Annotated in this window: 50 protein-coding genes and 1 pseudogene (2 of these 51 cut by a window edge); 35 read left to right on the top strand and 16 right to left on the bottom strand. The window is 70.7% G+C overall.

The window, feature by feature from the left end:
* The 3 genes from F9278_RS07910 to F9278_RS07895 form a co-directional block, all read left to right on the top strand.
* A protein-coding gene (locus F9278_RS07910) for an HAD family hydrolase (protein ID WP_152167645.1) crosses the window boundary here: on the top strand, positions 1–699 show its 3' portion. Its footprint begins 6 nt before the window's first position; the window shows 699 of its 705 coding nt (coding positions 7–705); the start codon falls outside the window, past its left edge; its stop codon occupies positions 697–699.
* A gap of 406 nt (positions 700–1,105) precedes the next feature.
* A complete protein-coding gene (locus F9278_RS07900; RefSeq protein ID WP_152167643.1) occupies positions 1,106–2,710 on the top strand; it encodes an ABC transporter substrate-binding protein in 1,605 nt (534 codons plus the stop codon).
* Positions 2,711–2,803: 93 nt separating this feature from the next.
* Positions 2,804–4,387 (top strand): ABC transporter substrate-binding protein, encoded by a 1,584-nt coding sequence (locus F9278_RS07895; RefSeq protein ID WP_152167642.1) that lies wholly within the window; start codon positions 2,804–2,806, stop codon positions 4,385–4,387.
* A gap of 95 nt (positions 4,388–4,482) precedes the next feature.
* On the opposite strand, the gene F9278_RS07890 is transcribed toward F9278_RS07895, so the two are convergent.
* Together F9278_RS07890 and F9278_RS07885 are read right to left on the bottom strand one after the other, a co-directional pair.
* Complete coding sequence (locus F9278_RS07890) at positions 4,483–5,154, bottom strand: response regulator (RefSeq protein WP_046709843.1); 672 nt, start codon at positions 5,152–5,154, stop codon at positions 4,483–4,485.
* A gap of 84 nt (positions 5,155–5,238) precedes the next feature.
* Positions 5,239–6,168: a RecB family exonuclease gene (locus F9278_RS07885; protein ID WP_152167641.1), complete on the bottom strand. Its 930-nt coding sequence runs from the start codon at positions 6,166–6,168 to the stop codon at positions 5,239–5,241.
* A gap of 218 nt (positions 6,169–6,386) precedes the next feature.
* On the opposite strand from F9278_RS07885, the gene F9278_RS07880 reads away from it, so the two are divergent.
* The 3 genes from F9278_RS07880 to F9278_RS07870 all read left to right on the top strand — a co-directional run bounded on the left by F9278_RS07880 (position 6,387) and on the right by F9278_RS07870 (position 9,679).
* On the top strand, positions 6,387–7,952 hold the full coding sequence (locus tag F9278_RS07880) for a site-2 protease family protein (protein ID WP_152167640.1): 1,566 nt from the start codon (positions 6,387–6,389) through the stop codon (positions 7,950–7,952).
* Between the two features lie 53 nt (positions 7,953–8,005).
* Positions 8,006–8,908 (top strand): tRNA (adenine-N1)-methyltransferase, encoded by a 903-nt coding sequence (locus F9278_RS07875; protein WP_152167639.1) that lies wholly within the window; start codon positions 8,006–8,008, stop codon positions 8,906–8,908.
* Between the two features lie 195 nt (positions 8,909–9,103).
* A complete protein-coding gene (locus F9278_RS07870) occupies positions 9,104–9,679 on the top strand; it encodes a hypothetical protein (protein WP_152167638.1) in 576 nt (191 codons plus the stop codon).
* A gap of 90 nt (positions 9,680–9,769) precedes the next feature.
* On the opposite strand, the gene F9278_RS07865 is transcribed toward F9278_RS07870, so the two are convergent.
* Positions 9,770–10,075 (bottom strand): ferredoxin, encoded by a 306-nt coding sequence (locus F9278_RS07865; RefSeq protein ID WP_152167637.1) that lies wholly within the window; start codon positions 10,073–10,075, stop codon positions 9,770–9,772.
* Between the two features lie 245 nt (positions 10,076–10,320).
* On the opposite strand from F9278_RS07865, the gene arc reads away from it, so the two are divergent.
* The 6 genes from arc to prcA all read left to right on the top strand — a co-directional run bounded on the left by arc (position 10,321) and on the right by prcA (position 16,476).
* Positions 10,321–12,087, top strand: coding sequence for a proteasome ATPase (gene arc / locus F9278_RS07855; RefSeq protein WP_152167635.1), 1,767 nt, complete (start codon positions 10,321–10,323; stop codon positions 12,085–12,087).
* 233 nt (positions 12,088–12,320) lie between these two features.
* Positions 12,321–13,832 (top strand): depupylase/deamidase Dop, encoded by a 1,512-nt coding sequence (gene dop / locus F9278_RS07850; RefSeq protein ID WP_404818863.1) that lies wholly within the window; start codon positions 12,321–12,323, stop codon positions 13,830–13,832.
* A 190-nt stretch (positions 13,833–14,022) separates the two neighbouring features.
* Complete coding sequence (locus F9278_RS07845) at positions 14,023–14,238, top strand: ubiquitin-like protein Pup (protein WP_005485230.1); 216 nt, start codon at positions 14,023–14,025, stop codon at positions 14,236–14,238.
* Positions 14,239–14,354: 116 nt separating this feature from the next.
* A complete protein-coding gene (locus tag F9278_RS07840; RefSeq protein ID WP_152173743.1) occupies positions 14,355–14,867 on the top strand; it encodes an endonuclease VII domain-containing protein in 513 nt (170 codons plus the stop codon).
* Complete coding sequence (gene prcB / locus F9278_RS07835) at positions 14,819–15,664, top strand: proteasome subunit beta (RefSeq protein ID WP_152167634.1); 846 nt, start codon at positions 14,819–14,821, stop codon at positions 15,662–15,664. Before F9278_RS07840 ends, prcB begins: the two co-directional genes overlap by 49 nt.
* A 71-nt stretch (positions 15,665–15,735) precedes the next feature.
* Positions 15,736–16,476: a proteasome subunit alpha gene (prcA, locus tag F9278_RS07830; protein ID WP_152167633.1), complete on the top strand. Its 741-nt coding sequence runs from the start codon at positions 15,736–15,738 to the stop codon at positions 16,474–16,476.
* A gap of 75 nt (positions 16,477–16,551) precedes the next feature.
* Here the strand turns inward: prcA and F9278_RS07825 are convergent, their stop codons facing one another.
* Positions 16,552–17,571, bottom strand: coding sequence for a LacI family DNA-binding transcriptional regulator (locus F9278_RS07825; protein WP_152167632.1), 1,020 nt, complete (start codon positions 17,569–17,571; stop codon positions 16,552–16,554).
* Positions 17,572–17,700: 129 nt separating this feature from the next.
* Between F9278_RS07825 and F9278_RS07820 the strand changes: the two genes are divergently transcribed.
* The 11 genes from F9278_RS07820 (at position 17,701) to F9278_RS07770 (ending at position 29,195) form a co-directional block, all read left to right on the top strand.
* The gene (locus F9278_RS07820; protein WP_152167631.1) at positions 17,701–18,960 is read left to right on the top strand and encodes an MFS transporter; all 1,260 of its coding nucleotides are present in this window, start codon (positions 17,701–17,703) and stop codon (positions 18,958–18,960) included.
* A 9-nt stretch (positions 18,961–18,969) separates the two neighbouring features.
* Positions 18,970–20,331 (top strand): Pup--protein ligase, encoded by a 1,362-nt coding sequence (pafA, locus tag F9278_RS07815; protein ID WP_152167630.1) that lies wholly within the window; start codon positions 18,970–18,972, stop codon positions 20,329–20,331.
* A 128-nt stretch (positions 20,332–20,459) separates the two neighbouring features.
* Positions 20,460–21,452: an FKBP-type peptidyl-prolyl cis-trans isomerase gene (locus tag F9278_RS07810; RefSeq protein ID WP_152167629.1), complete on the top strand. Its 993-nt coding sequence runs from the start codon at positions 20,460–20,462 to the stop codon at positions 21,450–21,452.
* A gap of 67 nt (positions 21,453–21,519) precedes the next feature.
* Positions 21,520–21,891 carry an FKBP-type peptidyl-prolyl cis-trans isomerase gene (locus F9278_RS07805; RefSeq protein WP_152167628.1) on the top strand — a complete coding sequence of 124 codons (372 nt, stop codon included), beginning with the start codon at positions 21,520–21,522 and terminating at the stop codon, positions 21,889–21,891.
* Between the two features lie 146 nt (positions 21,892–22,037).
* Positions 22,038–23,015 carry a helix-turn-helix transcriptional regulator gene (locus F9278_RS07800; protein ID WP_152167627.1) on the top strand — a complete coding sequence of 326 codons (978 nt, stop codon included), beginning with the start codon at positions 22,038–22,040 and terminating at the stop codon, positions 23,013–23,015.
* 15 nt (positions 23,016–23,030) lie between these two features.
* Positions 23,031–24,029 carry a helix-turn-helix transcriptional regulator gene (locus F9278_RS07795; RefSeq protein WP_152167626.1) on the top strand — a complete coding sequence of 333 codons (999 nt, stop codon included), beginning with the start codon at positions 23,031–23,033 and terminating at the stop codon, positions 24,027–24,029.
* Between the two features lie 165 nt (positions 24,030–24,194).
* Entirely contained in the window at positions 24,195–24,455 is a 261-nt protein-coding gene (locus F9278_RS07790) for a hypothetical protein (protein ID WP_152173742.1), read from the top strand.
* Positions 24,456–24,465: 10 nt separating this feature from the next.
* On the top strand, positions 24,466–24,660 hold the full coding sequence (locus F9278_RS07785; RefSeq protein WP_152167625.1) for a hypothetical protein: 195 nt from the start codon (positions 24,466–24,468) through the stop codon (positions 24,658–24,660).
* A gap of 258 nt (positions 24,661–24,918) precedes the next feature.
* Positions 24,919–25,206: a Sec-independent protein translocase subunit TatA gene (gene tatA / locus F9278_RS07780; protein ID WP_152167624.1), complete on the top strand. Its 288-nt coding sequence runs from the start codon at positions 24,919–24,921 to the stop codon at positions 25,204–25,206.
* 50 nt (positions 25,207–25,256) lie between these two features.
* Positions 25,257–26,207, top strand: coding sequence for a twin-arginine translocase subunit TatC (gene tatC, locus F9278_RS07775; protein ID WP_152167623.1), 951 nt, complete (start codon positions 25,257–25,259; stop codon positions 26,205–26,207).
* A 138-nt stretch (positions 26,208–26,345) separates the two neighbouring features.
* Positions 26,346–29,195: a DEAD/DEAH box helicase gene (locus F9278_RS07770; RefSeq protein WP_152167622.1), complete on the top strand. Its 2,850-nt coding sequence runs from the start codon at positions 26,346–26,348 to the stop codon at positions 29,193–29,195.
* Positions 29,196–29,351: 156 nt separating this feature from the next.
* Here the strand turns inward: F9278_RS07770 and atzF are convergent, their stop codons facing one another.
* From atzF to F9278_RS07750, 4 genes are all read right to left on the bottom strand, one after another.
* Positions 29,352–31,043, bottom strand: coding sequence for an allophanate hydrolase (atzF, locus tag F9278_RS07765; RefSeq protein ID WP_152167621.1), 1,692 nt, complete (start codon positions 31,041–31,043; stop codon positions 29,352–29,354).
* A gap of 185 nt (positions 31,044–31,228) precedes the next feature.
* Positions 31,229–34,744, bottom strand: a complete 3,516-nt coding sequence (locus F9278_RS07760) for a 5-oxoprolinase/urea amidolyase family protein (protein ID WP_152167620.1) — start codon at positions 34,742–34,744, stop codon at positions 31,229–31,231.
* Positions 34,741–35,385: an urea amidolyase associated protein UAAP2 gene (locus F9278_RS07755; protein WP_152167619.1), complete on the bottom strand. Its 645-nt coding sequence runs from the start codon at positions 35,383–35,385 to the stop codon at positions 34,741–34,743. Before F9278_RS07755 ends, F9278_RS07760 begins: the two co-directional genes overlap by 4 nt.
* Positions 35,382–36,206: an urea amidolyase associated protein UAAP1 gene (locus tag F9278_RS07750; RefSeq protein WP_152167618.1), complete on the bottom strand. Its 825-nt coding sequence runs from the start codon at positions 36,204–36,206 to the stop codon at positions 35,382–35,384. The genes F9278_RS07755 and F9278_RS07750 overlap by 4 nt, the downstream gene beginning before the upstream one ends.
* Before the next feature lie 257 nt (positions 36,207–36,463).
* On the opposite strand from F9278_RS07750, the gene F9278_RS07745 reads away from it, so the two are divergent.
* From F9278_RS07745 to F9278_RS07720, 6 genes are all read left to right on the top strand, one after another.
* On the top strand, positions 36,464–37,099 hold the full coding sequence (locus F9278_RS07745; protein WP_152167617.1) for a TetR/AcrR family transcriptional regulator: 636 nt from the start codon (positions 36,464–36,466) through the stop codon (positions 37,097–37,099).
* 267 nt (positions 37,100–37,366) lie between these two features.
* Positions 37,367–39,007: a sensor histidine kinase gene (locus tag F9278_RS07740; RefSeq protein WP_152167616.1), complete on the top strand. Its 1,641-nt coding sequence runs from the start codon at positions 37,367–37,369 to the stop codon at positions 39,005–39,007.
* The gene (locus F9278_RS07735) at positions 39,004–39,411 is read left to right on the top strand and encodes a roadblock/LC7 domain-containing protein (RefSeq protein ID WP_152167615.1); all 408 of its coding nucleotides are present in this window, start codon (positions 39,004–39,006) and stop codon (positions 39,409–39,411) included. Before F9278_RS07740 ends, F9278_RS07735 begins: the two co-directional genes overlap by 4 nt.
* Positions 39,408–39,845: a DUF742 domain-containing protein gene (locus tag F9278_RS07730; protein WP_152167614.1), complete on the top strand. Its 438-nt coding sequence runs from the start codon at positions 39,408–39,410 to the stop codon at positions 39,843–39,845. Before F9278_RS07735 ends, F9278_RS07730 begins: the two co-directional genes overlap by 4 nt.
* Positions 39,826–40,479: a GTP-binding protein gene (locus F9278_RS07725; RefSeq protein ID WP_152167613.1), complete on the top strand. Its 654-nt coding sequence runs from the start codon at positions 39,826–39,828 to the stop codon at positions 40,477–40,479. Before F9278_RS07730 ends, F9278_RS07725 begins: the two co-directional genes overlap by 20 nt.
* A 104-nt stretch (positions 40,480–40,583) precedes the next feature.
* On the top strand, positions 40,584–42,074 hold the full coding sequence (locus tag F9278_RS07720) for a cytochrome P450 (protein ID WP_152167612.1): 1,491 nt from the start codon (positions 40,584–40,586) through the stop codon (positions 42,072–42,074).
* 18 nt (positions 42,075–42,092) lie between these two features.
* Here the strand turns inward: F9278_RS07720 and F9278_RS07715 are convergent, their stop codons facing one another.
* The 3 genes from F9278_RS07715 to F9278_RS07705 form a co-directional block, all read right to left on the bottom strand.
* Positions 42,093–43,034 (bottom strand): RluA family pseudouridine synthase, encoded by a 942-nt coding sequence (locus tag F9278_RS07715; protein WP_152167611.1) that lies wholly within the window; start codon positions 43,032–43,034, stop codon positions 42,093–42,095.
* A gap of 38 nt (positions 43,035–43,072) precedes the next feature.
* Entirely contained in the window at positions 43,073–43,978 is a 906-nt protein-coding gene (locus F9278_RS07710) for a terpene synthase family protein (RefSeq protein ID WP_226966668.1), read from the bottom strand.
* Positions 43,979–44,699: 721 nt separating this feature from the next.
* Positions 44,700–46,220, bottom strand: coding sequence for an amino acid permease (locus F9278_RS07705; protein ID WP_152167609.1), 1,521 nt, complete (start codon positions 46,218–46,220; stop codon positions 44,700–44,702).
* A 259-nt stretch (positions 46,221–46,479) separates the two neighbouring features.
* Here F9278_RS07705 and F9278_RS07700 point away from each other — a divergent pair, with 259 nt between their 5' ends.
* The gene (locus tag F9278_RS07700) at positions 46,480–47,319 is read left to right on the top strand and encodes an N-formylglutamate amidohydrolase (RefSeq protein ID WP_152167608.1); all 840 of its coding nucleotides are present in this window, start codon (positions 46,480–46,482) and stop codon (positions 47,317–47,319) included.
* Between the two features lie 160 nt (positions 47,320–47,479).
* Here F9278_RS07700 and F9278_RS07695 read toward each other — a convergent pair whose 3' ends face one another.
* Together F9278_RS07695 and F9278_RS07690 are read right to left on the bottom strand one after the other, a co-directional pair.
* On the bottom strand, positions 47,480–48,325 hold the full coding sequence (locus F9278_RS07695) for a siderophore-interacting protein (RefSeq protein ID WP_152167607.1): 846 nt from the start codon (positions 48,323–48,325) through the stop codon (positions 47,480–47,482).
* Between the two features lie 175 nt (positions 48,326–48,500).
* Positions 48,501–49,445 (bottom strand): 5'-3' exonuclease, encoded by a 945-nt coding sequence (locus F9278_RS07690; protein WP_152167606.1) that lies wholly within the window; start codon positions 49,443–49,445, stop codon positions 48,501–48,503.
* Between the two features lie 437 nt (positions 49,446–49,882).
* On the opposite strand from F9278_RS07690, the pseudogene F9278_RS07685 reads away from it, so the two are divergent.
* The 4 genes and pseudogenes from F9278_RS07685 (at position 49,883) to F9278_RS07670 (ending at position 53,725) form a co-directional block, all read left to right on the top strand.
* Positions 49,883–50,972, top strand: a pseudogene (locus tag F9278_RS07685) (quaternary amine ABC transporter ATP-binding protein).
* Entirely contained in the window at positions 50,965–51,744 is a 780-nt protein-coding gene (locus F9278_RS07680) for a glycine betaine ABC transporter substrate-binding protein (RefSeq protein WP_226966667.1), read from the top strand. The pseudogene F9278_RS07685 and the gene F9278_RS07680 overlap by 8 nt, the downstream one beginning before the upstream one ends.
* Before the next feature lie 593 nt (positions 51,745–52,337).
* Complete coding sequence (locus F9278_RS07675) at positions 52,338–52,919, top strand: helix-turn-helix domain-containing protein (protein ID WP_152167605.1); 582 nt, start codon at positions 52,338–52,340, stop codon at positions 52,917–52,919.
* 8 nt (positions 52,920–52,927) lie between these two features.
* Positions 52,928–53,725: a helical backbone metal receptor gene (locus tag F9278_RS07670; RefSeq protein WP_152167604.1), complete on the top strand. Its 798-nt coding sequence runs from the start codon at positions 52,928–52,930 to the stop codon at positions 53,723–53,725.
* On the opposite strand, the gene F9278_RS07665 is transcribed toward F9278_RS07670, so the two are convergent.
* Complete coding sequence (locus F9278_RS07665; protein WP_152167603.1) at positions 53,652–54,857, bottom strand: TDT family transporter; 1,206 nt, start codon at positions 54,855–54,857, stop codon at positions 53,652–53,654. The two genes, F9278_RS07670 and F9278_RS07665, sit on opposite strands and share 74 nt — an antisense overlap.
* Before the next feature lie 70 nt (positions 54,858–54,927).
* Here F9278_RS07665 and F9278_RS07660 point away from each other — a divergent pair, with 70 nt between their 5' ends.
* Positions 54,928–55,854, top strand: coding sequence for a LysR family transcriptional regulator (locus tag F9278_RS07660; RefSeq protein WP_152167602.1), 927 nt, complete (start codon positions 54,928–54,930; stop codon positions 55,852–55,854).
* Between the two features lie 293 nt (positions 55,855–56,147).
* On the opposite strand, the gene F9278_RS07655 is transcribed toward F9278_RS07660, so the two are convergent.
* Complete coding sequence (locus F9278_RS07655) at positions 56,148–56,828, bottom strand: gamma-glutamyl-gamma-aminobutyrate hydrolase family protein (protein WP_152167601.1); 681 nt, start codon at positions 56,826–56,828, stop codon at positions 56,148–56,150.
* A 38-nt stretch (positions 56,829–56,866) separates the two neighbouring features.
* Positions 56,867–57,671 carry the 3' portion of an ethanolamine permease gene (gene eat / locus F9278_RS07650; protein ID WP_152167600.1) on the bottom strand. 635 nt of this gene lie beyond the right edge of the window, so only the last 805 of its 1,440 coding nucleotides appear in the window; the start codon falls outside the window, past its right edge; its stop codon occupies positions 56,867–56,869.

The following is a 57,671-nucleotide window of genomic DNA, read 5'->3' as shown; positions in this document are numbered from 1 at the left end:
ACGACGATCCCCGCGCTAGGAACCCGTACGGCCGAAGGCTCCGCCCTGCAGGCCGTGCTCCTCGACATGGACGGCACCCTGGTGGACACCGAGGGCTTCTGGTGGGACGTGGAGGTCGAGATCTTCGCCGGCCTCGGCCACACCCTGGACGACTCCTGGCGCCATGTCGTCGTCGGCGGCCCCATGAGCCGCAGCGCGGGCTTCCTGATCGAGGCCACCGGCGCCGACATCACCCTCCCCGAGCTGAGCGTGCTGCTCAACGACGGCTTCGAGGCCCGTATCGGGCGCACGCTGCCGCTGATGCCCGGCGCCTCCAGACTCCTCGCCGAGCTGGCCGCGCACGGCGTCCCCACCGCCCTGGTCTCCGCCTCGCACCGGCGCATCATCGACCGCGTCCTGACCTCTCTCGGCCCCCAGCACTTCGCGCTGACCGTCGCGGGCGACGAGGTCGAGCGGACCAAGCCGTTCCCCGACCCCTACCTCCTCGCCGCCTCCGGTCTCGGCGCGGATCCGGCCCGGTGCGCGGTCGTCGAGGACACCGCGACCGGTGTGGCCGCCGCCGAGGCGGCCGGCTGCCATGTGGTCGCCGTCCCGTCCGTGGCCCCCATCGCGCCCGCCGCCCGGCGCACCGTCGTGACCTCGCTGGAAGAGGTCGACCTGCCCTTTCTGCGCGGCCTGATGACGACGACGGGCAATTGAAAGCGCAAGAAATTCCAAGATCGCGTACCGGGGTCCGGAGTGGGAATTCAGCGGCACCGCGATGACTGAATTCCCACTCCGGGGAATACCTTTCCAGCTGTGACGTTTGCCACTCCCCAGGGCCTGTGAGGAGCCCTTCCGGCACCTCCGATCCCCGAATTCGGGGGTGTCCGACGCACCCTTGTGTCCTGATTGGTGAAGGGTGCACCCAAAGATTCCGTGCGTGGTACACCGTTTCCGTCCACGGCCGGTTCCGCAGCGTGAGGGGAACTCAACTCCGGTGCGCGCGGGCCCCTCTGGCGGTGCGGGCTAATCTCGACGCGAGAACATCGCCGTACTTCCCGAGACGCGCTCGCACCACCCCGCCGGCACCCGTCTCGGAACACAGCTCTGGAGATTCGCGAGCATGAACCGCAAGACCTTGGTGCTGCCGGCCGTCATCGGTCTGCTCACCCCGGTGCTCGCCGCCTGCGGTGCCACCGACAGCGCGGGCGACAGCGGGGACGCGATAGTCGTCGGCACCACCGACCGGTTCACCGCCTCCAAGGACGCCCCGGCCCCCGTCGACCCGGCCTACGCCTACGACGTCGGCACCTGGAACATCCTCCGCCAGACCGTCCAGACCCTCCTGGTCCAGCCCCGCGGCGACGGCGAACCGGAACCCGAGGCCGCCTCCAGCTGCTCCTTCACCGACTCCGGCAACGAGCGCTACGCCTGCACGCTGCGCTCCGGCCTGAAGTTCACCGACGGCTCCCCGGTCACCGCCGAGGACGTGAAGTTCTCCATCGACCGCGCCCGCTCCCTCAAGGCCGACAGCGGTGTCTTCGCCCTGCTGTCCACCATCGACCTCGTCGAGACCAAGGGCGACAGCGAGGTGATCTTCCACCTCAACAGCCCGGACGCGACCCTCCCGTACAAGCTGTCCACCCCGGTCGCCGGCATCGTCAACCCGGCCGACTACGACAAGGGCAGGCTGCGCGACGGCTTCGCGGTCGACGGCTCCGGCCCGTACACCCTGGACGCCGAGGTCGAGAACAACGAGCTGGTCCGCGCCGTCTTCACCAAGAACCCCCACTACAAGGGGCAGTTGGACCCGAAGAACGACAAGGTCGAACTGCGCTCCTTCACCGGCGCCGACGCCATGGGCACCGCCCTGAAGGACGGCGACATCGATCTGATGACCCGCACCATGACGCCGGAGCAGATCACCGAGCTGAGCGACTCCACCGACAGCGACATCGACGTCGTCGAGTCCGCCGGCCTGGAGATCCGCTACCTCGCCTTCAACACCGACGCCGCCCCCGTCGAGAGCACGGCCGTCCGCCGCGCCATGGCCGGGGTCATCGACCGCGGCGAACTCGTCGCCAAGGTGTACGGCTCCCAGGCCGAGCCCCTCTACTCGCTCGTCCCGGCCGGCATCACGGGCCACTCCAACTCGTTCTTCGACAAGTACGGCGACCCGGACGTCACCAAGGCCAAGTCGACCCTGGAGGCGGCGGGCGTCACCACACCGGTGAAGCTGACCCTCCACTACACGACCGACCACTACGGCTCGGCCACGAAGAAGGAGTTCGAGCTGCTGAAGAAGCAGCTCGACGGCAGCGGCCTGTTCGACGTGACCATCAAGGGCACCCCCTGGTCCACCTTCCGCCCCGCCGAGCAGGAGGGCGAGTACGCCGTCTACGGCATGGGCTGGTTCCCGGACTTCCCCGACGCCGACAACTACCTGGCGCCCTTCCTCGACAAGGACAACTTCCTCGGCTCGCCGTACGACAACCGTGAGATCCGGAGCAAGCTGATCCCCGAGTCCCGCCGCGCGGCCGACCGCCTCACCGCCTCGGAGAGCCTCACCGGCATCCAGGACATCGTCGCCGACGACGTGCCGATCATCCCGCTGTGGCAGGGCAAGCAGTACGTCGCCGCCCGTGACGACGTCACCGGCACCGAGTACGCGCTCAACGCCGCCTCGACGCTCCAGCTCTGGGAGCTGGGCCGCGGCAGAGGCAACTGACCGGACCTCACCACCCCTCCGGACAGAGGCCCGACCGGCCTCGGGGGAGCCCGGAGCGCCCGCAATGCACCCGACGACACAAGGCATCCATACGTGAACATACGCACCCAGTGGCCCGTCCTGACCATGGCGACAGGGCTTGCCGCCGGCCTGCTGACCGGTTGCGGTTCCGACTCGGGGGGATCCGGGGATTCCGGTTCCAACGTCGTGATGGGGATGTCCGACGACGTCCTGGCCACCGACCCCGCCTCCGGCTACGACCCCGGATCCTGGCTCCTGTTCAACAACGTCTTCCAGTCGCTGCTGAGCTTCCCCAACGGAGCCACCGAGCCCGAACCGGACCTCGCCAAGGACTGCTCCTTCGCGGACGGCGGCACCACCGTCTACGAGTGCACCCTCAAGGACGGCCTGAAGTTCAGCAACGGTGAGGCGCTCACGGCGAAGGACGTCAAGTTCTCCTTCGACCGCATGCTGAAGATCAACGACGACGCCGGCCCCGCGATCATGTTCCCCATGCTCGACAAGGTCGAGACCCCGGACGACAAGACCGTCCGCTTCGACCTCAAGTACGCCGACGCCACCTTCCCCAGCAAGATCGCCTCCGGCGCCGGCTCCGTCGTCGACGAGAGCTCCTACGACGCCGACGGGCTCCGCGAGGACGGCGAGGCCGTCGGCTCCGGCCCCTACAAGCTGGAGTCCTTCGGCGAGGACGAGGCCGTCTTCACCGTCAACGAGAACTACCAGGGCACCGCCGACGTCGAGAACTCCGGCGTCACCCTCAAGTTCTTCCACGGCGACCAGGACGCCCTGAAGAAGTCCCTGCTGGAGGGCGACCTCGACGTCACCTACCGCGGACTCAGCGCCTCCGACATCTCCGACATCGAGACCGACACCTCCACCGCCAGCGGCGTCGACATCGTCGACGGCACCGGCGCCGAGGTCCAGCACCTCGTCTTCAACATGGACGACCCGGTCACCGGCAAGCTCGGCGTCCGCCAGGCCATCGCCTACCTGCTGGACCGCGAGGCCCTCGTGGACGAGGTCTACCAGGGGACCGCCACGCCGCTGTACTCGATCATCCCGGCCGGCATCACCGGCCACAACACGGCCTTCTTCGACACCTACGGCGCCCGCCCGTCCAAGGACAAGGCCGAGGAGGCGCTGCGCGCCGACGGCATCGACGACAAGGTCGAACTGACCCTCTGGTCCACGCCGTCGCGCTACGGCCCCTCCACGGACCAGGAGTTGAAGGCCATCGCCAAGCAGCTCAACGACAGCGGCCTGTTCGACGCCACCGTGGAGTCCGTCGCCTTCGACCGGTACGAGAAGGACATCGCCGCCGGCAAGTACGGGCTGTACGTCAAGGGCTGGGTCCCCGACTACCCCGACCCCGACAACTTCACCGGCCCCTTCTTCGGCAAGGGCAACGTGCTGGACAACAACTACAGCAACTCCACCATCACCGGTGATCTCCTCCCGAAGACCGCCGCCGCGAGCGAGCGCTCCGCCACGGAGAAGGAGTACGCCGAACTGCAGAACATCGTCGCCACCGACGTCCCCCTCATCCCCGTCTGGCAGGCCAAGCAGTACGCCGTCGTCGGCGACGACGTCTACGGCCTGGAGTACTGCCTGGACGCCTCGACCGTCTTCCGCTTCTGGGAGATCAGCAAGGGCTGACACGAGCACGGGCCGACACCACGGTCCCGCATGACCGAGGGCGCCCCCTTCCACAAGAAAGGGGCGCCCTCGGCGCGTGGTCGGCTACCCACCCGCTACTGCGCGCCGGGGCGCACCAGCCCGCTCTCATACGCGTACACCGCCGCCTGTACCCGGTCGCGCAGCCCCAGCTTGGTCAGCACATGACCCACATGCGTCTTCACCGTGGTCTCGCTGACGAACAGATCGGCGGCGATCTCCGCGTTCGACAACCCCCGGGCCACCAGCTTCAGCACCTCGACCTCACGGTCCGTCAGCGTGTGCAGCGTGTCCGGCACCGGCTCGTCGCCCGACGGCAGATGCACCGCGTACTTGTCGAGAAGCCGGCGCGTGATGCTCGGCGCGAGCATCGCCTCGCCTCCCGCCACCACCCGGATCGCCTGCACCAGCTCATTGGCCGGCGCGTCCTTCAGCAGAAACCCGCTGGCCCCCGCCCGCAGCGCCTCCACCACATACTCGTCCAGATCGAACGTGGTCAGCACCAGCACCTTCGCCGGACCGTCCCGGCCGGGCCCGGTGATCTGCCGGGTCGCCTCCACCCCGTCCATCCGCGGCATCCGGATGTCCATCAGCACCACATCGGGCTGCAGTGCCCGCACCTGGTCGAGCGCCTGCAGACCGTCTCCGGCCTCCCCGACGACCGCGATGTCCTGCTCCGCCTCCAGAATCATCCGGAAGCCGGTACGCAGCAGCGGCTGGTCGTCTACCAGTAGGACCCGGACGGCCACGAACATCTCCTTCGCTAGGGCCTGTCCCCTGGAACAGGCCGGCTTCGGGCCCCCGCGGCCCAGGCCCGACCCACAGGACAGCCCCTAGGTCGCGTCCGGGCCCATTCTGCCCTGCCCGCCGTCGGCCGACTCGGGTGACCTCACCTGCAGGGGGTACGGCGGGGGAGTGCCGCCGAACTCCGGACACACCGCCTGATGGTCGCACCAGCCGCACAACTTGGTCGGCCGGGGCCGCCACTCGCCCGTCTCCGTGGCCAGCCGGATCGCCTCCCACAGCGCGAGCAGCTTGCGCTCCACCCGCTCCAGATCGGCCATCACCGGGTCGTACGTCAGCACATCACCACTGCCGAGATAGACCAGCTGGAGCCGCCGCGGCACCACCCGCTTCAGCCGCCACACCACCAGCGCGTAGAACTTCATCTGGAACAGCGCGCCCTCGGCGTACTCCGGCCGCGGCGCCTTGCCCGTCTTGTAGTCGACGATCCGCACCTCCCCGGTGGGCGCCACGTCCACCCGGTCGATGATCCCGCGCAGCCTCAGCCCGGACTCCAGCTCCGCCTCCACGAACAGCTCCCGCTCGGCGGGCTCCAGACGCGTCGGGTCCTCCAGCGTGAACCAGCGCTCCACCAGCCGCTCCGCCTCGGCCAGCCAGCGCGCCAGCCGCTCGCCCTCCGCGTCGTCCGCGAACAGCTCCACGACCTCCGGCCTGGTCTCCCGCAACCGGTCCCACTGTCCGGGCACCAGCGACCTGGCCCGCGGCGCGGTCCGCTCGACCGCCGGCGCGTCGAAGAGTCTCTCCAGCACCGCGTGCACCAGCGTCCCGCGTGTCGCCGCCTCGCTCGGCTTCTCCGGCAGCCGGTCGATCACCCGGAACCGGTACAGCAGCGGGCACTGCATGAAGTCACTGGCGCGCGACGGCGACAGCGAGGAAGGCGGCGCTGCGGCCCGTACGGCAGGACGCTCGCCCTCGCCTGCCCCGGGGACGGCGGGGGTGCCGTCGGTGCTGGTTTCCATGACCCCCGACCATACGGCCCACCACTGACAGTGACAGTCACGGGCCCGTCCGCGCACCGATCGGCACCACACACGCCGACGCCCGTGTGCCGTGTGCGACGCGGGGGAAAACAGAGGGGGTGCCGGGGCGGAACGCGCCCCGGCGACCGCATAGCATCGACCGCAGACCCTTCCGCCCGGCCACCGGGCGCGGAAGACGCTTCGAACGAGGGGACATCGTGGAGACGAGCGGCGGGAGCGGGCAGCCGCGGTCCGACAGCGACGAGGCGCCGCGGCGCGCGCACCGCGACACGACCGAGCCACCGGCGGAGCACGACCCCGCCGGGGAACCCGCCGCCGCCGAGACCCCCGGCGACTCCGACGCCCCGAGCCCGACGGACCCCACCAAGCCGACGGAGACCCCCGCGGACCCCCCGAAGCCGCCCGACGCCCCTGCGGACGCCCCGACGCCGGACCCCGGCACCGAAGGCACGGAAGGCACCCACGGCACCGAACCCTGGGCGAACCCGGTGACCAAACCCTCCCCGGCCGACCTGCGCAAGGCGCCGGCGGACGACACGGAGCGCACGGTCGGATCCCCGCGCCCCCACGCCCACTCGGACGCCGCCCCCAAGCCGCCCGAGCGCCCCAAGGAGCCCGGCGGCGGCATCCTCATGGGCCGCCCCTTCGGCGTCCCCGTCTACGTCGCCCCCAGCTGGTTCCTCGTCGCCGCCCTGATCACCTGGGTCTTCGGCGGCCAGCTCGACCGCGTCCTGCCCGAACTCGGCGCCCTGCGCTACCTCGTGGCCCTCTTCTTCGCCGTCGCCTTCTACGCCTCCGTCCTCGTCCACGAACTCGCCCACACCGTCGCCGCCCTGCGCTACAAGCTGCCGGTGCGCCGCATCCAGCTCCAGTTCTTCGGCGGTGTCTCCGAGATCGAGAAGGAGTCCGAGACGCCCGGCCGCGAATTCGTCCTGGCCTTCGTCGGCCCCCTGCTCTCCCTGGTCCTCGCGGGCGTCTTCTACGTCGCCCTGCTCGCCGTCGAACCCGGCACCGTCCCCGGTGTCCTCCTCGCCGGCCTGATGGTCTCCAACCTCATCGTCGCCGCGTTCAACCTGCTCCCCGGCCTGCCCCTCGACGGCGGTCGCATGCTCCGCGCCGTCGTCTGGAAGATCACCGGCAAGCCCATGACCGGCACCGTCGCCGCCGCCTGGGTCGGCCGCGCCCTCGCCGTCTCCGTCCTCATCGGACTGCCCCTGCTCACCCAGTCCGGCCTGCTCGGCGCCGCCGCCGAGGACAGCGTCGGCATGGACACCGTCCTGGACGCCCTGCTCGCCGCGATCCTCGCCGCGATCATCTGGACCGGCGCGGGCAACAGCCTCCGCATGGCCCGTCTGCGCGAACACCTGCCCGAACTCCAGGCCCGCGCCCTCACCCGCCGCGCCGTCCCCGTCGAGACCGACACCCCCCTGTCCGAAGCCCTCCGCCGCGCCAACGAGGCCGGCGCCCGCGCCCTCGTCGTCGTCGACCCCGACGGCGAACCCCTCTCCCTCGTCCGCGAGGCCGCCATCGTCGGCGTACCCGAACACCGCCGCCCCTGGGTCGCCGTCAGCGGCCTCGCCCAGGACCTCACCGACGGCATGCGCGTCTCCGCCGAACTGGCCGGTGAGGAACTCCTCGACGCCCTCCGCGCCGCCCCCGCCACCGAGTACCTCGTGGTCGAGGCCTCGGGCGAGATCTACGGAGTCCTCTCGGCGGCGGACGTGGAACGCGCCTTCGTGAAGGCGATGGCCCGCCCCAGCTGAGCGCACCGACACCGTGGTCGGCGGCCCCCGCAAACGCCGGTAGGGTGGGTCACATGTCCGAACCGACCGGTGCCGCCCGCAGGCGCGGGCCCTTCAAGGTCGGGGACCAGGTACAGCTGACCGACCCCAAGGGCCGCCACTACACGTTCACGCTCGAAGAGGGAAAGAACTTCCACACCCACAAGGGTTCCTTCCCGCACGACGAGCTGATCGGCGCACCCGAGGGCAGCGTTGTCCGCACCACCGGAAACGTCGCCTACCTCGCGCTGCGCCCCCTGCTCCCCGACTACGTCCTGTCCATGCCCCGCGGCGCCGCCGTGGTCTACCCCAAGGACGCGGGGCAGATCCTCGCCTTCGCCGACATCTTCCCCGGCGCCCGCGTCGTCGAGGCCGGCGTCGGCTCCGGCTCGCTCAGCAGCTTCCTGCTGCGCGCCATCGGCGACCAGGGCATGCTGCACAGCTACGAGCGCCGCGAGGACTTCGCCGAGATCGCCCAGGCCAACGTGGAGCGCTACTTCGGCGGCCCCCACCCCGCCTGGCAGCTCACCGTCGGCGACCTCCAGGACAACCTCAGCGACACCGAGGTCGACCGCGTCATCCTCGACATGCTCGCCCCCTGGGAGTGCCTGGAGGCCGTCTCCAAGGCCCTCGTCCCCGGCGGCATCGTCTGCTGCTACGTGGCCACCACCACCCAGCTCGCCCGGACCGTCGAGTCCATCCGCGAGATCGGCTGCTTCAACGAGCCGAGCGCCTGGGAGTCGATGATCCGCAACTGGCACATCGAGGGCCTCGCCGTCCGCCCCGACCACCGCATGATCGGGCACACCGGCTTCCTGCTCACCGCCCGCCGCCTCGCCGACGGCGTCGAGCCCCCCATGCGCCGCCGCCGCCCCTCCAAGGGCGCCTACGGCGACGACTACACCGGCCCCAACGCCGACGGCGGCTCCGGCCGCTGAGCCCCACCCCGTACAACACGGCCCCGACGTGGCCGAGTTCCCCGCAGCGCCCGGGAACTCGGCCACGGCGCTTTGCCGTTGACGCGCCACCGGAAAAGCTGCGGGAACCACGCACCCCGCCGTTCCACCCCACTGTGACGTGTGGCACCATGCGGGTCATCCCCACCGGCACAGCACCTCCAGGAGACGCTCCTAGTGCAGCAATCCGCCGTCCCGGAACTGGCACACGCGCACACCCGCCCCATCCACTGGCTCGCCACGGCCACCGCCCTCGCCGGCGTCGTCGCCCTGTCGTCCGCCCTCCAGCCCGACGCGGCGAGAGCGGCCCAGCCCGTACCGAAAGCGGGCCCGGCCCCCGCGATCGTGGCGGCCCCCGACCCCGCCGAGGTCGACCTCCCGCTCGACTGCGGACCCGTCGGTGTCGTGGTGAAGAGGAAGGGCTCCGGGGACCTCGACGGGGACGGCCGCCCCGAGACCGTGGCCGTCGCGCACTGCGACGCCAGCATGGGCACCCCGCCGGACGGCGTGTACGTCCTCACCCGCTCCACCGACGCGGCCCGGCCCCGGGTCGTCGCCACCCTGGTGAACCCCAAGGACCGCACGACCGTCTCCGACTTCGCCGTCCGTGACGCCGTCGTCACCGCGACCCTGCACGGCTACTCCTCGCCCGAGGTGCCCAACTGCTGCCCGGACGTCACGGACCCCGTCAAGTGGCAGTGGAAGAACGGGGCGTTCGTACGCTCGACGCCCGCCGGGGAACAAAGCGTCTGACACCGCCCGCCCCCGGGCGAACGGGGAATGATCACCCGGCGAACACGGTGTGAGAAAGCAGACACGGGGCGACATGGAGTGCCCGGCCGGTCACTCCGCGTCAGGTCCGAAGACCTCGACCCTGTCCGAAACGCGACGTACATGGATGCACTCGCCCGGACACTCCTTCGCGGAGTCCACCACATCCGTGAGAAGCGGCAGCGGAACGGGCGTTGTGGCCCCCGGGGCCTGCAACAACTCGTCCCCCGCGCTCTTCACGTAGGCGAGCCCGTCGATGTCCAGCTCGAACACCTCCGGTGCGTACTGGACGCAGATACCGTCACCGGTGCAGAGATCCTGGTCGATCCAGACCTCCAGCGCCTCGCCCGCGGCCCCGGCCTCCTGCTGCACGGTCATCTCTCCTGCCGTCTCATTCGTCGGGCCAGCTGGGAACGATGCGGGCTCCGACGGGTGTTGAACACTTCGACCCTACCCGGGGCGGCTTCCCCGTCATGTTCAGTGGGTATTCCCTTGGCGTGAGGGAGAGCGCAAGGGTGAAGATCGGACACACCCCGACCGTCTTTGTGATCTAGGGGTTTCAATCGACACCCACCCAGGTAGGGTCTGGAAGCGTCCAGCTCCCCTTGGAGGAGGTGAGGACCGTGGCAGCCCACGACGACGACATGAACCGCGGCATCCGCCCGGGACGAGGGTCCGACGACCCGGCCGGGCAGATTGCCTACCTTGAGCAGGAGATCGCCGTCCTGCGGCGCAAGCTCGCCGACTCTCCGCGACACACGAGGATTCTCGAAGAGCGGATCGTCGAGCTGCAGACCAATCTGGCCGGCGTGTCCGCACAGAACGAGCGGCTCGCCAACACACTCCGTGAGGCCCGCGACCAGATCGTGGCCCTCAAGGAGGAAGTCGACCGGCTCGCACAGCCCCCGGCCGGCTTCGGTGTCTTCCTCACGGCGAACGAGGACGGCACGGCCGACATCTTCACCGGGGGCCGAAAGCTCCGGGTGAACGTCAGCCCCAGCGTCGACCTGGAAGAGCTCCGGCGCGGCCAGGAAGTGATGCTCAACGAAGCGCTCAACGTGGTCGAGGCCATGGAGTACGAGAGCGTCGGCGACATCGTCACCCTCAAGGAGATCCTGGAGGACGGCGAGCGCGCACTGGTGCAGGGTCACACCGACGAGGAGCGGGTGGTGCGGCTCGCCGAGCCGCTGCTGGACATCACCATCCGCCCCGGCGACGCCCTCCTGCTCGAACCCCGCTCCGGCTATGTCTACGAGGTCGTTCCGAAGAGCGAGGTCGAGGAACTCGTCCTCGAAGAGGTCCCGGACATCGGCTACGAGCAGATCGGTGGCCTCGGCAACCAGATCGAGATGATCCGCGACGCCGTCGAGCTCCCCTACCTCTACCCGGACCTGTTCAAGGAGCACGAACTGCGCCCGCCCAAGGGTGTCCTGCTCTACGGACCCCCCGGATGCGGCAAGACGCTCATCGCCAAGGCCGTGGCCAACTCACTGGCCAAGAAGGTCGCCGAAGTCACCGGCCAGGCCCAGGGCAAGAGCTTCTTCCTCAACATCAAGGGCCCCGAACTCCTCAACAAGTACGTCGGCGAGACCGAGCGACAGATCCGTCTCGTCTTCCAGCGTGCGAGGGAGAAGGCCAGCGAGGGCACCCCCGTCATCGTCTTCTTCGACGAGATGGAATCCCTCTTCCGCACCCGCGGCTCCGGCGTCAGCTCGGACGTGGAGAACACCATCGTCCCGCAGCTGCTCGCCGAGATCGACGGCGTGGAAGGCCTGCAGAACGTCGTGGTCATCGGCGCCTCGAACCGCGAGGACATGATCGACCCCGCCATCCTGCGCCCCGGCCGGCTCGACGTGAAGATCAAGATCGAGCGTCCCGACGCCGAGGCGGCCAAGGACATCTTCCAGAAGTACCTCACCGAGCGCCTTCCGCTCCACACGGACGACCTCGGCGAACACGGCGGCTCCAAGTCCACCACCGTCCAGAGCATGATCCAGACGGCAGTGGAACACATGTACGCCGAAACCGAGGAAAACCGCTTCCTGGAAGTCACCTACGCCAACGGAGACAAGGAAGTCCTCTACTTCAAGGACTTCAACTCCGGCGCCATGATCGAGAACATCGTGGGCCGCGCCAAGAAAATGGCCATCAAGGACTTCCTCGACAAGAACCAGAAGGGTCTGCGCGTCTCCCACCTCCTCCAGGCCTGCGTGGACGAGTTCAAGGAGAACGAGGACCTGCCCAACACCACCAACCCGGACGACTGGGCCCGAATCTCCGGAAAGAAGGGCGAGCGGATCGTCTACATCCGTACCCTGATCACCGGAAAGCAGGGCGCCGACACCGGACGCTCCATCGACACGGTGGCGAACACCGGACAGTACCTGTAAAAGACAGGGCGGCTGCGGGTGCCCTCAGTGGGTACCCGCAGCCGACTGTTTTTCGGGTAAAGCCGGAGCGAGGCAATGACGCAAATGATCTCCCCACCAGCGCAGAGCCGTTCTAGGCTCTTTCGTACCGCCGAGTCGCGCAGTGCGGGGACGGGCACCGCACACGCACCGGAGCGCCAGCGGTACTTGAGCGGCGTCCCCGACCGAGGACGCCGCCGGGCAAGGAGGGCCGCATGACCGTACGGCGAGTAATGGGCATCGAGACGGAGTACGGGATCTCCGTCCCCGGCCATCCCAATGCCAATGCCATGCTCACCTCGTCCCAGATCGTCAACGCCTACGCGGCGGCGATGCACCGGGCCCGCCGGGCCCGCTGGGACTTCGAGGAGGAGAACCCGCTGCGGGACGCGCGGGGCTTCGACCTAGCCCGCGAGGCCGCCGACTCCAGCCAGCTCACCGACGAGGACATCGGCCTCGCCAATGTCATCCTCACCAACGGCGCGCGGCTCTACGTCGACCACGCCCACCCCGAATACAGCGCCCCGGAGGTCACCAACCCCCTGGACGCCGTCCTGTGGGACAAGGCCGGCGAACGCATCATGGCCGAGGCCGCAGAACGCGCCGCCCAGCTCCCCGGGGCCCAGCCGATCCACCTCTACAAGAACAACACCGACAACAAGGGCGCCTCCTACGGCACGCACGAGAACTACCTGATGAAGCGGGAGACCGCCTTCTCGGACATCGTGCGCCACCTCACGCCGTTCTTCGTCTCCCGCCAGGTCTTCGCCGGCGCCGGACGCGTCGGCATCGGCCAGGACGGCCACGAACACGGCTTCCAGCTCAGCCAGCGCGCCGACTACTTCGAGGTCGAGGTCGGCCTGGAGACGACCCTCAAGCGCCCCATCATCAACACCCGCGACGAACCCCACGCGGACGCGGAGAAGTACCGCCGCCTCCATGTGATCATCGGCGACGCCAACCTCTCGGAGATCTCCACCTATCTCAAGCTCGGCACGACGGCCCTGGTGCTGTCGATGATCGAGGACGGCTTCATCGCGGTCGACCTGGCCGTCGACCAGCCCGTCCGCACCCTCCACCAGGTCTCCCACGACCCGACCCTGCAACGCCTCGTCACCCTCCGCAGCGGACGCACGCTGACCGCCGTACAGCTCCAGATGGAGTACTACGAGCTGTCGCGCAAGTACGTCGAGGAGCGGTTCGGGGCGGACGCGGACGATCAGACGAAGGACGTCCTCAGTAGGTGGGAGGACACCCTCAACCGCCTGGAGAACGACCCCATGAGCCTCTCCGGAGAGCTGGACTGGGTCGCCAAGCGGGAGCTGATGGAGGGCTACCGGCGCCGTGACAGCCTCGACTGGGACGCCGCCCGGCTGCACCTCGTCGACCTCCAGTACGCCGACGTACGCGCCGAGAAGGGCCTCTACAACCGTCTGGTGGCCCGCGGCAGGATGAAGCGGCTCCTGGACGAGGCGGATGTCGACCGGGCCCGTACGAAGCCGCCGGAGGACACCCGTGCGTACTTCCGCGGTCGCTGTCTGGAGCAGTACGCGGACGATGTCGCGGCGGCCTCCTGGGACTCGGTGATCTTCGATCTGCCGGGCCGGGATTCGCTCCAGCGCGTCCCAACCCTCGAACCGCTTCGCGGAACGCGAAATCACGTCAAGGAGCTCCTGGACCGCTGCCGCACGGCAGAAGACCTGGTCAGGGTGCTGTCCGGCCACTGAACCGGGCTTCAATCGTGATCAGCCGGGCAGGGTGGAAACACCGCCGTCCGGGAATCATCGAGGTGGTCCCCGGGCGTTGTGCAAACAGCGGGGCCAATGTCGGACCCGGCTTGTAGGGTCTGATCATCACTGATCGGCAGGAATGCCGACCTGTCGACCATGTCGGGCAACAGAGCGGGGTGTGAGGGTTATGGCGACCAAGGACACCGGCGGCGGCCAGCAGAAGGCGACCCGTTCCACCGAGGAGACCGAGGCGGCGCCGGAGGCGCAGGCATCGGAGGACCTCAAGGAGCGACAGGAGAAGCTGAGCGACGACGTGGACTCGGTTCTGGACGAAATCGATGATGTGCTCGAGGAGAACGCAGAGGATTTCGTTCGAAGCTTCGTGCAAAAAGGTGGCGAGTAGCCTTCGAATCGAAGGGATAAGGCTGGCGGGGGCTTCGGTTGCTGGAGCAGGATGTGAAGCGCTGTTCGCGGTGCAGGGAGAACAAGCCGCGGGCAGCCTTCGCGAGTAACAAGGCGATGCGTGATGGCTTGCAGGTCTACTGCCGGGAGTGCGCGTCCGCGTACCACCAAGAGCGGCAGCTGGCCAAAGGGTGCAACGTCAGACCGCGAGTGGACGTGCCTGAGGGGCACAAGTACTGCCGTACATGCGGTGAGATCAAGCCGTACAGCGAGTGGACCAAGAATCGCAGTGCCTCGGATGGCCTGGCCACGCTCTGCAGGACGTGCAAGGCATCCAAGGGGCGAGCACACCACCTGAAGCGCGAGTACGGCATCACCGAAGCCGAGCGCGACGAGCTGATTGCCTCTCAAGGGGGCGTCTGCTGTATCTGTTTGGCTGCTTTGCCGGTGCATGTGGATCACTGCCACGAGACGGGTAGGGTCCGAGGCGTACTGTGCTTCAGCTGCAACGCGGCGCTGGGGCAGTTCAAGGATCGGCCCGACGTCATGAGGCGGGCTGCGACATACGTGGAAGGAAACGCGTGGAAGCCAACACTCGTAGCACCGGGCGTCTACCAGCTGCCTTCCTGACGCCTGGGTCGTCGTCCTTCATGGACTTTCTGTCGGAGCACCAGCCGGAGATGCTTCCCGGCAAGCGGCAGTTGCCGCCGACCCAGGGTGTCATCGAGGCCCCGCACGGCACGACGATCGTGGCCGTGTCGTTCCCCGGTGGTGTGGTGCTCGCCGGTGACCGTCGGGCCACGATGGGGAACATGATCGCGCAGCGGGACATCGAGAAGGTGTTCCCCGCCGACGAGTACTCGGCCGTCGGGATCGCCGGCACCGCCGGTCTGGCCGTGGAGATGGTCAAGCTGTTCCAGTTGGAGCTGGAGCACTTCGAGAAGGTCGAAGGCGCGCAGCTCTCCCTGGAGGGCAAGGCGAACCGTCTGTCGACGATGATCCGTTCCAACCTGGGCATGGCCATGCAGGGTCTGGCCGTCGTCCCGCTCTTCGCCGGTTACGACGTGGACCGCGGGAAGGGCCGCATCTTCTCCTACGACGTGACGGGCGGTCGTTCCGAGGAGAGCGGCTACGCGGCCACCGGCTCGGGCTCGATCTTCGCGCGCGGCGCCATGAAGAAGCTGTACCGCGGCGACCTCACCGAGGACGACGCCACGACCCTGGTGATCCAGGCCCTGTACGACGCGGCGGACGACGACTCGGCCACCGGTGGACCCGATGTCGCCCGTCGGATCTACCCCATCGTCACCGTGATCACCGAGGACGGCTTCCGCCGGCTCACCGACGAGGAGTCCTCCGGTATCGCCCGCTCGATCCTGGAGCGGCGCCTGGAGCAGCCGGACGGCCCCCGCGCTGCTTTGCTTTAGCCGGCCGTCCGGCCGGACGGCCCACTTTCCCAGGTGATCCAGTGACTTCGACAGAAAGGGACGGATAACCGGTGTCGACTCCGTTCTATGTCTCTCCCCAGCAGGCGATGGCCGACCGGGCGGAGTACGCCCGCAAGGGCATCGCCCGTGGCCGCAGTCTGGTCGTGCTGCAGTACGCCGACGGCATCGTGTTCGTCGGCGAGAACCCGTCCCGCGCGCTGCACAAGTTCAGCGAGATCTACGACCGGATCGGGTTCGCGGCGGCCGGAAAGTACAACGAGTACGAGAACCTGCGGATCGGCGGTGTGCGGTACGCCGATCTGCGTGGTTACACCTACGACCGTGACGACGTGACCGCCCGCGGTCTCGCCAACGTCTACGCCCAGACGCTGGGCACGATCTTCTCCTCGGCGGCCGAGAAGCCGTACGAGGTGGAGTTGGTCGTGGCCGAGGTGGGGGAGACCCCCGAGGGCGATCAGATCTACCGGCTGCCGCACGACGGTTCAATCGTGGACGAGCACGGCTCGGTCGCGGTCGGTGGTAACGCCGAGCAGATCAGCAGCTATCTGGACCAGCGCCATCAGGACGGCATGTCCCTGGCGGAGGCGTTGAAGCTCGCCGTGCAGGCCCTGTCCCGGGACACCAACGGCACCCAGCGGGAGATCCCCGCCGAGCGCCTCGAAGTCGCCGTGCTCGACCGCACGCGCCCGCAGAAGCGCAAGTTCAAGCGCATCGTCGGCCGTCAGCTCGACCGTCTCCTGGAGACCGACGGCGCGGCCACCGAGGCCGAGAGCGCCGAGGAAGACGAGTAGCGCCACCCGCGTCACCCCGCCCGTCGTGCGCCCCGGCCGGCCCAGGCCGGGGCGCGCGGCGTCGTGCGCCCCGCGTCAGGCCCTCGGTGGTGCCGTGGACCCCCGCACCACCAGCTCCACGGGAATGTCCCCCTCCTGCGGTGTGCGCCCCTCCAGGACGGCCAGCAGCGCCGCCATCCCCCGCTCGCCGAAGAGTTCGGCGTCGAGCCGTACGGTCGTCAGTTCGGGGTCGAGAGCCGTGGCGAGGGCGAGGTCGTCGAGCCCGGTGACGGAGACGTCCTCGGGCACGCGCAGCCCCAGCCGTCGTGCGGCCTTGTAGGCGCCGGCGGCCAGCTTGTCGTCGTCGCACACCACGGCGGTGGGCCGTCCGGCGCGGTCGGGTCCCGCCAGGGCCGCCTCGGCGGCGGTGAGCGCGCCCTCGATGGAGATCGGCGCGGCGGCCGTCGTCAGGGACGCGCCCGGCACGGCCTCCAGCCGGGCCGTCAGCTCGCGTGCCCGGACGCCGAAGGTCCAGGAGGGGATGTCGGCGGCCAGATGCAGAAAGCGGCGGTGGCCCAGTCCGAGCAGGTGTTCGGCGACCTGACGGACGCCGTCGCGGATGTCGAGGTTGACGGTGGCGGCGCCCAGGCTCCCTTCGGGGTCGCTGTCCAGCATCACCAGGGGGAGCTGGTCGCCCCGGATCGCGGTGAGGGCGTCCGCCGCCATGGAGGAGGCGATGACACCGTCCAGGGCGGCCTGGGCGGAGGCGAAGGGGTCGCGGGCGGGGCCGACGCCTTCGGGGGAGGGGTAGAGCACGACACCGAAGCCGTGGCGGGCGGCGACCCGGGCCGCGCCGGTGTACACGCCGGCGAAGAACTCGGTGGTGAGGGCGGGGACCACCAGCAGGACGGTGCGGGTGCGGCCGAGCCGGAGGTTGCGGGCGGCGAGGTTGGGCCGGTAGCCCAGTGCGCGCGCGGCCTCGCGGACGCGTTCGGCGGTGGTCTCGGAGACCCGGCCGCGCCATTTGTCGCCGAGGACCAGGGAGACGGCGGCCTGGGAGACGCCGGCGGCCTGGGCGACGTCACGGCTGGTGGGGCGCGTACTACCTCGTGCCACCGGTGGCCTGCTCCCTCGTCTGGACTCGTGGACAGGGCACATGGTACGTATGGAGGAGCACGTTATACGTAACACTTCAGGGGTCGAGAGCCCCTGGGGAACCCCGTAGAGCCCGTCGAGAGGCAGGACATGGCCGCCGGATACGTCGAGATCCTCAGGACGCGGCACGCCGCGCGACTGCTCGCCGGGACGCTGGTGGGCCGGTTGCCGAACGCCACCGCCGCGATCGCGATCGTGCTGTTCGTGCGGGCCGAGGGGGGCAGCTACAGCCTCGCGGGCGCGCTGGCGGCCGTGTACGGCCTGTCCAACGCCGTCGGGCAGCCCCTGCTGGGTCGGCTGGTGGATCTGCACGGGCAGCCGCGTGTGCAGTTGCCGGCGGCCGTCGTCGCGGCGCTCGCCATGGTCGTCTTCGCGCTGTCGGGGCTGGATCCGCTGCCGGTGGCGTATCTCGCGATGGCGGTCGCCGGGCTGTTCACGCCGCCGCTGGAGGGCGGGCTGCGGGCCCTGTGGTCCACGGTGCTCCGCAAGGAGGAGCAGGTGCACACGGCGTACGCGATGGACGCCGTGGCGCAGGAGCTGATGTTCACCGTCGGGCCGCTGCTGGTGACGTTGTGCGTGGCGCTGTGGTCGGCGTCGGCGGCGCTGATCGTGCTCAGTGTCATCGGGGTGCTCGGCGCGCTGTGGGTGGTCGTGTCGCCGCCGTCGCGGGCCTGGCGCTCCGCGCCGCGCGAGGCGCACTGGCTGGGCGCGCTGCGCTCGCCGGGGCTGCTGGCGCTGCTCGGCGCGTTCTTCTTCGTCGGTATCGCGCTCGGCTCGATCACGGTGGCCGCCTTGTCCTACGCGGGCGACCGCGGTGGGGACGCCGTCTACGGCTGGCTGATGGCGGGTGTCGGGCTGGGCGCGCTCCTGGGCGGCACGGTGTACGGCGCGCGGCGGTGGAGCGGGGCGCCGGAGCGTCGGTTGCAGGTGCTGGTGGCGTTGCTGGCGGTCTGTTATGTGCCGCTGACGCTGCTGCCGGGCCCGGTGGGCATGACGGGGCTGACGACGCTCGCGGGTGTGTTCCTGGCGCCGGCCATCGCCTGTGTGTTCGTGCTCGTCGACCGGCACGCGCCGAAGGGCACGGTGACCGAGGCGTTCTCGTGGATCGTGACGACGTTCACGGTGGGCCAGTCGGTCGGAACGGCGGTCGCGGGGCCGGTCGTCGAGTGGGGCGGGACGCTCTGGGGGTTCGTGGTGCCGGGTGCCGCGGGGGCCGTGTCGTTGCTGGTTCTGCTGGCCACCGGGCGGGTTCTCGCAGTTCCCTCCGAGGGCGCGGTGGTTGCGGTCTCATCGGAAAATGATCCAAACCGTGCTGCCGAACCCCGTTTCAGCTCGGTGGATCGGGCGTAATGTTCAGTCATGGACCGCCGCATTTTCGGGCTGGAGAACGAGTACGGCGTCACGTGCACGTTCAGGGGACAGCGCCGTCTGTCTCCTGACGAGGTGGCGCGGTACCTCTTCCGCCGTGTCGTGTCATGGGGCCGCAGCAGCAATGTGTTTCTGCGGAACGGGGCCCGCCTCTATCTCGACGTGGGCTCACATCCGGAATACGCGACACCCGAATGTGACAACGTGACCGAACTGGTCACTCACGACAAGGCCGGCGAGCGCATTCTCGAAGGACTGCTGGTCGACGCCGAACGCCGCCTGCACGAGGAGGGAATCGCGGGCGACGTCTACCTCTTCAAGAACAACACGGACTCGGCGGGCAACTCCTACGGTTGCCACGAGAACTATCTGGTGGCCCGGCACGGGGAGTTCTCCCGTCTCGCCGACATCCTGATTCCGTTCCTCGTCACCCGGCAGCTGCTGTGCGGCGCCGGCAAGGTGCTGCAGACCCCGCGCGGTGCGGTGTACTGCGTGAGCCAGCGGGCCGAGCACATCTGGGAGGGCGTCAGTTCGGCGACCACCCGCTCCCGGCCGATCATCAACACCAGGGACGAACCGCACGCGGACGCCGAGCGGTACCGCCGTCTCCACGTCATCGTGGGTGACTCGAACATGTCCGAGACGACCATGCTGCTGAAGGTCGGTGCCACCGACCTGGTGCTGCGCATGATCGAGGCGGGCACGGTCATGCGCGACCTCACCCTGGAGAACCCGATCCGGGCGATCCGCGAGGTCAGCCATGACATCACCGGCCGTCGCAAGGTGCGGCTGGCCAGCGGCCGTGAGGCCTCCGCGCTGGAGGTGCAGCGCGAGTACTACGAGAAGGCCGTGGACTTCGTCGAGCGCCGCGGCATTCGCACCGGCACCGTCGAGCAGGTCCTGGAGCTGTGGGGCCGCACGCTCGACTCGATCGAGGCGGAGGACCTCGACCGGATCGGCACCGAAATCGACTGGGTGATGAAGTACAAGCTCATCGAGCGGTACCGGGCCAAGCACAACATGACCATGTCGCATCCGCGGGTCGCGCAGATAGACCTCGCTTATCACGACATCCACCGCCGTCGTGGCCTCTACTACCTGTTGGAGAGGAAAGGTCAAGCCACCCGCATCTGCAATGACTTGAAGATCTTCGAGGGCAAGTCGGTTCCGCCGCAGACCACTCGGGCGCGGCTGCGCGGTGACTTCATCCGGCGCGCACAGGAACAGCGTCGGGATTTCACGGTCGACTGGGTGCATCTCAAGCTCAACGACCAGGCACAACGCACGGTGTTGTGCAAGGACCCGTTCCGTTCCGTCGACGACCGGGTGGAGAAGCTGATCGCGGGAATGTGAGCCGGAATGTTCCGGAGGAGTTCCGGAACGCAACGCGGGGCGCCGTACGTTTGCCGTACGGCGCCCTTCTCACGCCGTAGAGTTGCGCGCACGCATCCGACAAGATCGACCGATACGAGGCCTTCACCGTGCGCCGACGCTCACTCCTCATCGCTGTACCCGCTGGACTGGTCACGCTCGCCGCCTGTGGTGACGGTGAGTCCGACTCGGCCAAGGCCAGCAGCAGCCCGTCCGCGTCGGCGAGCGCGGCGAAGCCGCCGAAGATCGTGGACGGTCCGCTGCCGGCGATCACGGACGGGGTGAAGTTCGACGAGAAGCCGACCGTCGCGAAGGGCAGCGGCGATCCGTCGAAGGACCTGGCGGTGAAGACGGTCATCGCGGGCACCGGGCAGACGATCGCCGAGGGTGACTACATCCAGGCGAACTACCTGGGGCAGATCTGGTCCACGGCGAAGGTCTTCGACAACTCCTACGACCGCAAGACGCCGCTGGTCATCCAGCTCTCCCCGCAGGGCATCATCGACGGCTGGCGGTACGCGCTGACCGGCAAGAAGGCCGGCAGCCGGGTCCAGATGGCCGTGCCGCCGACCTGGGGCTACGGCACCGAGGGCAACTCGCAGGCGGGCATCAAGGGCACCGACACACTGGTCTTCGTCGTCGATGTGCGGAACACCTTCAACGCCAAGAGCTCGGCCAAGGGCACGAAGGTCGCGCAGGACAACGTGGACCTGCCGAAGGTGGGCACCAACACCGACGGCAAGGCGCCCTCCATCGAGATCCCGAAGGTCGACCCGCCGACCAAGCTGGTGGCGAACTACATCATCGAGGGCGACGGCCCCGAGGTCGGCGCCGAGGACAGCCTGCTCGTGCAGTACAAGGGCGTGCTGTGGGAGACCGGCAAGGAGTTCGACTCCTCGTACAGCCGGGAGGCGCTCAGCTCGTTCGGGCTGCAGCAGGTCGTCAAGGGCTGGTCGCAGGGCATGACCGGCAAGAAGGTGGGCAGTCGCCTGCTGATCGTGATCCCGCCCAAGCTGGGTTACGGGGACACGCCGCCGAGCGGCAGCGACATCAAGAAGGACTCCGTGATGGTGTTCACCGTGGACATCCTCGCGAAGATGTAGCACCCCGGGCGGGGATGCGAGACTGTCCGGCGTTGCCCCGTACATACACAAGCAGGAGCCTGAAGACGTGAGCATTGAGAAGCCCGAGATCGACTTCCCCGGTGGCGAGCCCCCGAAGGACCTTGAGATCAAGGACATCTGGGTGGGCGACGGCGCCGAGGCCAAGGCGGGCGACACCGTCCTGGTCCACTACGTGGGCGTGGCCTTCTCCACCGGCGAGGAGTTCGACGCGTCCTGGAACCGCGGTACGCCGCTGGAGTTCCGGCTCGGTGTCGGCCAGGTCATCGCCGGCTGGGACCAGGGCGTGCAGGGCATGAAGGTCGGCGGCCGTCGGCAGCTGACCATCCCGGCGCACCTCGCGTACGGCGACCGCGGTGCGGGCGGCCGTATCGCCCCCGGTGAGACGCTGATCTTCGTCTGCGACCTGGTCAAGGTCTGATCGATTGCCGTTGTGTTCGAGTTCGGTATGTGACCGGACTTGATCAGCTGGGGTCCATGCCTGTTCGGGCATGGGCCCTCGGCTTTTGCCGCGACGCTTCGTAGCGGTACGGTCGTGCCGCGGAAACACCCGGAGGAAGGGCGTCGATGGCCATTGCCAAGGCCGAGCGGTTGATGAACCTGGCGCTGTGTCTGCTGGGGACGCGCCGGCCGCTCAGCAAGCGCGAGCTGAGGGATTCCATCGAGGCGTATGTCGAGGCCGCAGGGCCGGGAAGGGGCGCAGCCGGCAGCGACGACTCCTTCAACCGCATGTTCGAGCGCGACAAGGACGATCTGCGCGAACTCGGTCTGGTCATCGAGACGGTGGAGAACCTCGACGGCGAGGTCGGCTATCTGGCCCGCCGCGACAGCAACAGCCTGCCGCCCATCACCCTGGACGCCGAGGAGGCCGCGGCCCTCGGGCTCGCCGCGAAGGTCTGGCAGCAGGCCCGCTTCGCCGGGGCCGCGAGCGGCGCCCTGCAGAAGCTGCGCGCGGCCGGGCTGCCCGAGGACGTCGACCCGTACGAGTCCCATGGCGCCCTGGAGCCGCGTATCCCGGTGCACGAGGCCGCCTTCGAGCCGCTGATGCTGGCCTGCCGGGACCGCCGCCCGGTCGTGTTCGAGTACCGCAAGGCCACCGCCGCCCGCCCCGAGCCCCGCCATGTCGAGCCATGGGCGCTGGAGTGCTGGCGCGGTCACTGGTATCTGGCCGGTTTCGACCGGGACCGGGGTGCCGAGCGGGTCTTCCGGCTCTCCCGGATCACCGGCAAGGTCCGCAGCCGGAGCGGCGCGTTCACCGCCGAGGTGCCGGACGTCGTCACGGTGCGGGAGACCGTCGCGAGCTGGGCCGGGGAGACCGCCGACCGCTCCGCGCTGATCCGGTTGCGCGCCGGCGCCGGCTACCCGCTGCGGGCGAAGGCCTCGGCCGTACGGGAACTCGGGGACGGTTGGGACGAGTTGGAGATTCCGTACGGGCACGGTCTGGATGCCTGGCTGGTGGAGTTCGGGCCCGATGTGGTGGTCCTGGAGCCCGCCGAGCTGCGGGCCGATGTGGTGGACCGGCTGCGTGCCGTGGCCAAGGGTTGAGGGGGACGTAAGAACGTGGTGGGAAAACCGGCCCGGCCGGCGAACGCCATCGATCAGACCCGGCGGATGCTCTCCCTGGTGACCTATCTGCGGGAGCGGCCCGGCGCCCGGATCGAGGACGTCGCGCGCGCCTTCGGGATCAGCGAGGACGAGCTGGTCTCGGATCTCGATGTGCTGCCCATGTGCGGGACCAGCTTCCGCGGCGGTGATCTGCTGGACATCGACACCGACGGTGAGCGCATCTGGTGGCACAACCCGGCCGCCCTGGGCGCGGAGGCCGCCGAGCCGCTAAGGCTGGCGGCCGACGAGGCCACCGCCCTCCTTGTGGCCGCCCGTGCGGTGGCCACACTGCCGGGGCTGCGGGAGAGCGACCGGCAGGCCCTGGTGCGGGCCACCGCCAAGGTCGAGGGCGCGGCCGGGGACGCGGCGGGCGCCAGCTCACGGCTGTCGGTCACCTTCGAGGCCGAGGGCGGGGTCTTCGCCGACGTCGACCGGGCGATCTCGGAGCGCCGGCGGCTGTGGATCCGGTACTACTCGCCCGCCCGCGACGAGCTCAGCGAACGCGAGATCGACCCGATCCGCCTGGTCAGCGTGGGTCACACCTATGTCGAGGCCTGGTGCCGCCGCTCCGAGGCCCGGCGTACGTTCCGGCTGGACCGGGTCGCCGAGATCAAGATCCTCGACGAGCCGTCCGCGCCGCCCGAGGTCGAGCTGCGGGATCTGTCGGAGGCACTGGTGCAGCCCGCCGCCGAGGATCCCGAGGTCGTCGTCGAGGTGGGGCCCGGCGGGCGCTGGGTCGCCGAGTACTACCCGCACGACAGCGCCGAGGAACTGCCGGACGGCGGGCTGCGCATCAGTCTGCGCACCCCCGACCCCGCCTCGCTGCGGCGCCTGGCGCTGCGGCTCGGGCGCGACGGCCGGATCGTCTCCCCGCAGGACCTCGCCGACAGCGCCCGCCGGGCGGCCCGCGAGGCGCTGGCGGCCTACGACGAGGCAGTGCCGACGAGACCGTGACGTCGGCGGGATCGTGACGACGGGGACACCGTGAGGGCGGCGGATCGTGACGACGCGTGACTACCGGAAGAGGGAGATACGAGGGCTGTGAGCGGCGGGTCGATTGTGTCGGGTGTTTCGGGTGTGGCATCCGGCGTGAAGTCCGGTGTGCAGGAGATCCAGGAGATGACCGTGGCGGTCGCCTTCGCGGGGATGAAGAAGGCGGTGGACGTGGTGTTCCGGGCCGGCTGCCCCGACTGCCGGGCCAACTTCGAGCTGGGCGCGAGCGCGCTGCGCCTGGCGATCGGCGCCACCAGCAAGACCACTTTCTACTCCTTCACCTGCCCCGAGTGCGGCACCTCCGTCCGCAAGCCGGCCGGCGAGCGCATCGTCGAGCTGCTGACCGGGGGCGGGGTACGGACCCTGCGGCTGCACTCGGCGGGCTAGGGTCGTCGCCATGTTCTGGGCGATGTTCGCGGTGGCTGTGGGTTTTGTGGGGCTGGTCGTGCTCGGGGTGCTCGCCGTGCGGGTCTTCGTGGAGGCCCAGCGGCTGGGTACGCAGGTCACGGAGGCGGCTCGGAGGATCAACCGGGCGGCGGAGGACCTGGAGCGGGCGACGGCGAGCGCGGCCCGCTCTGTGGACGCTCTGTGAGTTCCGGTCGAGGCTCCTGTGACTTGACCGGGGAGTGCGTTTTGCGCCACTTCGCCCTGTCACCTTCTCACCTTCGGCAGGTACGCTGCCTGTCGCGGCACGGAGAACGAGGCCCGGGTCGCGAATCGGGAGTACGCACAGGGATTGCCTGAGGTTCACCCCTGAGAGTTACGATCGCTGCCAGCGCGATCGTTCGGACATTTGTCCGACCGGTCGGACAGCCCCCACCCGCCGCCTCGGTGAAGAAGGTAGACAGCTATGGGTAGGCTCGGCCCCACCGAGATCATTCTGATCCTCGTCGTCATCATCCTGCTGTTCGGTGCGAAGAAGCTTCCGGACATGGCGCGCTCGCTGGGCAAGTCCGCCCGCATCCTCAAGAGCGAGGCCAAGGCCATGAAGTCCGACGGCCAGGACGACAGCAACGCGGCGGCCGCGCCCCCGCACCCGGGCAGCGAGACCCCGGCACAGCGCACCATCCAGGCCGCTCCCGGCGATGTGACCAGCTCCCGCCCGGTCACCGAGCCGACGGACACGACCAAGCGCTGACGCAAGGCCGGACAAGGCTTCCGGCCTGCCGCACGAGATGAGGACGTGGGTTGCTCAAGTCTGCCCGCAACAAGGAGAAGGATCCCGAGGGGCGGATGCCCCTCGTGGAGCACCTTCGCGAGCTCCGCAACCGGCTCGGCAAAGCACTCCTGGCCATCGTGATCGCCTCGGTGGTGGGTCTGGTCTTCTACCAGGAGATCATCAACTTCCTCACCCGGCCCGTCCAGGAAGCCGTCGGCTGCACGCGGGACTTCACGGAGTTGGCCAAGGAGAGCAAGGGAGCCTGCGGCAACATCACGATGTCGGGTCTGATGGGCCCGTTCACGCTGATGATCAAGGTCTCCCTGACCGCCGGTGTGGTCATCGCCAGCCCGGTCTGGCTCTACCAGCTCTGGGCCTTCATCGCGCCCGGTCTGCACCGGCACGAGAAGCGTTACTCGATGGCCTTTGTCGCGGCCGGCTTCCCCCTCTTCATGGTGGGCGCCTACTTCTCGTACCACGTGCTGCCCGCGGCCGCCGAGGTGCTGCTCGACTTCACCCCTGAGAACGCCGTCAACCTGCTGCCCCTGGACGAGCTGCTGGACCTTGTGACCCGCATGGTCATCGTCTTCGGGCTCTCCTTCGAGCTGCCGCTCGTGCTGGTCATGTTGAACATGACCGGCATGGTCACCGGCCGCCGAATGCTGGGCTGGTGGCGGGCCATGATCATGGGTGTCACCGTGTTCGCCGCGTTCGCCACCCCGACCGTCGACCCGGTCTCGATGCTCTCGCTGGCCGCGCCGATCATCATGCTGTACTTCGTCGCCACCGGCTTCTCCCTGCTGAACGACAAGCGCAGGCGACAGCGCGAGGCGCTGGGACCCGCCGACGACGAGGCCTCCGAGCTGGACCTCACCCCCGAGGAGGTCGGCGAGGTCGAGACCGTCTCGGCCGCCAAGGCGCTCCCCGCGCAGACGGAGCCCGAGCGGGAACGGATCAACGGGTACGACGACGTCACCTGAGCACCGGCCACCGGGCTGTGCGCACGGCGACCGCGGCAGTGGGCCCCACCGGGAGACCCCGGTGGGGCCCACTGCCGCGGTCGGACTTCTTTTCGGACGGCAGGCGGTCCGGATCTCGACGGTGCCACGATCCGGATAATGATCGTCCTGTTGTCAGTGGGGCCCGGTACGCTCGAAAGCACGATGACAGAGGACCTCTCACCGGCCGAGCGGTACGCGGCAGCCCGCAAGCGTGCTGCCGAGCAGGCCACCGCGCTCGCCGGATTCCGCGCGATGTACGACTTCGGTCTCGACCCCTTCCAGATCGAGGCCTGCCAGGCGCTGGAGGCGGGCAAGGGCGTCCTGGTGGCCGCCCCCACCGGCTCGGGCAAGACGATCGTCGGCGAGTTCGCCGTCCACCTCGCCCTGCAACAGGGCAAGAAGTGCTTCTACACGACCCCCATCAAGGCCCTGTCGAACCAGAAGTACGCCGACCTGTGCCGCCGCTACGGCGCCGACAAGGTCGGCCTGCTCACCGGTGACAACAGCGTCAACTCCGACGCCCCCGTGGTCGTGATGACCACCGAGGTGCTGCGGAACATGCTGTACGCGGGCTCGCGGACGCTGCTGGGCCTCGGCCATGTGGTCATGGACGAGGTGCACTACCTCTCCGACCGCTTCCGGGGCGCCGTCTGGGAAGAGGTGATCATCCACCTCCCCGAGTCGGTCACCCTCGTCTCCCTCTCGGCCACCGTGTCCAACGCGGAGGAGTTCGGCGACTGGCTGGACACCGTGCGCGGCGACACCGATGTGATCGTCTCCGAGCACCGGCCCGTACCGCTGTTCCAGCATGTGCTGGCCGGACGGCGGATGTACGACCTGTTCGAGGAGGGTGAGGGCAACAAGAAGGCCGTCAACCCCGATCTGACGAGGATGGCGCGGATGGAGGCGAGCCGGCCCTCCTACCAGGACCGTCGGCGCGGCCGTGCCATGCGGGAGGCGGACCGGGAGCGTGAGCGCAGACAGCGGTCGAGGATCTGGATCCCGAGCCGCCCCGAAGTCATCGAACGGCTCGACTCCGAAGGCCTGTTGCCCGCCATCACCTTCATCTTCAGCCGCGCCGCCTGCGAGGCCGCCGTCCAGCAGTGCCTGTACGCGGGGCTCCGGCTGAACGACGACGAGTCCCGGCTCAAGGTGCGCGCCCTCGTCGAGGAGCGCACGGCGTCGATCCCGAACGAGGATCTTCATGTCCTCGGCTACTACGAGTGGTTGGAGGGTCTGGAGCGCGGTATCGCGGCCCATCACGCGGGCATGCTGCCGACGTTCAAGGAGGTCGTCGAGGAACTCTTCGTACGCGGCCTGGTCAAGGCCGTGTTCGCCACCGAGACCCTCGCGCTCGGCATCAACATGCCCGCCCGCTCGGTGGTGTTGGAGAAGCTCGTCAAGTGGAACGGCGAGCAGCACGCCGACATCACACCGGGTGAGTACACGCAGTTGACGGGGCGTGCGGGCCGACGCGGCATCGATGTCGAGGGCCATGCCGTGGTGCTGTGGCAGCGCGGCATGAACCCCGACCACCTCGCCGGGCTCGCGGGCACCCGCACCTATCCGCTGCGCTCCAGCTTCAAGCCGTCGTACAACATGGCGGTCAACCTGGTCGAGCAGTTCGGGCGGCACCGCTCGCGCGAGCTGCTGGAGACCTCGTTCGCGCAGTTCCAGGCCGACAAGTCGGTCGTCGGGATCTCCCGGCAGGTGCAGCGCAACGAGGAGGGTCTGGAGGGCTATCAGGAGTCCATGACCTGCCACCTCGGGGACTTCGAGGAGTACGCGCGCCTGCGGCGGGAGCTGAAGGACCGCGAGACCGAGCTGGCGAAGCAGGGCGCCGCGCAGCGGCGCGCCGAGGCCGCCGTCGCGCTGGAGCGGCTCAAGCCGGGTGATGTCATCCATGTGCCCACCGGCAAGTACGCGGGCCTCGCGCTGGTGCTGGACCCCGGGCTGCCCGCCGGGCGGTCCAACGGCCACCGGGGCTTCGAGCACCACGACGGACCGCGTCCACTGGTGCTGACCGCCGAGCGGCAGGTCAAGCGGCTGGCGTCCATGGACTTCCCGGTGCCGGTGGAAGCCCTGGAGCGGATGCGGATCCCGAAGTCCTTCAACCCGCGCTCCCCGCAGTCGCGACGGGACCTCGCGTCCGCGCTGCGCACCAAGGCCGGGCATCTCGTGCCCGACCGGCATCGCAAGCGCAGGGCCGCCGCGGCGGACGACCGGGAGATCGCGCGGCTGCGCGCCGAGCTGCGGGCGCATCCGTGCCATGGGTGCGACGACCGTGAGGACCACGCCCGTTGGGCCGAGCGCTACCACCGGCTCAAGCGGGACACCGCGCAGCTGGAGCGGCGGATCGAGGGGCGCACGAACACGATCGCGCGGACCTTCGACCGCATCGTCGCCCTGCTGACCGACCTGGACTATCTGCGGGGTGACGAGGTCACCGAGCACGGGAAGCGGCTGGCCCGGCTGTACGGCGAGCTGGATCTGCTCGCCAGCGAGTGTCTGCGGGCCGGTGTGTGGGAGGGGCTCGGGCCGGCGGAGCTCGCCGCCTGTGTCTCCGCGCTCGTGTACGAGGCCCGTGTCGGCGACGACGCGATGGCGCCGAAGCTGCCGTCCGGGAACGCGAAGGCCGCGCTGGGCGAGATGGTGCGGATCTGGGGGCGGCTGGACGCGCTGGAGGAGGAGTTCCGGATCACCCAGAGCGAAGGGGTCGGTCAGCGGGAGCCCGATCTCGGCTTCGCCTGGGCGGCGTACATGTGGGCATCGGGGTCGGGGCTGGACGAGGTGCTGCGGGAGGCGGAGATGCCGGCCGGGGACTTCGTGCGGTGGTGCAAGCAGGTGATCGACGTGCTGGGGCAGATCTCGGCGGCGGCGCCTTCCGGGTCGACCGTGGGGAAGAGTGCGCGCAAGGGTGTGGACGGGTTGTTGAGGGGGGTTGTGGCCTACTCCTCTGTGGGGTGAGGCTCCGCCCGGCGTGGGGGTGGGTGGCCGGCTGTTCGGCGGGTGCGGGTGGGTGGGGCTTCTCGCGCAGCTCCCCGCGCCCCTGAAAGACCCTGCGCGCGCCCGGAGACGACATGAGGCGGGCCGGGTCCCTTGAACGAGGGCCCCGGCTCCTGCTCAGCGGGCCAAGTAGCTTCTCCAGCCGCCGTACTCCGTGATGTCCGGGGCGTTGTCGAGGGCCGACGGTTCGCAGAGGAAGCCCGCGGATCGGGTGCCGTCGGAGAGTTCGACGGTGCCCAGGGTCATGGGGCGGGGGAGGACAGTCAGGAGGCGGCCCAGGCCCTCGGCGGGGAGGCGCCAGATCTCGGCCTCGATGGGGGCGCCGCCCTCGCCCACATGGACCAGGCCCGGCTTCGGCGGGGTCGTCGGGAGGGCGTGGAGGCGGTAGACGGGGGCCGTCGTGGTCGTACGCTCCAGACGGGCGCCCAGGGACAGGAGCTGGGGGTTCAGGGGCTGGCCCGAGAGATGGGCGCCCACGACCGCGAGGCGGGCCTCCGGCCGGAGGAGCGCGGCGACACGGGTCAGACGGTCGTCCGTGAACGCGGGGCCGATCAGCATCACGCCGAAGGGGAGGCCGTTCACCCCACCGGCGGGGACGGCGACCGCCGCCAGGTCGAAGAGGTTCGTGGAATTGGTGAAACGGCCCAGGCGGGCGTTGGCGCCCAGCGGGTCGGCGGCGACCTCGGCGAGCGTGGGGTGGCCCGGTGCCGTCGGCAGCAACAGGGCGTCCGCGTCGGCCAGTTCGGTCAGCGCGCGGGCCCGGAGTTCCGCCAGCCGGTCCTGGTCGGCGAAAAGCTGGTGGGCCGGGATGTCACGGGCGCGGGTGATGATGCCGGCGACTGTCGGGTCCAGGCCGGTCACGCCGTCCGCGAGCGCCTTGTCGACGAAGGCCCCGACCGCTGTGTAGCGCTCGGCCACGAACGCGCCCTGGTAGAGCATGGCCGCCGCCTCGGTGAACGGGGTCAGGTCCAGGGGGCGTACGTCCGCCCCGGCGGCGACCAGGCGGGTCACGGCCGTCTCGTACGCCTCCGCCCAGCCCTCGTCCAGTTCGCCCAGCTGTTCGCGCGGGGGGACGGCCACGCGCCAGGGGCCCGGGGCGCGTTGGGGGAGCGGGGGGAGAGGGCGGTCGGGTGGGGAGGTCATGTGGGCGAGGGCCTGTTCGGCCTCCGGGAGGGTGCGGGCGAACACCGTGACGCAGTCGATCGAGGCGCAGGCCGGGACCACGCCCGTGGTCGGGACCAGGCCCCGGGTGGGCTTCAGGCCGACGATGCCGTTGAAGGCGGCGGGGACCCTGCCCGAGCCGGCCGTGTCGGTGCCCAGGGCGAAGTCGACGATGCCGAGCGCCACCGCCACGGCCGAGCCGGAGCTGGAGCCGCCGCTGATGCGGGACGGGTCGATGGCGTTGCGGACGGCGCCGTGCGGGGAGCGGGTGCCGACGAGGCCCGTGGCGAACTGGTCCAGGTTGGTGGTGCCGAGGACGATCGCGCCGGCCTCGCGTAGGCGGGCGACGACCGGGGCGTCGGCCTCGGGGGTGTACGCGTAGGCCGGGCAGCCGGCGGTGGTGGGGAGGCCCTGGACGTCGATGTTGCCCTTGGCGGCGAAGAGGCGGCCGGCGAGGGGGAGGGGAGTGCCGGTGGCCAGGCGGGCGTCGATGGTCTGGGCTTCCGCCTCCACTTCGGGCTGGGGGCGTAGGTCGATCCAGATCTCGGGGCGGTTCGCGGCTTCGATGCGGGCGTAGGCCGTGCGGACTCTCGTGAGGGTGGGCGTGGGGGAGGGCGTGGGGGAGGTAGTGGGTGTGTTTTTTGGCATCTGGGCTCCTGGGTGGGCGGCTGGTGGGCTGGGGGTGCGTGTGGGTCTTTCGCCCCGCCGCCCCTACCCGTCCCATCCTCAAGGGGCTGTGCCCCTTTGACCCCCTTGGGCGCCTAGTGGGGTGGGGGTTCGGTGGTTTTGCGGGTGCGGGTTTGTTGGGGTTCTCGCGCCGTTCCTCGCGCCCCTTAGGGGGACGGGGTCAGGATTATCAGGGGGGTGCCTGGGGTTACTTGGGTGCCTGGGGTGGTCAGGATCTGGTGGACCGTGCCGTTTGTGGGGGCGGGGACTCGGGACTCCATTTTCATCGCCTCCAGGGTCAGGAGGGGTTGGCCGGTCGTGACGTGGTCGCCCGGTTGGACGTTCACCTGCCAGACCGAGGCGGTGAACTCCGCCTCGATCAGATGGGCGCCCTCGGGGACGTGGATCTCCGTCGGGGTGGGCGGGGGTGTGGGGGCCGTCTCCGCTCGGGTGAACTCGCCCGCCTCCTCCCAGGCCGCCCTCTCCGCCGCGAAGGCGGTCCGCTGCCCGGTCCTGAACTCGGCTATGGAGTCGGCGTGTTCGGAGAGGAACGTCTTGTGTTCGGCCAGGGAGAACGTGCCCTGCTCCACGCGTGGGACGAAGCGGCCCGCGATGATGTCCGCGCGGAGGGACAGGAGTTCGTCCGCGTCGACCGGGTACCACTTGATCCGGTCGAAGAAGCGCAGCAGCCAGGGGGAGCCGGGCTCGAAGGCGCCGCGCTGCTGCCAGGGGGACCAGACCTGGGTGGTGCGGCCGACGAACTGGTAGCCGCCGGGGCCCTCCATGCCGTAGACGCAGAGATAGGCCCCGCCGATGCCGACCGAGTTCTCCGCCGTCCACGTGCGGGCCGGGTTGTATTTCGTCGTGACGAGGCGGTGGCGGGGGTCCAGCGGGGTAGCGACCGGCGCGCCCAGGTAGACGTCGCCGAGGCCCAGGACCAGGTACTCGGCGGCGAAGACCGTGTCGTACACGTCGGTCACCGAGGCGAGGCCGTTGACGCGGCGGATGAACTCGATGTTCCAGGGGCACCAGGGCGCGTCGTCGCGGACGCCCGCCATGTAGCGGGCGATGGCCTCGCGGGTCGCGGGGTCGTCCCAGGAGAGGGGGAGGTGGATCGTGCGGGAGGGGACGACCAGCTCGTCGGCAGGGGGGAGGGAGGCCACGATCCGGCGTACGGCGGTGAGGAGTTCGGGCTGCGGGAGCAGGGTCGGGTTCGTCTGGATCTGGAGGGAGCGGATGCCCGGGGTGAGGTCGGTGACGCCGGGCAGGCTCACTTCCGTCACCGCCTCCATCAGGGCGTGGACGCGCATGCGCAGGGCCAGGTCGAGTTGCATGGGGCCGAACTCGATCAGGAGGTTGTCGTCGCCGCTGCGGCGGTACGTCACGTCGCCGTCGCGGGCCAGGACGCCGCCGTCGACGATCGCGGGGCGGGGTGATCCGTCGTCCGCGACGGGGAGGAAGCGGACCGTGTCGCCGGGGCGCAGCTGGCCGAGCTTCCAGCGCTCGGTGGAGACGACCGTGGCGGGGCAGACGAAGCCGCCGAGGGAGGGGCCGTCGGGACCGAGCAGGACCGGCATGTCGCCGGTGTAGTCGACGGCGCCGACCGAGTACGGGGTGTCGTGGATGTTGGAGGGGTGCAGACCGGCCTCGCCGCCGTCGCTGCGGGCCCAGCGGGGCTTGGGGCCGACCAGGCGTACGCCGGTGCGGGCCGAGTTGAAGTGGACCTTCCAGTCGGCGGCGTAGAACTCGTGGATGTCCTCCTCGGTGAAGAACTCCGGTGCCGCGTGCGGGCCTTCGAGGGCGGCCACCTGCCAGACGGTGGGGAAGGACGGGCGGGTCTCCGGTGGGACGGGGGCGCCCGCTTCCGTGGTCGCGCCGCCGTGCAGGACGTCGCCCGTGCGCAGGGCCCGGCCGCCGTGGCCGCCGAAACGGCCCAGGGTGAAGGTGGCCGCGCTGCCGAGGAAGGCGGGGACGTCCAGGCCGCCGCCCGCGAGGAGGACGTAGGTGCGCAGACCGTGTTCCGCGGGGGCGCCGAGGGAGAGGACGGCTCCGGCGGGGATCGTCACCGGCTCCCACTGGGCGACCGGGGTGCCGTCCACGGTCACCGGGGCGGGGGCGCCCGTCACACAGACCGTGGTGGCGTGGGTGAAGCGGAGGGACGGGCCCTGGAGGGTGCATTCGAGGCCGGGGGCGCCCTCGGGGTTGCCGAGCGCCCGGTTGCCCAGGCGGAAGGAGAGGTCGTCCATCGGGCCGCAGGGCGGGACGCCGACCTGCCAGTGGCCGGTGCGGCCGGGCCAGTCCTGGACGGTGGTGAGGGTGCCGCCGGCGACGACCTCGATCCGGGGGGTCGGGTCGGTGACGGTCGCCAGGGTGGCCGTGGAGTGCGTGGCCCGCCGGACGTCGGGGTCGGCGAGGGCCGCCCGGACCAGGCCGAGGTTCGTCTCGATGCCGTCGACCCGGGTTCCCGCCAGCGCCTCGTCCAGCCGGCGCAGGGCGTCCGCGCGGTCGGAGCCGTACACGACGACCTTGGCGAGCAGCGGGTCGTACGACGTGGTGATCTCGGTGCCGGTCTCGATCCAGCCGTCGACGCGGACGTCCGCCGGGAACGTGACCCGGGTCAACAGGCCCGCGCTCGGCCGGTGTTCACGCGAGGGGTCCTCGGCGTAGACGCGGGCCTCGACGGCGTGGCCGCGCGGCTGTCCCGGGGCGCGGACGACGGCGGAGTCGCCGCGCGCCAGCCGCAGCATCCAGGCGACCAGGTCGACGCCGTAGATCTCCTCGGTGACCGGGTGCTCTACCTGGAGGCGGGTGTTGACCTCCAGGAAGTACGCCTCCTCGCGTGCGGCGTCGTAGACGAACTCGACGGTTCCGGCGGAGCGGTACTCGACGCTCGCGCACAGGTCGCGGGCGGCGGCGGTGAGTTGGGCGCGGACGTGGTCGGGGAGGCCGGGGGCCGGGGCCTCCTCCACGACCTTCTGGTTGCGGCGCTGGAGGGTGCAGTCGCGGTCGCCGAAGGTGACGACGAGGCCGTCGCCGTCGCCGAAGACCTGCACCTCGACATGGCGGGCCCGTTCGACGAGGCGTTCGAGGTAGACGCCGGTGGAGGAGAAGGAGGCGGTGGCGACGCGCCGTACCCGGTCCCATGCCTCGGTGAGGTCGGCGGCGGAGTGGCAGGCGGACATGCCGATGCCGCCGCCTCCGCCGGTGGCCTTGAGCATCACCGGGTAGCCGAGGGCGGCGGCGTGGTCGAGGGCCTCGTCGAGGGAGGCCAGCAGGTCGGTGCCGGGGAGCAGCGGGACGCCCGCGGCCTCGGCGGCGGCGCGTGCCGTGTGCTTCGCGCCGAACAGCTCCAGCTGGTCGGGGGTCGGCCCGACGAACACGATGTCCGCGTCCTCGCAGCGGCGGGCGAACGCCGCGTCCTCGGACAGGAAGCCGTAGCCCGGGTGGATCGCGCTCGCGCCCGTGTCCTTGGCGGCCTTCAGGATCAGATCCGCGTCGAGGTACGACTCCTTCGCGGGCGCCGGGCCGAGCCGTACCGCCTCGTCGGCGAGCCGGACATGGGCGGCGGCGCGGTCGGCGTCGGAGTACACGGCGACCGTGCGCAGGCCCAGTTCGCGGGCGGTGCGGATGATCCGGACGGCGATCTCGCCCCGGTTGGCGACCAGCAGGGTGTCGAAGGTCATGTACCGGCTCCGGTGATCGTCACTTGCACGGCTGTCGGGTCGAAGCCGTTGCAGGGGTTGTTGATCTGGGGGCAGTTGGAGATCAGGACGAGTACGTCGCGTTCGGCGCGCAGGGTGAGCGCGAGGCCCGGTGCGGAGATGCCGTCGACGATGCCGAGGGTGCCGTCCTTCTCGACCGGCACGTTCATGTACCAGTTGATGTTCGACACGAGGTCGCGCTTGCCGAGGCCGTGCTTGGCGCCCTCCGCGAGGAAGTTGTCCACACAGGCGTGCTGCGACCAGGTGTGGTGCCCGTACCGCAGGGTGTTCGACTCCTTGGAGCAGGCGCCGCCGACCGTGTCGTGGCGGCCCACGTCGTCGGCGGTCACGGTCATCAGCGGGGTGTGCTCGTTCGACATCAGCACACTGCCGGTGGTCAGGAAGATGCCGCCCTGCGCGTGGACGGTGTCGGGCGCGCTGTAGCGGACGGCGGTGTCGTGGGCGTCGTAGACGAGGAAGTCGGCGGCCTGGTTGCCGTGCAGGTCGGTGAGGGTGAGGGTCTCGCCGGCGCGGATCACCGCCGACCAGGCGGCGCGGGCCGGGATCACGGCCGTCACCGCCGTGACCGTGTCCGCCGAAGCGGTGGTCCCGGTCGTCTTCATGCCGTCCCCCTCGCGGCCAGGAACTCGGCGGTGTTCAGGAAGGCGCGGCGGCCCTCCGGGGTGGCGTCCCACAGGGGGTCGCCGGGGCGGGTCGGCTCGGCGCGCCAGGCCAGCACCTCCAGCGGGGTGCTGACGTACTCGGGGCGCGGGTCGGCCGGGTGCGGGACATTGGCGATCAGTACGGTCACGTCCTGTTCGGCGCGCAGGGTCACGGCGGCGCCGGGGCCGGCGGAGCCGGTGAAGTCGAGGGTGCCGTCCTCGCGTACCGCCACGCCCTGGAAGAAGGAGAGGGAGGGCGGGAGGTCACGGGGTTCGAGACCGTTCTTGGCGGCGGCCAGCTTGAACAGCTCGCGTCCGGCGGGGGAGGGCGACTGCGGGGTGCCGTCGCCGTACCGCTCGGTGTTGCGGACGAGGGTGGAGGTGCCGCAGAGGGCGTCGTGGCGGCCGGAGGTGTCCGCGATCACCGAGGCGAGGACGCGGCCCTGGTCGGACAGGAGCAGGACGCCCTCGCCCAGGTAGGCGTTCCACTGGACCTTGACGGTGTCCGCGACGTTCAGCCGCTCCCAGGGGCGGTCGGCGTGGTGGAGCAGAAGGTGCGCGCAGGCGTCGCCGCGCGGATCGGTGAGCCGGAACTCGGTGCCACGGGCGAGCACCCGGTGGGTGTAGTTGCCGCCCGCCACGGTCTCGGCCCAGACCAGGTGGGCGGCCTCGTGGGGCGGGGCGGGCCAGTCGCTCGCGGGCACCACGGGCATGGCCTCGGCCCGCGCGCCCTCCTGTGCTCGGGCGTGGTCACGTGCTCCGTACGTCGTCGATGTCGCCATCGCGGGACCTCCGGGTGCGGCGTGTGTTTCTGTCGTGCGACAGAAATTAGAAGCGGGTCGCGTCGGTGCCATGTCCCTTGCGTTGCGGGGCAGTTACCGACCCCTCACGATGGTCGTGCCTCGTGGGGGGTGGGGTGAACCGTGGGGACGGTCACAGGGGGCGTGAGCGAGTGGGGGTGCGGGGGCGTGGGGGTGCCGGGGTGGCCGGGGTGGCCGGTCTCGGCGAGGGTGTGGGTGTCGTGTGCGAGGATCGCGGCATGGGACGTGCGGGTGGCGGTGGTGGGCGGCGGGTGGGCAGGCCGCGGGCCGAGGGGCGTCCGGAGACCGGGCTGTCGTCCCGTGACGAACTGCTCGTGGCCGCCGCCGAGTTGTTCACGACGCGGGGCTACGCGGCCACCACCACCCGGGCCGTCGCCGAGCGCGCCGGAATGCGGCAGGCGACCATGTACCACTACGTCTCCGGCAAGGAGGAACTCCTCGCCGAGCTGCTGGAGTCCACGGTCACTCCGTCGCTGACGTACGCCCGTGACCTCCTCGCCCGGGACGGCGTCCGAGCCGAGGAGCGGCTGCGGGAGCTGTGCCGCGCCGATGTCGTCCTCCTGTGCGGCGGCCCGTACAACCTCGGCGGCCTCTACCTCCTGCCGGAGGTGCACGCCGAACGCTTCGCCGGCTTCCACGCCGTACGGGCCGAACTGAAGGACGCCTACCGGCGGTTGATCGCCGCGACCGATGCCGGCGGGTCGCTGGCCAAGAGCGAGCTGGATCTGCGGACGGATCTCGTCTTCGGGCTGATCGAGGGCGTCATCCTCGTCCACCGCTCCGACCCGGACCGCCCCGTCTCCGCCTTCGCCGAGGCGACGGCGGACGCCGCGCTGCGCATCGTCGGCGTCTGAGAGCGCCGCTTCACCCTGTCAAGAGGCCCCGCTCGCACACCCGTACGTGATTACCCGCTGTGTGTGAATGGCGCCTCAGCGTGTAAATGACCAGAGCGTACTCCTGTCGCGAGGGTGATTTCAGTCGGTTGCCGAATATGACACAGCGATGATCCGGTCGGACTAAGCTCGCCCGCAGCGCACCGAGTTGAGATGTATTCGGGCGCTTGTTCCAAAAAATACCGAAGATCCAGTTTGATTCAGCCGAACCGTCTTTAGAGGGCATACATGGTGAGTGTTCAATCGCCTCCCGGTGGCCGTGAACTTCCCTACGCGCGCGCGCTGCCGCTACCGGCGATACTGATGGCCGCGGCGACCGGAACCACCGTCTCCCTGGTGACGGGGCCGGTCCGGCTCGCCGTCGGCTTGTGCGGAGCCGTCGCGACGCTCCTGCTGATCACGGTCGCCGTCGTCGCGGTCCGCGGCGGCCGTCGTACGGTCCGAGAACTGCGCGCCGAACAGCAGCGGCGGACCGCCTCCCTCGAACAGCGGATCGCCGCCCACGACCAGGAATTCACCCGGCTGGGCAAGGAGATCCTGCCCGCGACGCTGTATCGGCTGCGCGGCGGAGAATCCCCCGGAGAGGTGATTCGTCGCGTCATCGACAGCGACGCGGAATGGCGTGAACTTCCGGATGCCCAGCGGGACTTGCTGCGCACCGTGCTCACCGTCATCGACCGCGAGGAGGCCATCCGGGACTCCTCGCAGCGGTCGTTCGTCAACATCGCCCGTCGCGTCCAGGCCATCGTCCACCAGCAGAACAACGAACTCCGCGAGATGGAGGAGGACCACGGGCGCAACCCCGAGGTCTTCGACGACCTGCTGCGCATCGACCACGGCACCGCGCTGATCGGCCGCCTCGCCGACTCCATCGCCGTCATCGGCGGCAGCCCCCCCGGCCGTGTCTGGTCCCGGCCGGTCCCGCTGTACAGCGTGCTGCGCGGCGCCATGTCCCGCATCCTGGAGTACCGCCGCATCGAGCTCGAATCGATCGCCAAGGTCAACGTCGACGGCGTCGCCGTCGAACCCGTCATCCACGCCTGCGCCGAACTCCTCGACAACGCCACCCGCTACTCGCCGCCGCACACCAAGGTGCACGTCACCGCCGTGGAGGTGCAGACCGGTATCGCCATCGAGATCGAGGACGGCGGCATCAGCCTCAGCGAGGAGAACCGCGCCAAGATCGAGGACATGCTCGCCAAGGCGCAGCAGGGTGTGGACATCCAGGAGATGGGCGACGCCCCGCGCCTGGGCCTCGCCGTCGTGGGCCGTCTGTCGACCATGTACAAGATGCACATCTCGCTGCGGCCCTCCGCCTACGGCGGCGTCCGTGCCGTCGTCGTCGTACCGCGCGACATGCTCACCGACGAGCCCGCGCCGGGCTTCGCCCACGGCATCGGTGCCAGCGCCGGGACGATCATCAACAACGGCGGTGTCGAGGGCCCCAACCGCAAGCCCAAGCGCCGCCGTCCGACCACCGGGCCGCGGATCCCGAGCTCCGCGGAGGAGATGAGCCGGGAGGACATGGACGACGACGTCCCCGTCGTCACCGAGTGGACGGCCAACGGTCTGCCGCAGCGCCGCAGCCGCAACAAGATCCCGCTCAGCCAGCGCTACGCCGAGGCCGCCGCCGCGGAGGCCGCGGCCGAGGCCGCCATGGCCGCCGCCCCCGTGTGGCAGCCGGAGCCCGAACCCGAGAAGGAGCTGCCCCCGCCGGGCATGTGGGTGGAGGCGTTCATGGCCGGGCTCAAGGCCGACCCCGACCCGAACGCCTTCCGGGACCACCCGGACGACCCGCCGCGCACCGCACGCACCGTGAACACCGAGCCGGCCCGCACCGAGGCCGACGACGAGGGGGATCTCAAGTGACCCAGCCACGAGCCAACTTCGACTGGCTGCTGAAGGATCTGGCCGACGGCGTACCCGGCATCCAGCAGATCGTGGTGCTCTCCGCCGACGGCCTGCGGATCGCCCGCTACGGCGGTGACCCGGACGCCGCCGACCGGGTCGCCGCGGCCTGCGCGGGACTGCAGAGTCTCGCGGGCGCCGTGGCCGACGAGATCCCGCACAGCGACGGCCGGATGCGGATGGTCATCATCGAGATCAACGGCGGCAACTTCTATCTGATGGCCGCCGGTTCGAACGCCTATCTCGCGGTGCTCGCCAACGGGGTCGCCGAACCCGGTCTGATGAGCAACCGCATGCGCGACCTCGTCGACCGGATCGGCTCCCACCTCACCAGTCCGCCGCGGCGGAACGGGCAGACCGTATGACGCCTCCGCAACGCCGGCGGCGTCACCCCAAGCGCGAGCCGTCGCCGCCTCCGCCGACCCCGCCCTCGCTCCCGCAGGCCGAGGACGACGCCCCCACCGGCGAATCGAACGGGCGTGCCCCCGAGCGGCTCTACATCATCACCGGTGAGGACGGAGAGCGCGCCCCGATCGACCTCGTCACGTTAATCGTGGCGCGCGCCGAACCACCGCCGTCCGCCGCTCCGGAGCAGTCGGCGCTGCTCCGGATCTGCCAGGCCCCCCTGTCCGTGGCCGAGATCTCGGCCTATCTCAACCTGCCGATCAGCGTGGTGACCGTCCTGCTCACCGAGCTGCTGACGGCCGAACTGGTACAGGCGCGCGCACCGGTCGTCCGGCAGGCGCGGGCAGACCGTTCCCTCCTCGAAGCGGTGATGCATGGACTTCAAAAGCTCTGACACCATCACGGGTCCACGGACCGAGGACCACCTGCCGCACACCGCGCAGGCCGCGGCGAAGATCGTGATCGTGGGCGGTTTCGGCGTCGGCAAGACGACCATGGTGGGGTCCGTCAGCGAGATCAGGCCGCTGACGACCGAGGAGACGATGACGCAGGCCGGTATCGGGGTCGACGACAACTTCGGCTCCAAGTCCAAGACCGCCACCACCGTGGCCATGGACTTCGGCCGGATCAGCATCACGGACGAACTGGTGCTCTACCTCTTCGGCACCCCCGGGCAGGAGCGCTTCTGGTTCCTGTGGAACGGCCTGTTCGAGGGCGCCCTCGGCGCGGTCGTGCTCGTCGACACGCGCCGGCTGGAGGTCAGCTTCGATGTCATGGGGCGCCTGGAGGAGCGCGGGGTGCCCTTCGTCGTCGCGGTCAACGACTTCCCGGACGCGCCCCGTTACGCCATCGACGAGCTGCGGCAGGCCCTCGACCTGGCCGCGGAGATCCCGATCGTCCGCTGCGACGCACGCCGCCGGGCGTCCAGCCGGGACGTCCTGATGACCCTCATGACCTTCCTGCACTCCCTGGCGATGTCGGGGGCGGCGGCATCCGGCGCGGCGGCATCCGGGGCGGCGACGGCCTGACCCGGCCCCCGATCCCTCCCCGCGATGCCCCTTCACATCCCTTCAGACAACGGATCCACCGCTCAGTCGACGGATCCACCTCATTTCCTTTCGGAGCGATCACCGTGACGCCTGAATCACACTCCCCGACCGGCACGGACGGCCCCACCCTCGCCCCGCCCCCCGGCTGCCCCGCCCACGGCACGGGCCCCGGCGGCCTCCGCCGCCTCTACGGCCCCGAGGCGGAGGACCTGGGAGCCGTCTACGAGAAACTCCGCGCGGAACACGGCCCGGTGGCCCCCGCCCTCCTCCATGACGACGTGCCGATCTGGGTGGTGCTCGGGCATGGGGAGAACATGCACATGGTGAGTACGCCGTCGCAGTTCTGCAAGGACAGCCGGCTGTGGACTCCCATGCTGGACGGCGCGGTCAAGCCCGATCACCCGCTGATGCCGTACTTCGCCTGGCAGCCCATCTGCGCCCACGCCGAGGGCGACGAGCACCTGCGGTTGCGCGGCGCGGTCACCGGCGCCATGTCGACCATCGACCACCGGGGCATCCGCCGTCACATCAACCGGGCGACCCAGCACCTCGTCAACCAGTTCTGCGAGGAGGGCAGGGCCGACCTGGTCGGCCAGTTCGCCGAGCATCTGCCCATGGCGGTCCTGTGCGAGATCCTCGGCATGCCCGAGGAGTACGGCGACCGGCTCGTGCAGGCCACCCGCGACTGTCTCAAGGGCAGCGACACCGCGCTCGCCAGCCACGCCTATGTCATGGAGGTCCTCAGTCGCCTCGCCGTCCGCCGCCGGGCCCGGCCCGAGGAGGACTTCACCAGCCACCTCGTCACCCATCCGGCCGGGCTCACCGACGACGAGGTCAGGGAACACCTGCGTGTGGTGCTCCTCGCCGCCTACGAGACCACGGCCAACCTCCTCGCCAACGTGCTGCGCATGGTGCTCACCGAACCGGGCTTCCGGGCCCAGCTGAAGGGCGGCCAGATGACCGTGCCCGAGGCGGTCGAGCAGTCCCTGTGGGACGAGCCGCCGTTCAGCACCGTGTTCGCCTACTTCGCCAAGCAGGAGACCGAACTGGGCGGCCAGCGCATCCGCAAGGGCGACGGACTCCTCCTCGGCATGGCACCGGGCAACGTCGATCCGCGCGTCCGCCCCGACCTCAAGGCCAACATGCAGGGCAACCGCTCGCACCTCGCCTTCGGCGGCGGCCCTCATGAATGCCCGGGTCAGGACATCGGCCGTGCCATCGCCGACGTCGGTGTCGACGCGCTGCTGATGCGCGTTCCGGACATCCGGCTCGCCTGCGCGGAGCACGAGCTGCGCTGGCGGTCGTCCATCGGCAACCGGCACCTGGTGGAACTGCCGGTGACGTTCACACCGAAGTCCCAGCAGGACATCATGGAACGGCCGTCCGTCAACCCGGTGCGCCGACAGCACCCGAACGACTGGGAGATCAGCCCCGAGCGGGCGCGGCCCACGGTACCGGCCCCCGCCGCGCCGGCCGACGAGCCCGCTTCCGCGCCCACTCCGTCGTCCGGGCCCGAACCCGCCCGTCCGTCGGGCGTGTTGCGCCGCCTCCTGCGCTGGTGGCGAGGCGAGTGAGCCGACCGGCCACCGTCGTCATCCCGCCCACTCCTCGTACGACGGCCAGGCCCGCAGCACACGCGGGCTGACGAACCGGTGCTCGCGTCCCGTGACCGGATCGGTGAACTCCAGCGCCCGCGCCAGCAGTTGGAGCGGACGCCGGAAGTCCCCGGCCGCCGCGGGCGCGGCCACCACCGGATAGAGGGGATCGCCGAGAATCGGCACCCCCAGAGCGCTCATGTGCACCCGCAGTTGGTGCGTCTGCCCGGTACTCGGCACCAGCCGGTACCGGGCGAGCCCGTCACGGTGCTCCAGCAGCTCCACCCGGCTGACGGCGTTGGGCTCGCCCTCCACCTCGCGGGCCGCCTGCACCCCACGCTCCTTGACGATCCGGCTGCGCACCGTGCGCGGCAGGTCCAGCGCCGGGTCGTACGGGGCCACCGCCTCGTACTCCTTCACCACCCGTCTGTCACGGAACAGCGACTGGTAGGCGCCGCGCTCCTCCGGTCGCACGATGAACAGCAGCAGCCCCGCCGTCAGCCGGTCCAGCCGGTGGGCCGCGCCCAGTGCCGGGATCTCCAGCTGCCGTCGCAGCCGCGCCAGGGCCGTCTCGACGACATGGCTGCCGCGCGGGGTGGTGGCCAGGAAATGCGGCTTGTCGGCCACCACCATGTGCTCGTCCCGGTACACGACGTCGATCGCGAAGGGCACGCGCTCCTCGTCCGGCGGTTCCCGGTGGAACCACACGAACATCCCCGGCACGTACTCCATGTCCCGCGGCACCGGGCGCCCGCCGCCGTCCACGATCCGTCCCTCGTCGAGCATGGCGTCGATCACTCCGGGCCCGGCCGAGAGCCGTGCCACGAGATGATCCCGCACGGTCGCCCACGCGCCCCCGGCCGGCAACCGCACCCGCACCGGATCCACCCCGTCGCGCTGCGGCAGCGGAGAGGGCGGGGGCGGAGTGCGACGTCTCACACGATCAAGCGTACGTGGCGGTGGCGACCGGACGGTGATCACGGCCTGGGCGTCGGTACGTCTCCTGGGGCGGGCGCCCGGTACCGCTCGGCGATCGTCGTCCACACGTCCACGGCGGCGAGGTGGCAACGCATCACGTCCAGGACCGCCGCCAGCTGCTCACGATCGCTGCCGTTGAGCTGCAACCGTTCGCACAGTGCCGGGAGCTGGACGTTCTCGAGGTCTTCGTACTCCGTCTGCCTGGCCGCGCGCAGCCGGGTGATCAGGGTCGCCGCCTCGTCGACGGAGGTGTCCAGGAACCTCGCGTACACGAGGACGAAGTTGCACGTCTCGTCCTCGTGCTCGACCTCCCGGCGGTAGGAGCGGACGTCGTTGTAGAGCGTCTGCAGGTCGGTCCAGGCGTCCATCAGCGCGCGGAACGGACGGGACAGACGCACGCGCGCCGGCACCTCCGCGGCGGCCACGTGCTCGGCGAGGGAGAGCCCGACATAGCCACCGAATGAGCCGCGGCGGCGGACGAGATACTCGGCCGGATCAGGAACGCGCCCACCGCACATGCATTCCAGCTCCCAGCACTGTCCATCGGCATATTCCAGCACGGCATTTCGCATATTGCGTTTCCAGTCCCTCGACCGGGTCGGCGTCATCCGTGTCCATAAATCGGCGAGGGAACGCTCAATGGGGTGCTTCGGTATCGCGTAGGAGATTCCGTCCACCGGCATGAACAGCGAGAGCCGGTCCACCAGGGCCCGCGCTCCCGCGAGGTCGCGTTCGGCCTTGAACGTCCGTGGAAACAGCAGGTCGAGGGCGAACATCCATGCGTAGAGGTGGTACGCCAAGAACAGCTCATCCTCTGCCGCACCGGGATAGCACCACGCGGTGCAGTCGGCGAGTCCGATGGCCGCCCACTCGTCCGGATCGGCTGCGACGGGCAGGAGTCCCATGTCGTAAGTCCATACGTCGCCCTCGCGATTCAGCAGGTCGACGCTAGGGTTCCCCTGCCATGAGTAAAGCATTCGGAGCGAGGATGTGCTCATCGTGCTGATCTCCTGTCGGGTATTCAAGGCCGGCGTGAGCAGTGAGTTTCAGACAGGGGGAGGCCCTCGGGTAACCGGGCGGGAGCAGAGAATTCCACGATGCCCTCCGGGTGGCGGAGTCGACCAGGTTCGTGAACTGCGCGCTGTGCTCCGGCCCCGTGGCTGTCTCATGCGTGGAGGGGGATCGTGGATTCTCTCCACCTTCCGCTGCGCCTGCGGGTTTAGTCAACTGTTCGAGGCGATTTGGACCTTGCGGAAGGCGCCGTCACGCAGTAGCGCGCGGTGCGCCCCGGCGGCAGGAGGCCTCGCGTTCTCAGTGATCCGCCGGATGGCCCGGTCGGCCGCGTGTACATGTGGACACCACCTCCACGGGCCCGGACGCGGCACTCCCTCGCGCCGTCAAGCCGCCCTGAAAAGCTTCTACTTCGGACCATGCGATGGCTTTCGACGCTCGGAAAGGGCGCCGACCCCGGCGCATGGAGCTGTTCCGGCGCATGGAACCGCCCTCCGCAGGTCGGATGCGCGGCTTCATGCGCCGTCCAGTGCGCCGTCCGTGCTATGTCCCCGTCCGGGACGACAAGGCCTGTCGCGGGGGGAATCGAGCCGAATCCGGGAGAGCCCGGACAGGTCACGCGGCGGAGCGCACACGTCCCGCGCGTATGAGCCGGTACAGAACTCCGAGCACCACCGTGGCCAGCAGGAACAGCACGGTGAACCACTGGAAGTACCAGTGGCCGCCCGCCGGGTCGTACACCTCGGCGCGGGGCCAGGCCAGGTTGACGGTCATGAAGAGGCCGTAGAGGAGGGCGAGGGCGTTGACGGGGATGCCCAGGCGGCCGAGGGAGAAGAGGGGGCTGCCGGTCTCGTCGGTGCCGCCGGAGGGGAGCGTGCCCTTGAGACGGCGGACCAGGAGCGGGCCGGTGACCATCGCGTACGCCAGGTACAGCATCACGATGCAGGTGGTGCCGATGGCCAGGAACGCCTCCGGCGAGGCGAAGTTGAGGAGCAGCAGGGCGGCGGCGAGGACGCCGACGACCACGGCGGGAGCGGTGGGCATCCCGGTGCGCGGGTTGACCTTGGCGAGCCGCCCGGCGAAGGGGAGCTGGCCGTCGCGGGCCATCGAGAACAGCATGCGGCAGGCCGACGTCTGGATCGCGAGCGTCGCCACGGTGATCGCCACCACCACGTCGGCGAGCAGGAACCGGCCCACCCCGTCGCCGAGGCTGCTGGTCAGGACGTAGCTAAGACCGTCCACGCCCAGTCGCCCGTCGGTGAGGCTCGGCGCGGCCAGCAGTCCGGCCAGGACCAGGAGGCCGCCGAGCAGGCCGGCCGCGCCCAGCGCCGTGAGGATCGTGCGGGGCGCGGTGCGGCGGGGGTTGTGTGTCTCCTCGCTCATCTCGCCCGCGCTGTCGAAGCCGATCATCACGTACGCCGCCATGAACGAGCCCACCAGCAGGGCGCCGAGGAGGTCGCTGCTGCCCTCGGCGGTGTGGAAGGTGATGCCGGGCGAGCGCTCGGAGTGGGTGAGGAGCAGGACGATGATGAGGACCGCGCCGATGATCTCGGCGGTCACGCCCACCCGGTTGACCACGGACAGCACCCGGTTGTCGAGGACGTTCACGAACGTGGTGAGGGCCAGCAGGATCACGCCCAGGACGGCCGCGTTCGCCGCGCCCGTCGCCGTGGTGGGCGTCGGGTCGCCGCCCACGATCTGGAAGCCCGACCAGATCGCGGGCATCACCATCTGCAGCGCGAGCGCCGCCGCCGCGACCACCACGATCTGGCCGATCACCATGATCCAGCCGGCGAACCAGCCGAAGGTCCGGTTGGACAGACGCGAGGACCATTGGTAGATCGCGCCCGAGATCGGGTAGCGCGCCGCCAGTTCCGCGAAGCAGGCGGCCACCAGCAGTTGGCCGAGGAGTACCGCCGGCCAGGTCCAGAAGAAGACCGGGCCGCCGAACGCGTACCCGAAGGCGAAGAACTGGAAGACGGTCGTGAGGACCGAGATGAAGGAGAAACCGGCGGCGAACGAGGCGTATCTGCTCAGACTGCGGTGCAGCTCCTGGCGGTAGCCGAACTCGATCAGCGAGCCGTCGTCGGGGGAGTGGGGTGGCTCCGGGCGTATGTCGGGGGCGGTGCTCGTCATGGCGGCAACCTGCTTTCGCACGAGCGGCGCGAGCGTTCGCGCGCGAGCGTTCACGCACGAGCGGCGCGAATTCCTGTCGGGCGACAGAAATTAGGGGAGGCCTGTGTCGCGCGTGTCACGCGACCGTGTCCGGAGCGAGCCCAAATCCTCACGACCACGGCCGGGGCGGGTAGTTGGGGGAAGGGAGGGGGAGAGGGGTGCGGAGAAGGGCGGGGGACGGGGGCGCGTGCGGGTCGGGGGCTTGTGCGAGGATCCCCGGATGAGTGATGTGTCGGCCTTCTGCCGGCTTCTCCCGGGCGCCCCCGAGTCACCCGTGCTGCTGCATGTGCCGCACAGCTCCCGGGTGATCCCGGCGGCCGTACGGGACGGGATCGTGCTCGACGACGCCGCGCTGGAGCGGGAGTTGGACCACATCACCGACGCGTACACGGACCGGATCGCCGGGCGGGCCGCCGAGCGGTCGGGCGTGCGGCCCTGGAGGTTCGTGAATCGGCTGTCCCGGCTGGTCGTCGACCCCGAGCGGTTCCCGGACGAGCGGGAGGAGATGCTCGCGGTGGGCATGGGGGCGGTCTATACGAGGACCACGCACGGCGAGGTGCTCCGCCGGGCCGGGGACGACGGCCGGCCGCCGGAGGGTGGGCGGGTGCCGGAGGGTGGGCGGGCGCTCGTCGACGCCTACTTCCATCCGTACGCCGCCGCCATGACCGACGCCGTGGCGGAGCGGCTGGCGGCCGTGGGGCGGGCCGTGGTCGTCGACGTCCACTCGTATCCGAGCGAGTCCCTGCCGTACGAGCTGCACGGTGACGGTCCCCGGCCGCCCGTCTGTCTGGGCACCGACCCCTTCCACACCCCGGCCGGGCTGCTGGCCGCCGCCGAGGAGGCGTTCGCCGGGTTCGGCGGCACCGGCGTCAACAGCCCGTTCGGGGGCACGTACGTCCCGCTGAGGTACTACGGGCGCGACCCGAGGGTGACCGCGCTGATGATCGAGATCCGCCGGGATGTGTACATGGCGGAGCCGGGCGGGGCGGCGACGGGGCCGGGGACGGCCGCGCTCGCGGACGCGCTGGCCCGGCTGGTGGATGTGCTCACGACCGGCTGAGGGTTCCCGGTCGGCCCCGCCGCGCGTCTCGGTCGACGTCGGCGCGGCCGATGCGGGGGCCGTCCGCGCGTGTGACCGCCGGATCGGTCGCCGCATCGCTCGGCGGATCCCCGACGGCCCTCTTCGTCCGCATGGGCCCGGCGGGTCCGGGCCCCGGCGTTCACTCCGTCGTCGGCGTGCCCTCCTGCTCCGCCTCCACGCGGGCGTTCCACTCCCGCTTCGACGCCTGCCAGCCGTCCTCGTCGTGGCCGAGGCGCCAGTAGCCGGAGATGGACAGGTCCTCGCGGGGGACGGCGAGTTCGACGCGGAGGAGGCGGCGGAGTTCCTTCACGAAGGCCGCCTCGCCGTGCACGAAGGCGTGCGGACGGCCCTCGGGGAAGCGCAGGGCGCGTACGGCCTCGACCAGGGCGGCGCCGACGGGACGGTCGCCGCGGTGCAGCCAGACGACCTCCACATCGGAGTTGATCTTCTGCTCCTCCTCGGGCCCGGCGACCTCGACGATCGCGTGGACGCGGGCACCGTCGGGCAGGGCCTCCAGGGAGGCGCCGATCGCCGGCAGGGCGCTCTCGTCGCCGACGAGGAGATGCCAGTCGGCCTCCGGGTCGGGCGCGTACGCGCCGCCGGGGCCGAGGAAGCGGACCAGCTCGCCCGGCTGGACCCGGGTGGCCCAGGGGCCGGCGATGCCCTCGTCGCCGTGGAGCACGAAGTCGATGGTCAGCTCGCCCGGTTCGGGGTCCCAGGCACGCACGGTGTACGTCCGGGTCACGGGCCACTGCTCCCGGGGGAACTCCGCGCGGATCCGCTCCAGGTCGAAGGGCTCCGGGTAGGTGACACCCTCGGGGCCGAACAGGAGCTTCACGTAGTGATCGGTGCTGCCGCGCGGTGAGAACTCCGCGAGGCCGTCGCCGCCGAGTACGACGCGCTGCATGTGCGGGGTCAGCCGCTCGGTGCGGACGACTCGCGCGGAGTGGGGCTTCGGGGTCCTGCGTACCGGACGCTCTGCCATGACGGCCTCCCAAATACCTAGCTAAGGCTTACCTAAGTTATCATCTCCCCCTTGTTGGCACCCCACGCTCGTGGCGCGTGCGAGGACTTCACGATGTGAATCGCGCCTCAGAGCCCTCACCACCGCAGTGTCACCCCACCCTCCGGCGTACGCCCCGCTCACGGGGGCGTCCCTCTCACGCCTGCAGTGTGGTGAGCAGCCGTTGCAGCGAACCGCCGAGTCCCCAGCGGGTCGCGAGTGCCTCCAGCGCCGCCGGGTCCCGCGGTTCGCGCGGCAGAGCCGTGTCGACGTCCGGCAAGGGTACGTCCGCGGCCACCAGGACCACCTTCGGGGCGACCGCGACATACGGCCGCGCCTCGTCCAGCCGCTTGCGCTGCGACGGGGTGAGCTTCGCCGCCGGGTCGTCGACCGCGGCCATGATCCCGGCCAGATCGCCGAACTGGTCGAGCAGCTTCGCCGCCGTCTTCTCACCGATACCGGGCACCCCGGGCAGTCCGTCGCTCGGGTCGCCGCGCAGCAGCGCCAGATCCGCGTACCCGCGCCCGACCACCCCGTACTTCTCCCGCAGCCACGCCTCGTCGGTCAGCTGCAGCGTGCCCACGCCCTTCAGGGGGTAGAGCACCCGCACGCCGCGCCCGTCGTCGACCAGCTGGTACAGATCGCGGTCGCCGGTGACGATGTCGACCGGGTCCTTCGCCAGGGCCGTGAAGGTGCCGATCACGTCGTCCGCCTCGTACCCGGCGACGCCCACGCGCGCGATGCCGAGCGCGTCGAGCACCGCCTCGATGACCGGCACCTGCGGCGACAGCGTGTCCGGCACCTCCTCCTCGTCCGGCCCGGCCGCGCGCTCCTCGGCCACACGGTGCGCCTTGTAGGAGGGGATCAGGTCGACCCGCCACTGTGGCCGCCAGTCCGCGTCCATGCACGCGACCAGGTCCGTCGGCCGGTGGTCCTTGACCAGCCGGTCGATGAACTCGAGCAGCCCGCGCACGGCGTTCACCGGGGTGCCGTCCGGGGCCTTCACGGATTCCGGCACCCCGAAGTAGGCACGGAAGTACAACGAGGCGGTGTCGAGGAGCATCAGACGTCGGGTCACGCCCCGCATCATGCCGTACGCCACCGACACCCGGCTCCCGACGAGCCCCGCGCGCGGGGGCGTGCGACCGTCCGTGCCATGGGCTCGCGCCCGCCTCGCGCGTCTGTTCGGCAACCGTCCGTGGCACCCGTACGCCCCCACCTGCGTACCCCGCGTACCCCGCGCACCCCGTGCGCCCCTTGCACCCACCCCGTGAACACCCCTGACCTGCGGTGAACGCCCTGTGAAGCGGGCCACTGTCACGTTTGTCCCCGAAGGGCCGGGGCAGGCGCGGCCCCGGAGCAGCGTCGGCCCGGGGTCCCCGGGACCACCGGCCGGGCGGGCCGATCCCGCCGCGCTCCACGGCAGACCTGCGGGGCGGGGAGACGAGCCGTTCCGTTGCGATCCGAGAGGTGCATGTGTCAGCCAAGGAGTCGGCCGAGGGGCCGGCCAAGGAATCGTCCAGACTCGAAGCCGAGGGCCTGTTCAAGGTCTTCGGCCGACGACCCGATGACGCGGTGGACCGGCTGAGGTCCGGCGCCGACCGCGAGGAACTGCGTGCCGAGGGCACCACCACCACCGTGATCGACGCCTCCTTCACGGTGGAGCCGGGCCAGATCTTCGTCGTCATGGGCCTGTCCGGGTCCGGCAAGTCCACATTGCTGCGCATGCTCAACGGGCTCCTGGAGCCCACCGCCGGCCATGTCCGCTTCGGCGGCCGGGACCTGACCGAGATCGGCGACCGTGAACTGCGGGAGGTGCGCGCCCACGGCATCAGCATGGTCTTCCAGCACTTCGCGCTGTTCCCGCACCGCAGCGTCCTGGAGAACGCCGCGTACGGCCTGGAGGTCCAGGGCGTTCCGCGCGCCGAGCGGCTGCGGCGGGCCGGCGAGGCGCTCGCCCTGTGCGGTCTGGCGGGCTGGGAGAAGTCCTGGCCGGACGAGCTGTCCGGCGGTATGCAGCAGCGCGTGGGCCTGGCCCGCGCCCTCGCCACCGACGCCGATCTGCTGCTGATGGACGAGTCGTTCAGCGCGCTCGACCCGCTGATCCGCCGGGACATGCAGGACCAGCTGCTGGAACTCCAGCAGACCCTGAAGAAGACCATCGTCTTCATCACGCACGACCTCAACGAGGCCATGCGCCTGGGCGACCGCATCGCCGTGATGCGCGACGGCCGGATCGTGCGGACCGGCACCGCCGAGGACATCCTGATCCGTCCCGCCGACGACTACGTGGCCTCCTTCACCCAGGACGTCGACCGCTCCCGGGTGCTCACCGCCGAGGCCGTGATGGACACCGCCGTACGAGGCGACGAGGCGGACTGCGGCTGCGAGACGGCCGCTCCGGACACCTCCTTCGCGGAGCTGTGCGCGATCGCCGCCCGTCTCTCCCACCCCGTCGCGGTGGTCGACGAGGGAGGGCACCGCCGTCGGTGTCGTCCCCCAGCGCCGGCTGATCGGCTTCCTCGGCGACCAGCACGACCAGCTGGGCGAGGGCGACGCGCAGGGCGAGCCCCTGCCGTGCGACGCCCCGCGCGGGAAGCATGTACGGGTGGTGAAGGCCAGTGCCTAGGATCCACATCGGCGACTGGGTCGCCCACGGCGTCGACTGGCTGCGCGACAACCTCGGGCCGGTCGTCGACCTGATCAAGGTCGTCGTCGAGACCATGATCGGCCCGCTGTACACCGGGCTCTCCACCGGGCAGATCGACGTCGAGTTCGACGCCTGGCTGCCGGTCGCGCAGAAGTCGTACTGGGACAAGTACAAGAACGACCTCGTCGACCTCGGCGCCTGGTACGACAGGACCTCGCTGGAGATCGCCGTCCCGTCGTACGTCAAGGGCGTGCGCACGATGGACGATCTGCGCACGCACAAGGACGAGTTCAAGGGCCGGATCGTCGGCATCGAGCCCGGCACGGGCCAGATGGTCCGGCTGGAGAAGACGGTCATGCCCGCCTACGGGCTGTCCGACCTCAAGCTCACCAGGGCCGGGACGAGTTCGATGCTCGCCGAACTGGACCGGGCCTACGCGAAGAAGGAGCCGATCGCCGTCGTGCCCTGGTCGCCGCACTGGGCGTACGACAAGTACGACCTCACCCGGCTCGCCGACCCCGAGAAGACCTGGGGCGCGAACACCCAGATCCGTACGCTCGCCGGAAAGGGCTTCCCGAAGAAGTACTCCGAGCTGAACGGCTGGCTGAAGAACTGGCACATGACCCCGGACGAGCTGATGAGCCTGGAGCAGGCCATCCAGGAGGCCGGACGCGGTCAGGAGGACGAGGGCGTCGAGAAGTGGATCGACGCGCATCCGGGGATCGTCGACGAGATGGCCCCCGTGAAGTAGGAAGCAGCCGGTACGCGACGCCCCGAACGGACACGGGGGGTCGCGTACTGACGTACGAGAAAGATCCGGACAACCCTGTGGCGGTCCGCACCCGCCGGGTCACGTGGCCCTCCGGCCGGTGGGGCGGACCGCGCTCGCGTCCTCAACTCCGTTCCGCCCTCCACGGCTTCATGACGTGGAGGGCGGTCGCGGTGTCCGGCCGGACCGTGTCCTCGCTGCGCGGGACGGCTTCGACGGCAGGTGGACGCGCGTACGCGATCCGGTGACGGGGTGTGCCGGACGGGCCACCCCACGCGATCGCCGGGGCGGCGGATCCCCTCGCCGTGCCGCGCCCGGAGGCCCCGGGAAGGCGGGCGCGACGGTGGCGCCACTGGCGCGAAGTGTGAGCATGGACCCCCTGCCGGTTTACAGGGATGTGACGGCCGCATGAAACGGTTTGCCGAACATGCGTAGGGTGCAGAGAACTCCTCAGGAGAAACGTGCCCGATGAGTACCGGACGGGTGGGCATCCGTAACCGGACCTGTGAGCGTTCGCGAGCCCACCCGGTGGGCGTCCGCGAGCCGACCGACGAGCGAAGGAGGGAGCCGGAGCGATGGGCGACCACAAAGAACAGCCCCTTCGGGTGGGCGCGGCCGTCCGGCGGCGGCGCCGGGCACAGCAGCTCACCCTCGCCGCCGTGGCCGAGCGCAGCGGCCTGTCGGTCCCCTTCCTGAGCCAGGTCGAGAACGAACGGGCCCGCCCCAGCAGGCCCTCCCTGGACCGCATCGCGGACGCCCTCGGCACCACCGCAGTGGAACTCCTCGCGGCGGCCGACCCGGCGTGCAGCGTCGATGTCGTGCGCGCCGCCGACGAGGACGGTTTCACGCCCCCCGACTCCTGCTCGCGCTCCCTGGTGCGCGGTCACCACCAGCTGCACGCCATGGAGTTCACCGGCGACCACGACGAGGGACGCGAGGTCCAGCACCGCAACGACGAACTGATGTACGTCGTCGAGGGCGCCGTCGAGGTCGAGGCCGAGGGCCGCGCCCATCGTCTCGGGCGCGGCGACACGCTGTACATGTCCGGTGGCGTACGGCACCGCTGGCGGGCCACCGAGCCGGAGACCCGGGTGATCGTGGTGGCCGTCGCGGACCACATCGAGGCGCTGGAGGACCGGCACCGGCAGGGCGCGTGAGCCCGGCCATGCGCCCCCTGTCCTCCGTGCCCTCCCTGTCCTCCGCGCCCTCCGGTCCCCGTGTCGTCTCCCTCGTCCCGTCGCTGACGGAGGCCGTCGCCGTGACGCTGCCCGGTGTGCTGGTGGGGGCCACCGACTGGTGCGCCCACCCGGATGATCTTGATGTCGTCCGGATCGGCGGGACCAAGAACCCCAAGACCGAGGTCATCGCCCGGCTGGCCCCCGACCTCGTCATCGCCAACGAGGAGGAGAACCGCGAGCCCGACCTCACCGCCCTGCGGGAGGCCGGCGTCGAGGTCCTCGTCACCGAGGTACGGGACGTGCCGGGCGCCCTCACCGAACTGGACCGAGTGCTGCGCGCCTGCGGGGCCCGGTCCCGGCCACGCTGGCTGGACGAGGCGGAGTCGGCGTGGTCCCGGCCGCCGGGCGCGGACGCGGCGGAGACCGGACCGCTGACGCCCGGCCGTCGTACGACCGCCGTGGTGCCCATCTGGCGCCGCCCCTGGATGGTCCTCGGCCGGGACACCTTCGCCGGTGACGTCCTCGCCCGGCTGGGCGTGGACCATCTGTACACCGGGCACGCGGAACGCTATCCCCGGATCCCCGTCGAGGAACTGCGGGCCGCCGCCCCCGATGTCGTGGTCCTGCCCGACGAGCCGTACCTCTTCACCGCCGACGACGGCCCCGAGGCGTTCCCCGGCCTGCCGTGCGCCCTGGTCAGCGGCCGTCATCTCACCTGGTACGGGCCGTCGTTGGCCGAGGCCCCGCGGGTGCTGGGCGAGGCGCTGCGAGCAGCTCACCGCTGACCAGACCGCGCGCCGTGCACCCGGCGGCCGTCAGCCAGGCCGCGAGCAGCAGCACGTACAGAGCGACGGCGAGGACGTCGAGGGCGACCAGCCCCGTGTGCCGGGCCAGCCCCTCCGCGCCGGTCGCACAGGTGCCGACCGGGAACGTGAACGCCCACCAGCCCAGCGAGAACCCCATGCCCCGCCGCCGGGCCCGCACGACCATCGCCGCGGCCAGCGCGAGCCAGAGCAGCGCGAAGCCCATGACGGGGACGCCGTAGACCACGGCGAAGGCGGTGAGGCCCCGCGGGTACGGGGTCGGTACGGCGTCGGGGGCCGCGTCGGCGAGGTTGCCGGCGGCGGTCGTCGACTGCCCGAGGGGGCCCAGGACCAGGAAGAGGCTCGGGGTGAGGGCGAGCGGCAGCGGCCCCGCCGTGACCAGCCGGCCGAACACCAGCGGCAGCACCAGCAGCGTGGCCAGCAGGCTCAGCCCGAACAGCGCGAGACAGCCGAACAGCAGCGTCTGCCGGGCCTGCCCCGGCGGCAGATACGGGACGAGCGGCGGGCCGAGCGCGGCGGAGACCATGGGCGCGACGAGGGGGAGCAGCAGGACGGGCGTCACCTGCGACGGCTCGATCCGGTGCCGGACCACCATCAGATACGGCACGACGACGGCGGCGACCACGCCCATGGCCGTCCCGGCGCCGAAGAGCACGACGTCCACCGCGACGGCCGCGCGCGTCCCGATCCAGTCCCGGCCGACGACCAGGGCACCGCCGCCGACGGCCAGCAGGGCCATGGAGAGGCAGCCGTGGAAGGGGGCCACGGCCGGGTCGAGGAGGTGGGCTCGGGCCTGGTCGCGGTGGTGGGCCCAGTGCAGCGCGCGGGCGCCGAGGACGGCGACCAGGGCGAGGAGCGCGAGCGCCCAGACCGCCGCGCAGGCCGTCCGCAGTCCCGGGACGTCCAGGGGGAGCCCGGCACCGGCCGAGGCCACGATCGCGGTGCCCATGACCGGGGCGTACCAGTTCGGGCCGAGGTGGCGGAGGGCGGGGAGACGGGGGTGCGGGCGGGGCAGGACGGGTTGGCCGGGCTGGGCGGGGTGAGTGGGGTGAGTGGGGGGAATGGTGGGGGCGGGGCGTACTGCGGTGGCCATGCTTCGAGCGTCCCGCCGCCGCGCGGGGGCCACCAGGGAGTCCCCTTGCATGGGGGCATAAGCTGGGGTTATGAGTGAGACGAGCGAGGGGCGGGGCGGGCTGGCCCACCGGGTGCCGGATCTCGGGGCGCTCGAACTGCTGCTGGCCGTGGCCCGGCTGGGCTCGCTCGGGCGGGCGGCGCGGGAGCTGGGGATCACCCAGCCGGCCGCGAGCAGCCGGATCCGGTCCATGGAACGGCAGTTGGGGGTCGCGCTGGTCGACCGGTCGCCGCGCGGGTCCCGGCTCACGGACGCGGGGGCGCTGGTCACGGACTGGGCCCGGCGGATCGTGGAGGCGGCCGAGGCGTTCGACGTGGGCGCGCAGGCGCTGCGGGACCGGCGGGACTCCCGGCTCCGGGTCGCCGCGAGCATGACGATCGCCGAGTATCTGCTGCCCGGCTGGCTCATCGCGCTGCGCACCGCGCGTCCGGACACGGCGGTGTCGCTGCTCGCGGGGAACTCGACGGTCGTCGCGGAGCGGCTGCTCGCGGACGAGGCCGATCTCGGGTTCGTCGAGGGGCCGACGGTGCCGGCCGGGCTGGACGCGGCCGTGATAGCCCACGACCACCTGATCGTGGTGACCGCGCCCAGCCATCCCTGGGCGCGCCGTCGCAAGCCTCTGGAGGCGGCCGAGCTGGCCGCCACGCCGCTGATCCTCCGGGAGAAGGGGTCGGGCACGCGCCAGGTTCTGGAGGCGGCGCTCGGCGGTCTGGCCCGGCCGCTCATCGAGCTGTCCTCGACGACGGCGGTGAAGTCCTCGGCGCTGAGCGGTGCGGGGCCGGCGGTGCTGAGCGAACTGGCCCTCGGGGAGGAGCTCTCCGCTCGGCGTCTGGTGCGTGTTCCCGTGGACGGGGTGCGGCTGCGGCGGGCGTTGCGGGCGGTCTGGCCCACGGGGCACCGGCCCGCGGGGCCGGCGCGGGATCTGTTGGGGCTCACCCGGGGCGCCCCGGTCGGCTGACCCGGGCTTTCCTCGCCCCCGCCGCCCCTACCCGTCCCATCCCCAGGGGCTGCGCCCCTTCGACCCCCTTCGCGCTCCGCGCGGGGTGGGTTCGTTCTCGGCCGCCGGTCCGGTGGGGGCTGGTCGCGCAGTTCCCCGCGCCCCGGAAAAAGCAGGGGCCGCGCCCCGTGCTTTTCCAACGGACCGCAGGGGCCGTTGTTCTCAGGGGCGCGGGGAACTGCGCGAGAAGCCCCCACCGGAGCCGCACCCGCCGACGAACCCGCACCCCCCACTCATTAGGCGCCCCGGCCCACTCACGCCGCCGCTGTCGTGAGCGCTCGCATCACGCGCAGGTCCTCGCCCATCTCCGGGTGCCACTGGACGCCCAGTACCCACGCGGGGTCGGGGAGTTCGATGGCCTCGATCGTGCCGTCGCAGGCGTGGGCGGAGGGGAGGAGGCCGGTGCCGAGGCGGTCGACGGCCTGGTGGTGGTACGTGGGGACGTCGGTCTCCTCGGGGACGAGGTCGCCGTAGCGGGTGCCTGGCACGGGCTTCACGGCGTGGCGGCCGAAGACGCCGACCTCGGCCACATGGTCGTCGAGGTGCTGGACCAGCGTGCCGCCGAGGGCGACGTTCAGGAGCTGCATGCCCCGACAGATGCCCAGGAGGGGCGTGCCGGTGTCCAGCGCCGCCCGGATCAGCGCCAGCTCCCACGCGTCCCGCGCGGGCGAGGGCGGGCCGCAGCGCGGGGAGCGCTCCGCGCCGTACAGGGCGGGATCCACGTCGGGGCCACCCGCGACGACCAGGCCGTCGAGGCGGGCGACCGCCCCGGCGGCGTACGACGGGTCGTCCGGTGGCAGCATCGCCGCGACGCCGCCCGCCGCCTGCACGAGCCGGGGGTAGCCGACGGGCAGCAGCGCCGCCTCCAGCTCCCAGACGCCCCAGCGCGCGCCGGACTCCAGATACGTACTCACACCGATCAACGGCCTGGTCACACATGCTCCTCACACAGGAAACGCGGCAGACGGAACCGTCAGTCCCGGGCCAACTCTGCCTCGGCGGCGGCCAGTGCGGCGAATTCCTCCTCCGGCGCCTTCGCCACCAGGTGCTTTCGGCTGTAGAGCCCGAAGTACGCCGCCGCGACCGCGTACACGCCGAGCGCGATGAACGCGGCCGTCACGTCCACCAGGAAGGTCGCCACCAGCGCCGAGCAGGCGAGGACGAGGGCGACCGAGGAGGTCAGCACACCGCCCGGTGTGCGGTACGGCCGCTCAAGACCCGGCTCCCGGCGGCGCAGGACGATGTGCGAGAGGGACATCAGGGCGTAGCTGATCGTGGCGCCGAAGACGGCGATGTTCACCATCCGGCCGCCGTCCCCGGTGGCCGCGGCCAGCGCGAAACCGATCGCGCCCGGCACCAGCAGACCCAGATACGGGGCCTTGCGACTGCTGGTGAGGGACAGCACGCGGGGGAGGTAGCCGGCCCGGGAGAGGGCGAAGAGCTGCCGGGAGCCCGCGTAGATCAGGGAGAAGAAGGAGGCCACGAGGCCGGCCAGACCGGCGTAGTTCACGAACCGGCTGAGCGTGGTGGCCTTGCCGTCCGGCTGGAGCGCCTCGACCAGCGGGTTGCCGGCCGCCTGGATGGCGTTGGAGCCGCGCGCCCCGGCCGCCGCGAAGAAGGTGATCACGGCCAGCACCACGAGGATGCCCATCGACCAGCGGATCGCCTTCGGCAGCGTACGGGCCGGGTCCCTGGTCTCCTCGGCGGCCAGCGGCACGCCCTCGACGCCCAGGAAGAACCACATGCCGAACGGGAACGCCGCCCAGATCCCGAGCAGC

This window comes from Streptomyces phaeolivaceus (genome assembly GCF_009184865.1).
Taxonomy (GTDB): Bacteria; Actinomycetota; Actinomycetes; order Streptomycetales; family Streptomycetaceae; genus Streptomyces; species Streptomyces phaeolivaceus.
Note: the sequence above shows the minus strand (reverse complement) of the source record. Positions and strands in the feature narration are given on the sequence as shown.

Excerpts from the sequence above, each read along its gene's own strand:
- F9278_RS07730 (WP_152167614.1), top strand. The coding sequence starts at position 39,408 with ATGACGCCTCCGCAACGCCGGCGGCGTCACCCCAAGCGCGAGCCGTCG.
- F9278_RS07875 (WP_152167639.1), top strand. The coding sequence starts at position 8,006 with ATGTCCGAACCGACCGGTGCCGCCCGCAGGCGCGGGCCCTTCAAGGTC.
- F9278_RS07675 (WP_152167605.1), top strand. The coding sequence starts at position 52,338 with ATGGGCGACCACAAAGAACAGCCCCTTCGGGTGGGCGCGGCCGTCCGG.
- tatA (WP_152167624.1), top strand. The coding sequence starts at position 24,919 with ATGGGTAGGCTCGGCCCCACCGAGATCATTCTGATCCTCGTCGTCATC.
- F9278_RS07785 (WP_152167625.1), top strand. The coding sequence starts at position 24,466 with ATGTTCTGGGCGATGTTCGCGGTGGCTGTGGGTTTTGTGGGGCTGGTC.
- F9278_RS07820 (WP_152167631.1), top strand. The coding sequence starts at position 17,701 with ATGGCCGCCGGATACGTCGAGATCCTCAGGACGCGGCACGCCGCGCGA.
- dop (WP_404818863.1), top strand. The coding sequence starts at position 12,321 with ATGACCGTACGGCGAGTAATGGGCATCGAGACGGAGTACGGGATCTCC.
- F9278_RS07745 (WP_152167617.1), top strand. The coding sequence starts at position 36,464 with ATGGGACGTGCGGGTGGCGGTGGTGGGCGGCGGGTGGGCAGGCCGCGG.
- F9278_RS07770 (WP_152167622.1), top strand. The coding sequence starts at position 26,346 with ATGATCGTCCTGTTGTCAGTGGGGCCCGGTACGCTCGAAAGCACGATG.
- F9278_RS07670 (WP_152167604.1), top strand. The coding sequence starts at position 52,928 with ATGCGCCCCCTGTCCTCCGTGCCCTCCCTGTCCTCCGCGCCCTCCGGT.
- F9278_RS07760 (WP_152167620.1), bottom strand. The coding sequence starts at position 34,744 with ATGACCTTCGACACCCTGCTGGTCGCCAACCGGGGCGAGATCGCCGTC.
- F9278_RS07755 (WP_152167619.1), bottom strand. The coding sequence starts at position 35,385 with ATGAAGACGACCGGGACCACCGCTTCGGCGGACACGGTCACGGCGGTG.
- F9278_RS07700 (WP_152167608.1), top strand. The coding sequence starts at position 46,480 with ATGAGTGATGTGTCGGCCTTCTGCCGGCTTCTCCCGGGCGCCCCCGAG.
- pafA (WP_152167630.1), top strand. The coding sequence starts at position 18,970 with ATGGACCGCCGCATTTTCGGGCTGGAGAACGAGTACGGCGTCACGTGC.
- F9278_RS07840 (WP_152173743.1), top strand. The coding sequence starts at position 14,355 with ATGCGTGATGGCTTGCAGGTCTACTGCCGGGAGTGCGCGTCCGCGTAC.
- F9278_RS07665 (WP_152167603.1), bottom strand. The coding sequence starts at position 54,857 with ATGGCCACCGCAGTACGCCCCGCCCCCACCATTCCCCCCACTCACCCC.
- F9278_RS07900 (WP_152167643.1), top strand. The coding sequence starts at position 1,106 with ATGAACCGCAAGACCTTGGTGCTGCCGGCCGTCATCGGTCTGCTCACC.
- F9278_RS07725 (WP_152167613.1), top strand. The coding sequence starts at position 39,826 with ATGGACTTCAAAAGCTCTGACACCATCACGGGTCCACGGACCGAGGAC.
- F9278_RS07705 (WP_152167609.1), bottom strand. The coding sequence starts at position 46,220 with ATGACGAGCACCGCCCCCGACATACGCCCGGAGCCACCCCACTCCCCC.
- F9278_RS07710 (WP_226966668.1), bottom strand. The coding sequence starts at position 43,978 with ATGGGACTCCTGCCCGTCGCAGCCGATCCGGACGAGTGGGCGGCCATC.
- F9278_RS07885 (WP_152167641.1), bottom strand. The coding sequence starts at position 6,168 with ATGGAAACCAGCACCGACGGCACCCCCGCCGTCCCCGGGGCAGGCGAG.
- F9278_RS07660 (WP_152167602.1), top strand. The coding sequence starts at position 54,928 with ATGAGTGAGACGAGCGAGGGGCGGGGCGGGCTGGCCCACCGGGTGCCG.
- F9278_RS07865 (WP_152167637.1), bottom strand. The coding sequence starts at position 10,075 with ATGACCGTGCAGCAGGAGGCCGGGGCCGCGGGCGAGGCGCTGGAGGTC.
- F9278_RS07750 (WP_152167618.1), bottom strand. The coding sequence starts at position 36,206 with ATGGCGACATCGACGACGTACGGAGCACGTGACCACGCCCGAGCACAG.
- F9278_RS07800 (WP_152167627.1), top strand. The coding sequence starts at position 22,038 with ATGGCCATTGCCAAGGCCGAGCGGTTGATGAACCTGGCGCTGTGTCTG.
- F9278_RS07695 (WP_152167607.1), bottom strand. The coding sequence starts at position 48,325 with ATGGCAGAGCGTCCGGTACGCAGGACCCCGAAGCCCCACTCCGCGCGA.
- atzF (WP_152167621.1), bottom strand. The coding sequence starts at position 31,043 with ATGCCAAAAAACACACCCACTACCTCCCCCACGCCCTCCCCCACGCCC.
- F9278_RS07790 (WP_152173742.1), top strand. The coding sequence starts at position 24,195 with ATGACCGTGGCGGTCGCCTTCGCGGGGATGAAGAAGGCGGTGGACGTG.
- F9278_RS07740 (WP_152167616.1), top strand. The coding sequence starts at position 37,367 with ATGGTGAGTGTTCAATCGCCTCCCGGTGGCCGTGAACTTCCCTACGCG.
- F9278_RS07845 (WP_005485230.1), top strand. The coding sequence starts at position 14,023 with ATGGCGACCAAGGACACCGGCGGCGGCCAGCAGAAGGCGACCCGTTCC.